At 42.4% G+C, this 56,671-nt stretch carries 60 protein-coding genes, 1 tRNA gene and 3 pseudogenes (1 of these 64 only partly in view); 45 read left to right on the top strand and 19 right to left on the bottom strand.

The window, feature by feature from the left end; genetic code table 11:
• Positions 1-740, top strand: partial view of a GH25 family lysozyme gene (locus AC6EJC_RS03820; protein ID WP_444952804.1) — the final stretch only. The gene continues 805 nt to the left of window position 1, outside the view; 740 of the gene's 1,545 nt are visible here — the last part of the coding sequence; its start codon lies off the left edge, out of view; it ends in the stop codon at positions 738-740.
• A gap of 71 nt (positions 741-811) precedes the next feature.
• On the opposite strand, the gene AC6EJC_RS03815 is transcribed toward AC6EJC_RS03820, so the two are convergent.
• Positions 812-1,078: a YuzF family protein gene (locus AC6EJC_RS03815; protein ID WP_444952803.1), complete on the bottom strand. Its 267-nt coding sequence runs from the start codon at positions 1,076-1,078 to the stop codon at positions 812-814.
• Positions 1,079-1,246: 168 nt separating this feature from the next.
• Between AC6EJC_RS03815 and AC6EJC_RS03810 the strand changes: the two genes are divergently transcribed.
• Positions 1,247-1,369: a hypothetical protein gene (locus AC6EJC_RS03810; RefSeq protein ID WP_444952802.1), complete on the top strand. Its 123-nt coding sequence runs from the start codon at positions 1,247-1,249 to the stop codon at positions 1,367-1,369.
• Between the two features lie 189 nt (positions 1,370-1,558).
• On the opposite strand, the gene AC6EJC_RS03805 is transcribed toward AC6EJC_RS03810, so the two are convergent.
• Positions 1,559-1,789, bottom strand: a complete 231-nt coding sequence (locus AC6EJC_RS03805; RefSeq protein ID WP_444952801.1) for an LSm family protein — start codon at positions 1,787-1,789, stop codon at positions 1,559-1,561.
• A 112-nt stretch (positions 1,790-1,901) separates the two neighbouring features.
• A complete protein-coding gene (locus tag AC6EJC_RS03800; protein WP_444952800.1) occupies positions 1,902-2,567 on the bottom strand; it encodes a cupin domain-containing protein in 666 nt (221 codons plus the stop codon).
• 460 nt (positions 2,568-3,027) lie between these two features.
• Here AC6EJC_RS03800 and AC6EJC_RS03795 point away from each other — a divergent pair, with 460 nt between their 5' ends.
• The 6 genes from AC6EJC_RS03795 to AC6EJC_RS03770 all read left to right on the top strand — a co-directional run bounded on the left by AC6EJC_RS03795 (position 3,028) and on the right by AC6EJC_RS03770 (position 7,636).
• Entirely contained in the window at positions 3,028-3,681 is a 654-nt protein-coding gene (locus AC6EJC_RS03795; RefSeq protein WP_444952799.1) for a cell wall hydrolase, read from the top strand.
• A 187-nt stretch (positions 3,682-3,868) separates the two neighbouring features.
• On the top strand, positions 3,869-4,219 hold the full coding sequence (locus tag AC6EJC_RS03790; RefSeq protein ID WP_444952798.1) for a hypothetical protein: 351 nt from the start codon (positions 3,869-3,871) through the stop codon (positions 4,217-4,219).
• 33 nt (positions 4,220-4,252) lie between these two features.
• Positions 4,253-5,239: a ketoacyl-ACP synthase III gene (locus tag AC6EJC_RS03785; protein WP_444952797.1), complete on the top strand. Its 987-nt coding sequence runs from the start codon at positions 4,253-4,255 to the stop codon at positions 5,237-5,239.
• Positions 5,240-5,445: 206 nt separating this feature from the next.
• On the top strand, positions 5,446-5,994 hold the full coding sequence (locus tag AC6EJC_RS03780; protein WP_444952882.1) for a GNAT family N-acetyltransferase: 549 nt from the start codon (positions 5,446-5,448) through the stop codon (positions 5,992-5,994).
• Positions 5,995-6,126: 132 nt separating this feature from the next.
• Positions 6,127-7,230 (top strand): glycerol dehydrogenase, encoded by a 1,104-nt coding sequence (locus AC6EJC_RS03775; protein WP_444952796.1) that lies wholly within the window; start codon positions 6,127-6,129, stop codon positions 7,228-7,230.
• Positions 7,231-7,420: 190 nt separating this feature from the next.
• Positions 7,421-7,636, top strand: a complete 216-nt coding sequence (locus AC6EJC_RS03770) for a hypothetical protein (RefSeq protein ID WP_322153707.1) — start codon at positions 7,421-7,423, stop codon at positions 7,634-7,636.
• A gap of 72 nt (positions 7,637-7,708) precedes the next feature.
• Here the strand turns inward: AC6EJC_RS03770 and AC6EJC_RS03765 are convergent, their stop codons facing one another.
• Both AC6EJC_RS03765 and AC6EJC_RS03760 read right to left on the bottom strand, forming a co-directional pair.
• Positions 7,709-8,740: a glycosyl hydrolase gene (locus tag AC6EJC_RS03765; RefSeq protein ID WP_444952795.1), complete on the bottom strand. Its 1,032-nt coding sequence runs from the start codon at positions 8,738-8,740 to the stop codon at positions 7,709-7,711.
• Between the two features lie 31 nt (positions 8,741-8,771).
• Positions 8,772-9,050 (bottom strand): hypothetical protein, encoded by a 279-nt coding sequence (locus tag AC6EJC_RS03760; RefSeq protein WP_444952794.1) that lies wholly within the window; start codon positions 9,048-9,050, stop codon positions 8,772-8,774.
• A gap of 354 nt (positions 9,051-9,404) precedes the next feature.
• Here AC6EJC_RS03760 and AC6EJC_RS03755 point away from each other — a divergent pair, with 354 nt between their 5' ends.
• The 3 genes from AC6EJC_RS03755 to AC6EJC_RS03745 all read left to right on the top strand — a co-directional run bounded on the left by AC6EJC_RS03755 (position 9,405) and on the right by AC6EJC_RS03745 (position 10,213).
• Positions 9,405-9,587, top strand: a complete 183-nt coding sequence (locus AC6EJC_RS03755) for a hypothetical protein (RefSeq protein ID WP_444952793.1) — start codon at positions 9,405-9,407, stop codon at positions 9,585-9,587.
• A gap of 51 nt (positions 9,588-9,638) precedes the next feature.
• Positions 9,639-9,965: a YnfA family protein gene (locus AC6EJC_RS03750; protein ID WP_444952881.1), complete on the top strand. Its 327-nt coding sequence runs from the start codon at positions 9,639-9,641 to the stop codon at positions 9,963-9,965.
• Positions 9,966-10,060: 95 nt separating this feature from the next.
• Positions 10,061-10,213: a hypothetical protein gene (locus tag AC6EJC_RS03745; protein ID WP_444952792.1), complete on the top strand. Its 153-nt coding sequence runs from the start codon at positions 10,061-10,063 to the stop codon at positions 10,211-10,213.
• 79 nt (positions 10,214-10,292) lie between these two features.
• Here the strand turns inward: AC6EJC_RS03745 and AC6EJC_RS03740 are convergent, their stop codons facing one another.
• Both AC6EJC_RS03740 and AC6EJC_RS03735 read right to left on the bottom strand, forming a co-directional pair.
• Positions 10,293-10,484 carry a hypothetical protein gene (locus AC6EJC_RS03740; protein ID WP_444952791.1) on the bottom strand — a complete coding sequence of 64 codons (192 nt, stop codon included), beginning with the start codon at positions 10,482-10,484 and terminating at the stop codon, positions 10,293-10,295.
• 127 nt (positions 10,485-10,611) lie between these two features.
• Positions 10,612-10,770, bottom strand: coding sequence for a hypothetical protein (locus AC6EJC_RS03735; protein WP_013311032.1), 159 nt, complete (start codon positions 10,768-10,770; stop codon positions 10,612-10,614).
• A gap of 237 nt (positions 10,771-11,007) precedes the next feature.
• On the opposite strand from AC6EJC_RS03735, the gene AC6EJC_RS03730 reads away from it, so the two are divergent.
• Positions 11,008-11,093 (top strand) — tRNA-Leu (locus AC6EJC_RS03730).
• 75 nt (positions 11,094-11,168) lie between these two features.
• Here the strand turns inward: AC6EJC_RS03730 and AC6EJC_RS03725 are convergent.
• Positions 11,169-12,050: a site-specific integrase gene (locus AC6EJC_RS03725; RefSeq protein WP_444952790.1), complete on the bottom strand. Its 882-nt coding sequence runs from the start codon at positions 12,048-12,050 to the stop codon at positions 11,169-11,171.
• Between the two features lie 1,152 nt (positions 12,051-13,202).
• On the opposite strand from AC6EJC_RS03725, the gene AC6EJC_RS03720 reads away from it, so the two are divergent.
• From AC6EJC_RS03720 to AC6EJC_RS03695, 6 genes are all read left to right on the top strand, one after another.
• Positions 13,203-13,871, top strand: coding sequence for an ArsR/SmtB family transcription factor (locus tag AC6EJC_RS03720; RefSeq protein ID WP_444952789.1), 669 nt, complete (start codon positions 13,203-13,205; stop codon positions 13,869-13,871).
• Between the two features lie 450 nt (positions 13,872-14,321).
• Entirely contained in the window at positions 14,322-15,629 is a 1,308-nt protein-coding gene (locus AC6EJC_RS03715) for an MFS transporter (RefSeq protein WP_444952788.1), read from the top strand.
• Positions 15,630-15,767: 138 nt separating this feature from the next.
• On the top strand, positions 15,768-16,025 hold the full coding sequence (locus tag AC6EJC_RS03710) for a YciI family protein (protein ID WP_444952787.1): 258 nt from the start codon (positions 15,768-15,770) through the stop codon (positions 16,023-16,025).
• Between the two features lie 187 nt (positions 16,026-16,212).
• On the top strand, positions 16,213-16,704 hold the full coding sequence (locus AC6EJC_RS03705) for an OsmC family protein (RefSeq protein ID WP_444952786.1): 492 nt from the start codon (positions 16,213-16,215) through the stop codon (positions 16,702-16,704).
• Between the two features lie 21 nt (positions 16,705-16,725).
• Positions 16,726-17,172: a thioredoxin domain-containing protein gene (locus tag AC6EJC_RS03700; RefSeq protein ID WP_444952785.1), complete on the top strand. Its 447-nt coding sequence runs from the start codon at positions 16,726-16,728 to the stop codon at positions 17,170-17,172.
• A 23-nt stretch (positions 17,173-17,195) separates the two neighbouring features.
• Positions 17,196-17,741, top strand: coding sequence for an NAD(P)H-dependent oxidoreductase (locus AC6EJC_RS03695; RefSeq protein ID WP_444952784.1), 546 nt, complete (start codon positions 17,196-17,198; stop codon positions 17,739-17,741).
• Positions 17,742-18,136: 395 nt separating this feature from the next.
• Here the strand turns inward: AC6EJC_RS03695 and AC6EJC_RS03690 are convergent.
• A pseudogene (locus tag AC6EJC_RS03690) lies at positions 18,137-18,442 on the bottom strand (tyrosine-type recombinase/integrase); the annotation flags it as partial.
• Positions 18,443-18,820: 378 nt separating this feature from the next.
• On the opposite strand from AC6EJC_RS03690, the gene AC6EJC_RS03685 reads away from it, so the two are divergent.
• The 7 genes from AC6EJC_RS03685 (at position 18,821) to AC6EJC_RS03655 (ending at position 24,694) form a co-directional block, all read left to right on the top strand.
• The gene (locus tag AC6EJC_RS03685; protein ID WP_444952783.1) at positions 18,821-20,236 is read left to right on the top strand and encodes a transcriptional regulator; all 1,416 of its coding nucleotides are present in this window, start codon (positions 18,821-18,823) and stop codon (positions 20,234-20,236) included.
• A gap of 186 nt (positions 20,237-20,422) precedes the next feature.
• Positions 20,423-20,656: a hypothetical protein gene (locus tag AC6EJC_RS03680; protein WP_444952782.1), complete on the top strand. Its 234-nt coding sequence runs from the start codon at positions 20,423-20,425 to the stop codon at positions 20,654-20,656.
• A 149-nt stretch (positions 20,657-20,805) separates the two neighbouring features.
• Positions 20,806-21,855, top strand: a complete 1,050-nt coding sequence (locus AC6EJC_RS03675; RefSeq protein WP_444952781.1) for a fibronectin type III domain-containing protein — start codon at positions 20,806-20,808, stop codon at positions 21,853-21,855.
• A gap of 268 nt (positions 21,856-22,123) precedes the next feature.
• On the top strand, positions 22,124-22,636 hold the full coding sequence (locus AC6EJC_RS03670; protein ID WP_444952780.1) for a hypothetical protein: 513 nt from the start codon (positions 22,124-22,126) through the stop codon (positions 22,634-22,636).
• 24 nt (positions 22,637-22,660) lie between these two features.
• A complete protein-coding gene (locus AC6EJC_RS03665; protein ID WP_444952779.1) occupies positions 22,661-23,068 on the top strand; it encodes a hypothetical protein in 408 nt (135 codons plus the stop codon).
• Between the two features lie 116 nt (positions 23,069-23,184).
• Positions 23,185-23,412 carry a hypothetical protein gene (locus tag AC6EJC_RS03660; protein ID WP_444952778.1) on the top strand — a complete coding sequence of 76 codons (228 nt, stop codon included), beginning with the start codon at positions 23,185-23,187 and terminating at the stop codon, positions 23,410-23,412.
• 148 nt (positions 23,413-23,560) lie between these two features.
• On the top strand, positions 23,561-24,694 hold the full coding sequence (locus AC6EJC_RS03655; RefSeq protein WP_444952777.1) for a fibronectin type III domain-containing protein: 1,134 nt from the start codon (positions 23,561-23,563) through the stop codon (positions 24,692-24,694).
• A 124-nt stretch (positions 24,695-24,818) separates the two neighbouring features.
• On the opposite strand, the gene AC6EJC_RS03650 is transcribed toward AC6EJC_RS03655, so the two are convergent.
• Positions 24,819-25,775: a copper amine oxidase N-terminal domain-containing protein gene (locus AC6EJC_RS03650; RefSeq protein ID WP_444952776.1), complete on the bottom strand. Its 957-nt coding sequence runs from the start codon at positions 25,773-25,775 to the stop codon at positions 24,819-24,821.
• Between the two features lie 155 nt (positions 25,776-25,930).
• Between AC6EJC_RS03650 and AC6EJC_RS03645 the strand changes: the two genes are divergently transcribed.
• The 6 genes and pseudogenes from AC6EJC_RS03645 to AC6EJC_RS03620 form a co-directional block, all read left to right on the top strand.
• Positions 25,931-26,266 carry a YolD-like family protein gene (locus AC6EJC_RS03645; protein WP_444952775.1) on the top strand — a complete coding sequence of 112 codons (336 nt, stop codon included), beginning with the start codon at positions 25,931-25,933 and terminating at the stop codon, positions 26,264-26,266.
• 167 nt (positions 26,267-26,433) lie between these two features.
• A complete protein-coding gene (locus AC6EJC_RS03640; protein ID WP_444952774.1) occupies positions 26,434-27,438 on the top strand; it encodes a thermonuclease family protein in 1,005 nt (334 codons plus the stop codon).
• A 91-nt stretch (positions 27,439-27,529) separates the two neighbouring features.
• The gene (locus AC6EJC_RS03635) at positions 27,530-27,790 is read left to right on the top strand and encodes a group-specific protein (RefSeq protein WP_444952880.1); all 261 of its coding nucleotides are present in this window, start codon (positions 27,530-27,532) and stop codon (positions 27,788-27,790) included.
• 454 nt (positions 27,791-28,244) lie between these two features.
• Complete coding sequence (locus AC6EJC_RS03630; RefSeq protein WP_444952773.1) at positions 28,245-28,541, top strand: transposase; 297 nt, start codon at positions 28,245-28,247, stop codon at positions 28,539-28,541.
• Between the two features lie 8 nt (positions 28,542-28,549).
• Positions 28,550-29,431 (top strand): IS3 family transposase, encoded by an 882-nt coding sequence (locus AC6EJC_RS03625; RefSeq protein WP_444952772.1) that lies wholly within the window; start codon positions 28,550-28,552, stop codon positions 29,429-29,431.
• A gap of 344 nt (positions 29,432-29,775) precedes the next feature.
• Positions 29,776-29,844: pseudogene (locus AC6EJC_RS03620) on the top strand (hypothetical protein); the annotation flags it as partial.
• Here AC6EJC_RS03620 and AC6EJC_RS03615 read toward each other — a convergent pair.
• Together AC6EJC_RS03615 and AC6EJC_RS03610 are read right to left on the bottom strand one after the other, a co-directional pair.
• Positions 29,825-29,938, bottom strand: coding sequence for a beta-ketoacyl synthase N-terminal-like domain-containing protein (locus AC6EJC_RS03615; RefSeq protein WP_444952771.1), 114 nt, complete (start codon positions 29,936-29,938; stop codon positions 29,825-29,827). The pseudogene AC6EJC_RS03620 and the gene AC6EJC_RS03615 overlap by 20 nt on opposite strands.
• A pseudogene (locus tag AC6EJC_RS03610) lies at positions 29,937-30,159 on the bottom strand (beta-ketoacyl synthase N-terminal-like domain-containing protein); the annotation flags it as partial. The gene AC6EJC_RS03615 and the pseudogene AC6EJC_RS03610, both read right to left, overlap by 2 nt.
• Positions 30,160-30,487: 328 nt before the next feature.
• Here AC6EJC_RS03610 and AC6EJC_RS03605 point away from each other — a divergent pair.
• Positions 30,488-32,548 (top strand): glycosyl hydrolase 115 family protein, encoded by a 2,061-nt coding sequence (locus AC6EJC_RS03605; protein ID WP_444952770.1) that lies wholly within the window; start codon positions 30,488-30,490, stop codon positions 32,546-32,548.
• Between the two features lie 168 nt (positions 32,549-32,716).
• Here the strand turns inward: AC6EJC_RS03605 and AC6EJC_RS03600 are convergent, their stop codons facing one another.
• Positions 32,717-33,922 (bottom strand): MFS transporter, encoded by a 1,206-nt coding sequence (locus AC6EJC_RS03600; protein WP_444952769.1) that lies wholly within the window; start codon positions 33,920-33,922, stop codon positions 32,717-32,719.
• A gap of 140 nt (positions 33,923-34,062) precedes the next feature.
• Here AC6EJC_RS03600 and AC6EJC_RS03595 point away from each other — a divergent pair, with 140 nt between their 5' ends.
• From AC6EJC_RS03595 to AC6EJC_RS03575, 5 genes are all read left to right on the top strand, one after another.
• Positions 34,063-34,953: a LysR family transcriptional regulator gene (locus AC6EJC_RS03595; protein ID WP_444952768.1), complete on the top strand. Its 891-nt coding sequence runs from the start codon at positions 34,063-34,065 to the stop codon at positions 34,951-34,953.
• Between the two features lie 89 nt (positions 34,954-35,042).
• Positions 35,043-35,705 (top strand): S-layer homology domain-containing protein, encoded by a 663-nt coding sequence (locus tag AC6EJC_RS03590; RefSeq protein ID WP_444952767.1) that lies wholly within the window; start codon positions 35,043-35,045, stop codon positions 35,703-35,705.
• Between the two features lie 262 nt (positions 35,706-35,967).
• Positions 35,968-36,636 carry a uracil-DNA glycosylase gene (locus AC6EJC_RS03585; RefSeq protein WP_444952766.1) on the top strand — a complete coding sequence of 223 codons (669 nt, stop codon included), beginning with the start codon at positions 35,968-35,970 and terminating at the stop codon, positions 36,634-36,636.
• Positions 36,637-36,652: 16 nt separating this feature from the next.
• Complete coding sequence (locus AC6EJC_RS03580) at positions 36,653-37,075, top strand: hypothetical protein (RefSeq protein WP_444952765.1); 423 nt, start codon at positions 36,653-36,655, stop codon at positions 37,073-37,075.
• Between the two features lie 119 nt (positions 37,076-37,194).
• Complete coding sequence (locus AC6EJC_RS03575) at positions 37,195-39,072, top strand: tenascin (RefSeq protein ID WP_444952764.1); 1,878 nt, start codon at positions 37,195-37,197, stop codon at positions 39,070-39,072.
• 70 nt (positions 39,073-39,142) lie between these two features.
• On the opposite strand, the gene AC6EJC_RS03570 is transcribed toward AC6EJC_RS03575, so the two are convergent.
• Together AC6EJC_RS03570 and AC6EJC_RS03565 are read right to left on the bottom strand one after the other, a co-directional pair.
• A complete protein-coding gene (locus AC6EJC_RS03570; protein ID WP_444952763.1) occupies positions 39,143-39,445 on the bottom strand; it encodes a hypothetical protein in 303 nt (100 codons plus the stop codon).
• Positions 39,446-39,829: 384 nt separating this feature from the next.
• Positions 39,830-40,024 (bottom strand): hypothetical protein, encoded by a 195-nt coding sequence (locus AC6EJC_RS03565; protein ID WP_444952762.1) that lies wholly within the window; start codon positions 40,022-40,024, stop codon positions 39,830-39,832.
• Positions 40,025-40,165: 141 nt separating this feature from the next.
• Between AC6EJC_RS03565 and AC6EJC_RS03560 the strand changes: the two genes are divergently transcribed.
• A complete protein-coding gene (locus AC6EJC_RS03560) occupies positions 40,166-40,603 on the top strand; it encodes a NucA/NucB deoxyribonuclease domain-containing protein (protein ID WP_444952761.1) in 438 nt (145 codons plus the stop codon).
• A gap of 5 nt (positions 40,604-40,608) precedes the next feature.
• Here the strand turns inward: AC6EJC_RS03560 and AC6EJC_RS03555 are convergent, their stop codons facing one another.
• The gene (locus AC6EJC_RS03555; protein WP_444952760.1) at positions 40,609-40,761 is read right to left on the bottom strand and encodes a hypothetical protein; all 153 of its coding nucleotides are present in this window, start codon (positions 40,759-40,761) and stop codon (positions 40,609-40,611) included.
• A gap of 114 nt (positions 40,762-40,875) precedes the next feature.
• Between AC6EJC_RS03555 and AC6EJC_RS03550 the strand changes: the two genes are divergently transcribed.
• The 7 genes from AC6EJC_RS03550 (at position 40,876) to AC6EJC_RS03520 (ending at position 51,418) form a co-directional block, all read left to right on the top strand.
• Positions 40,876-42,699: a sensor histidine kinase gene (locus tag AC6EJC_RS03550; RefSeq protein ID WP_444952759.1), complete on the top strand. Its 1,824-nt coding sequence runs from the start codon at positions 40,876-40,878 to the stop codon at positions 42,697-42,699.
• On the top strand, positions 42,674-44,299 hold the full coding sequence (locus AC6EJC_RS03545; protein WP_444952758.1) for a response regulator transcription factor: 1,626 nt from the start codon (positions 42,674-42,676) through the stop codon (positions 44,297-44,299). The genes AC6EJC_RS03550 and AC6EJC_RS03545 overlap by 26 nt, the downstream gene beginning before the upstream one ends.
• A 120-nt stretch (positions 44,300-44,419) precedes the next feature.
• Positions 44,420-46,102, top strand: coding sequence for a type 2 periplasmic-binding domain-containing protein (locus AC6EJC_RS03540; protein WP_444952757.1), 1,683 nt, complete (start codon positions 44,420-44,422; stop codon positions 46,100-46,102).
• A gap of 249 nt (positions 46,103-46,351) precedes the next feature.
• A complete protein-coding gene (locus AC6EJC_RS03535; RefSeq protein WP_029517681.1) occupies positions 46,352-47,242 on the top strand; it encodes an ABC transporter permease in 891 nt (296 codons plus the stop codon).
• A gap of 27 nt (positions 47,243-47,269) precedes the next feature.
• Entirely contained in the window at positions 47,270-48,148 is an 879-nt protein-coding gene (locus tag AC6EJC_RS03530) for a carbohydrate ABC transporter permease (protein ID WP_069010559.1), read from the top strand.
• A gap of 28 nt (positions 48,149-48,176) precedes the next feature.
• On the top strand, positions 48,177-50,264 hold the full coding sequence (locus tag AC6EJC_RS03525; protein ID WP_444952756.1) for a beta-galactosidase: 2,088 nt from the start codon (positions 48,177-48,179) through the stop codon (positions 50,262-50,264).
• 101 nt (positions 50,265-50,365) lie between these two features.
• Entirely contained in the window at positions 50,366-51,418 is a 1,053-nt protein-coding gene (locus tag AC6EJC_RS03520) for a glycoside hydrolase family 53 protein (protein WP_444952755.1), read from the top strand.
• A gap of 96 nt (positions 51,419-51,514) precedes the next feature.
• Here AC6EJC_RS03520 and AC6EJC_RS03515 read toward each other — a convergent pair whose 3' ends face one another.
• The 3 genes from AC6EJC_RS03515 to AC6EJC_RS03505 all read right to left on the bottom strand — a co-directional run bounded on the left by AC6EJC_RS03515 (position 51,515) and on the right by AC6EJC_RS03505 (position 56,471).
• Positions 51,515-53,278: a methyl-accepting chemotaxis protein gene (locus tag AC6EJC_RS03515; RefSeq protein WP_444952754.1), complete on the bottom strand. Its 1,764-nt coding sequence runs from the start codon at positions 53,276-53,278 to the stop codon at positions 51,515-51,517.
• 414 nt (positions 53,279-53,692) lie between these two features.
• A complete protein-coding gene (locus AC6EJC_RS03510; RefSeq protein ID WP_444952753.1) occupies positions 53,693-54,652 on the bottom strand; it encodes an AEC family transporter in 960 nt (319 codons plus the stop codon).
• Positions 54,653-54,752: 100 nt separating this feature from the next.
• On the bottom strand, positions 54,753-56,471 hold the full coding sequence (locus AC6EJC_RS03505) for an NAD-dependent malic enzyme (protein ID WP_444952752.1): 1,719 nt from the start codon (positions 56,469-56,471) through the stop codon (positions 54,753-54,755).
• Between the last annotated feature and the right edge of the window lie 200 nt (positions 56,472-56,671).

Raw genomic sequence — 56,671 nt, 5'->3', positions numbered from 1 at the left:
TCAATGAAGATGATGGTAAGGTTGTTATAGCGTTGGATCAGGAATCGGAGGAGTCAGCATCTACCGAGACTGTTATATCTACCATATCTGTTGAACCTGACATTTCTTCCAACGGACACGCGCAAGGGATTGACGTCTCCCACCATAATGGCAATATTGATTGGCAGCAAGTGGCGGCGGCAGGCAAGACATTTGCTTTTATTAAAGCTACAGAGGGCACAAAATATCAAGATAATCAATTTTTAGTAAATGTTCAGGGGGCCAGAGATGCTAATATCTTGGTTGGCGCTTACCACTTTTTAAACGCAACTACCGCGGATGGGGCTCGTCAGGAAGCTGCTAATTTTGCCAGAGCTATAGATTCAGCAGGAGGCAGGCTGGATCTGCCCCCTGTGATGGATTATGAAAATAACCCCAAAGGTCTTACTCCTGCACAAATTAGTGAAGTGGCTCATGCATTTTTGGATGAAATGGAGAAGCTTACCGGGCGTCAGCCGATCGTATACACGGGAAATGTCTTTGCTTCCAAGTTTGATCCTACATTTTCTATGTATAAACTGTGGGTAGCCCGATACAGCACTACGCAAAAGCCAACCGCAGTTCCAGCTTGGAATAATTGGTGGGCTTGGCAGTACAGTAGCACAGGCAGTGTTCCGGGTATTCGTGGCCAAGTCGATTTGGATGAATACAACGGAACAATAGATGAACTCCGTGCTTCACTGGCAGGAGAGCTTGATTAGCAGGATCATGTCATGATCAATCCTCGCGAATCCGGAACAGGATCTGCGAGGATTTTTAATGTCTGATTTGTTTAGTTGGGCATGATCCATACGATTTCGCAGATTCGGACAAAGAATTTTTTCCCGTATACATCTAAAATGACATGGTCGGGCTTACAATCCACTACGCATCCATCAATTCTGCCACGTGTTGTCTCAAGTACAACGTACTTGCCGATCACCGATTTTAATGTTTCTACGACGTACGGATCTACAGGGTGCACCACGACATGGTGAGAGGTAGGATGGTGAGGAAAAGGTTGATTGGTGCTGTAATTGAACGCTTGATTTGAATTCAATTGCTTCACTCCTTCAAGATTAGTTGTGATATCTTATGCTCCTGCCCAGGAAGGGTGTAGCTAATTCCTATTAAAGAAAATATTTATAACATTACCGGAAAGCCCGGTCCATAGGAAAACTCAATACATAAGCTATGTTGTACCTTGAATTGAAGGAGGAAATGATCCATGAGTGAATGTGAAAGAGGTGGCGGTTCAGTAGGGGGCTACCCAGGAGTTTGGACATCGACAGGAGCCATCCTGGTACTGTTCATTTTGCTCGTTATCATTACTAAGTCTTTATGGGTCTAAGTTAAATTGAGTTACTTAACCCCTCATCGGTATATAACCGATGGGGGGTTAAGTATTTTAGAGGATGGATCGTAGGATAAAACACCCCAAATAACAGCGTACAAGCCCTACACAAACTGTGCCGGGCTGGGCAGCTGTCATATGAGGTGCATTGGTATCTATAGACAGGAACGGACAATGGATCAGGGATTAAATTAAAGCAATCGCCAGCAGGGTGAACAGGCTCAAAGTTAAGATTTCATTACCATACCCGTAGTAAGGATAAAAGGCAGACGTTTGTACACGTCCGTTTCGTTCAGTTTTTAAGTACACATTATTACGATCCACATCCATAATGGTTCCTTCGTACTGTTTTCCGTCAATGGTGAGAATACGCACTTTTTTATTCATGCAGTTCAAACAGTTGTAATAAGCGTCCATTCCATCACCCCCTCTTATACATTGGCATTTTATGAGAGGGACGGTCTTATGGTAACGGCGAACATACAGAGAAGAGGTATTCCCTCGATCTTAAGGACTGAATAGGGTTAGCCTATTCTTGATAGGGATTAAAGGAGAAGCCAGGATATCCATTGGTATAGGCGTAGCCTCTTTGGGGGGCGACCTGATGGTGTGCTGAAGTATCGGCAAGCCTTACATGTATCCCAGGTTTTCGGGGGGGCTGCTGCTTGCAGTCATTGGGAGGACCGATGATGACAGACTTTTTAATAGGGGAGAGCGCTTCCTGAAGCTTATTCTCATCCAGGCAGTAAGTATGAGCCAGAATGTTAGTTGGCGTTAGCCGCAAAACGTCGGAGCCCAGAATGAATTCAGGGATCGGAGTATTAAAAATCGTTAACAAATGAGTGTTGTCCATCGTGGCGACCAGATAATGCCACCATCCCTGAGGAACGCTAGCCACTTGGCCAGGTGTGATCGGAAAATGTCGTAACTCGCGGGTGAAGGGGTTAATCAGTGACACGGTTACTGCTCCAGAGATGCAGTATACCAGTTCTGTGGCATTTTGGTGATAGTGAGGCTCCACAACATTAGCAGTGCTGAGGCGAATATCCAGTAGCGATACATTTGCCAATGTATTCAGCTGCTGGATCGACAGCTCGTTGATCGAGTTTTGAGCATCCTTCTGAAACAAAACATTGTCGCTTAAATCATAGGTGAATTGTACAGTAGGAGAGGTGTAATCCATATATGAATTCACGCGTCGTTTCCTGCCTTTCTGTTATTCGAAATTTGATGATTGTACGCTACTCTATGCATTCGCCTATGTATGTGTGCACGGAAATCTGATTTGAAAATAAGTAGATGTCAGGTTCAGGTCCCAGGTAAGTTGAAACGAAAAATAGCGAAAAAAGTCACGTATTCAAGTGTAGTCAAAACATGATCCATTGCTTCTAATATACGTCAGCCCTTTAGGGATGGCGTTTATTAGCTTGGGTATTCTTAGGACCAGAGCCGGATGATACGTAAATGCGGCTTGTGGTATACTGCAACGGACGTGTGAAAAGCATCATTTGTCCGATTCCGTATGTAGCCACGCATCATTTCCGCAGCTAGGCATTAGTTATTGCACAAGAAACATCATCGGATAAACGTCCCTGAGTTGTACAGGCCGGAATGGTTGCACCGGACAGAACATGAAAGAGGAGGTTGTCTGGAATATGAAAAAATTATCTATTTTAATCCTGTCCTGCGCATGTATGTTGGGTACTGTATTGTCAGTCGCACCAGGACAAGCACAAGCACAATCGTCAGCTTTGAAGAAAGGGGTTCAAAGCGAACGGGTGCTGGAGCTCCAACAGCAGCTTCATTCGCTTGGTTATTTCAAAGCTGGTTTTACTGGGTACTATGGCTCTCTGACCAGCAAAGCGGTTGCTCGTTTTCAACGGGATAACGGTCTGACACCTGATGGAGTAGCCGGAGCCGCTACACAAGCCAGGCTGGATTCCTTCGGTGAGGTGCGTGTAACCGCGCTGGATCAACTGGCCCGGATCATTTATTCCGAGGCGCGCGGAGAATCGTTTGAAGGACAAGTGGCTGTCGGCGCTGTCGTATTAAACCGTGTGCAGTCCGGCGAGTTTCCAAGCTCGATCCCGGACGTTATTTTGCAGCCTGGCCAGTTCACTGCTGTACAGGATGGTCAATACCGCCTGAAACCAAACAAGACTGCGTACCGTGCAGCCAGACAGGCACTTAATGGTGCTGATCCGACCAATGGGTCCTTGTTTTATTACAACCCAGCCATTGCCACAGCCAAATGGAGTAAAAATCGTCCGGCTGTCATCTCGCTCGGTCGCCATACGTTTACGAATTAATTTCACATGAGAATACACAAATTGCCAGCCGTCAGTTGCTTCTTCTAGGAGCAGTGACGGTTTTTTTGTGTATTCACAAATTTGTAATATTTTAGTGGTGATTTATATAGTTTAATATTAAAAATTCTACCTATTATTCCGATACTCTTAATAGACAAAAAAATGAAATCAAAGGAGTCTTTCTAAAATGAGTCAACATCCTTACACCATCGAAGTAGATCAAGCCATTAAAACGGTACATATGGCGGTGAATGGAGTTTTTAGCCAGGAGGAGTATGATAGCTTTGTAAAAGATTATGCAGCCAAAACTTCATCCATTCAGGCGTCCAGCTATACACTCAAGGTAGACTGTACCCAGATGGCACTTTTGGGTCCGGGGGAAGTAGAGAAACTGAAGGGCTCTTTTGTACGTTATAAAGAAACTGGCTTTGCCAAAGTAATTTTTGGCATCAGCCTTCAACAAACGATTATTAAAATGCAGCTCGGTCGCGTAGCACGTGAAGCAGGATTAAACAACGTAGATATTGTTGTACAATAATGCTCTGACGTATGTGTAAGGGGGAAACTGCTGATGAGCCATATCAAAATAAAAGCACTGGGTGTGTATCATCCGTCCCATTCGTTGGATAACGAATATTATGTTCGCCATTTTGACGAGCGGGGTAAAGATATTCGACGCTTCATGGAGCATATGGGCAGAAAAACGCGTTACATCATTGATGACCCGAACGAAAACGGTCTAACAATGGGAATTGCAGCTGCACAAAAAGCGCTGGAACAAGCCAGTATGACAGGCCGTGATGTGGATATGATCGTGTTTTCCACTCAAGTTCCAGAGTCGCTGTTTCCGATGAATGCATTGTTTGTTCATCAGGCGATTGGGGCCAGACATGATGTGGCCGTGATGGATTCCAACGCGAATTGTGCAGGGATGACGGTGGCTGTCGATCAAGCCAGTCGGTCGATGTTGTCTAATCCCGATGTGCGGACTGCGCTTATTATCGGTTCGGATTATAATTCACTCATTTCCGGTCCCGAGGATGAGATTACTTATGCGAACTATGGAGATGCTGCATGTGCGGCTATTTTGGAGCGTACAGAAGAGGATACCGGATTTATAGATTCCATGTATTTTACGGACCCAGTCAATATAGATAAAATTTTGTACCCGGCTCAGGGGTTAGCGGCGACACTACAAAGGAATGCCCCCGGAAAATATATTCAGTGGCTTCCGTTCGATGCCAATATGGCCCTGCCCCCAACATTTGATCTGCTTGAACGCATTTTAAAGAAGAATGGGCTGGCGCCTCAGGATGTACGGGCTTATTGTCTGTCTCAGTTCTCATTGGCAAATGTGTTGAAGATTCAGGATCACTTGGAGCTGGAGGACGCCCAAATGATTTATGTGGGTGATCGTTATGGTTACACAGGTACCAGTAGCCCGTTCATTGCTTTATATGAAGGTATCGAATCTGGTCGTATCCGGCGTGGTGATTATGTGCTGTTCTGGACGATTGGAGCTGGATATCAACTGGTTGCTATGCTGTTTAAATATTAGGAATACGAAGACCTTGCAGCCGCAAGGTCTTTTTGTGTATCACACAAAGATAATTGTAATTATTATTATTTGATTGTGTTATGTTTGATTGTTTTGTAAAATTTAAACATTGAATTCATAGGGAGAGCTTATATTGCGGACATCTGATAGCATGACAGTTATGATGAAAAAAATGGCACACAATTCATAATAGGAGCTGAAGGGTCATTAAGATCGAAAATTTATTTTACGGGGAACGAATAAAACTTGCCGCAGTTAGGGAAGAAGATGCCGAAGTGATGTTCAAATGGGGTGAGGATGCGAAGTATCTGCGAAATGTAGATACGGATTTGGCGCTCCCTTATACGTTGAAACAGATGGAGTCAGAAGGATCTCCTAGCTCTAACGAGGTCTATTTTCGATTAAGAACATTGGCAGATGATGTCTTGATCGGATTTGTTGCTATTCACGGGATTGAGTGGAATAATCGAAGCGGGCAGCTGGCAATTGGTATAGGTAATACGGACTACCGTGGCAAGGGCTTTGGGGCAGAAGCTGTACGTCTCATTCTTCGTTATGCGTTTTATGAGTTAAATTTAAATCGGGTCGGTTTGGATGTAATTGAGTACAATACACAAGCGATCCGTACCTATGAGAAGGCAGGTTTCCAGCTTGAGGGCAGAGTTCGTTCCGCTGTTCTTCGTGATGGCAATAGTTATGATCGTATCATGATGGGCATCCTGTATTCTGAGTGGAGCTCGACTGTTCAAGTATAATAGATACACAATTTGTTCATAAAATATTCCATAATAAGCCTTTTAATAAAGTGAAAAGAGGTTTATAGTTAAAGGGTCACATGCCCAAATAGTGTTAATTTGGGTATGAGTCAAAGCTGAGGAGGAATTTACATGACAAACGTTGTAAGGTCCGTCACTTCACCCAAGAAATTTATTTCTGGACAAAATCTGCTCTCATCGTTAAATGACTACATTAAGGATTATGGCGATAAAGCCTTTGTTATTTGTGATGAGTTCATACTTGAAAGGGCCCAAAAGGAGGCAGGTGCTTCGATTGAAGCAGCTGGTAACCAGGTGGTCTTCGAGAAATTCCAATATGAATGTACAAAAGAAGAAATTGAGCGTAACCGTGAATTGGTGCATAAGCATGGCTCAAACATCATTATAGGGATTGGCGGCGGTAAAACGCTGGATACCGCCAAGGCAACCGCTTATTATGAAAAGCTGCCTGTCGTTATTTTCCCAACGATTGCTTCTACGGATGCCCCTTGTACCGCGCTTGCGGTCATTTATAAGAAGGATGGCTCCTTTGATGAATATCTGTTCCTGCCTACGAATCCAGACGTTGTACTGGCGGATACAGGCATTCTGGCAGCAGCACCTGCGCGTTTCTTTGCAGCCGGAATCGGTGATGCACTGGCAACTTATTTTGAAGCCCGTGCTTGCTATCAGTCCAACGGGGACAACCTGGTTCTGAATAAGCCTTCCACCACAGGACTGGGACTTGCTCGTCTTTGTTATGATACGTTGCTGGAAAATGCTGTGAAGGCCAAACGTGCCGTGGATCGTAAAGTATATACTCGTGCGGTGGAGGATACGATTGAAGCGACCATTTATCTGAGCGGTGTCGGTGCAGAATCAGGTGGATTGGCAGCGGCACATGCCATTCATAATGGCATGACGGCTGTTCCTTCGCTTCATAAAGCACAGCATGGTGAGAAAGTTACATTCGGCTTGTTAACTCAGCTGGTGCTGGAAAATGCACCGAAAGAGGAACTGGAAACCGTGATTAAACTGGTTAAGGATGTAGGTCTTCCATTGACGCTTCGTGACTTGGGTGTAGAGGAATTTGTTGAGGCTGAATGGCGCCAGGTGGCTGAAGCTGCTTGTGCATCGAATGATACGATGGTCAACATGCCGTTCCCGGTTAGTCCTGCTGACGTGTACAATGCAATCATTGCAGCGAATGCGATAGCAGAATCCTATCAAGAATAGTTTCTTCCTAAATCACGAAAATGGGTTTACAAAAACGGGTCTGTCACATCACTGGCAGGCCCGTTTCGTTTATGTGCACAATCATGTGAAATGAAAGAAGGGTACCAGGGACTTATATCCTATCTTGTTCTAACCGATATTATACATGTAACAGGGAAATTAGGTTAGTTACACAGCAGGAGGAGATTTGATGTTGGTACATGGTAAAACACGTAGGGGCAACTTGTACATCCATATGTCAAGCGGTTTTCACAAAATTGGGGATTATCGGGAAGAATATTCCGTAGCACCGGGTGATCGGCTGATGTCTAGACTGACTAAGCGGATCTATACCATCGTATCCGTACATCTTGGTGAAGAGGCGTATGCCGATATTGATCTGGAAGAAGTAATTAGAAATAGTTAAGGGCTTGATTGGGTTTTATTATAAAAAGCTTCAACCTCACTCATAGAGCGAAGTCGAAGCTTTTTTGTTCTTTCAGCGGAAGGACTCATGGAGAAGTTCTCGTGTGATAATATTGTTTTGATTCATAAAATATCTGATCGCTGTCTGAGAATTGGTTGCAGACAGTTCCTTTCCCCATGTCATGGCATAGGCCCAGGCGGGCTGATTTTGCAACACCTTTGCACTCGGTAAAATATTGCTTTCCCCAATTCCGATAGGCTTACCCTGTGCAAGCTTTAGCAATTCGGTGTAATAGGAGGATTTGTAATCATTGTTGTAGATATCGGCTGCGAGAATATCGACTCGATGAATACCTGGAAAGGTTCGATTATAGGGAGTACTATATGCGTTCGGAGCATTGGGACTCCATACCCACAACAGGTTATCGAGATGATGGACACGTGCGAACCGATCATACATCAGATCCCACAGTTTGGCGTAATTTTGCTTGTTCCCCCACCAAAACCAGCTGCCGTTCATTTCATGATAGGGTCTCCATAAAACAGGCACATCCGCGTCTCGTAAGGTCTTAAGGGACAGAGCCACCTCGTCCAGATCGTCGATCAGTTGTTTATATTGCGGGGTACCCGGCGTGATGTAACGATTGAACTCAGCTTGAGTAATTTTGGCTTGCACGTTCTTCCACGTTTTGGATGTGCCCGGTAGCGCTTGATGAAAGGTGATAGCTACGATCCCGCCGTCCTCACTCCATCGAATAGCGCTGTCCACAACACGCTGCCGCTGTTCTCGTAAGGCAGTACTGGATTGATTGGCCAATCCCCCAAACTCATAGCCGTGAAGCCCTGCGTATTGTCCACTGATTTGTTGTAGCTTGTTATTTTGTTCATCCGGTGCCTCTAAGTAATCATGCTGCCCGGAGATTAGCATACCATCCGGTACATTGGAAAGGTAGGTAAGTAATTGCCTGGCTTTGGCAGAGGCCTGAACATTAACCGGCGGGGCGGCATCGGCAATAATGAACGATTGCTGAGAGCCGCTGAAGAGTAAAACAAGCATTAGCAGTAGCACCCTCTGTAACCAAAAGCGTGTTGAGTGAGATTTCATGGCGCTCCTCCTTTGATGCATGGTAATGGGATTAGTATTTTTCTTTTTGTTTTCTAAGCTGTATACAGGCGCTAATAATAATCACTAGCAGACTAATCATGGCCCACCCATTGAGTTCCTCTGAGTATATCCAGCTGTTCCATACAAGGAAGCCTAAAATTAAAACGAGCAAACCCATTGTAAGATACATTTTGGTTTGTGCTGGACGTTTGGTGCGTTTCGAAACCAAATGTATGATGCCCAGAACGATAGCTGCCTGAAATAAAAATATGCCCATGATCATTAAACTAGCTATAAAGATTGGGGACATCGGTATCCTCCTCCTGGATTTACAAACAGAATATGCAGGTTGTAACCGGGATGTGGATTCTTGGATGTTAATTTTATTACAAGGTGAGTAAGCAGTTGTGCTCTGGTTACGCTCTTGAACAAGTTGAATAAATTATACCATAACTACCGTCCTGCAATGAAAGGCGTCTAAATACCCACTCTACCTTAATTCGACATCATACTTTATATTCAGTGAAATATCGACACCCGGATGTACACTTCATAAATATGAAGGTGCATTCGGAAATATGCGGTAAGTATAAGCACACAAGCAACACGAAATTGACGGAAAAGTTTGGTATTATTAAAGTGGATTGAAAAGAAGGCCGTTCACATGAATGAAGAAAATAGACCATTCTCTAGGCCAGCAGATGCTGAAGGAGCCAAATCGAACTTTGATGTCAATCAGCGAAAGCTTCACTCCGAGGGAGATCCTAGCTTATGGCGTCAGGTCAGCAATCTGCTTATTCTGGTTGGCGTGATTGCATTGATTATCATTTTAGGTCGAGTGCTCTAATGAGATATCCAAAAAAATCGAAAAGATTCAAAGAATTAGGGATGTGAAATGGTGTTAAAGGCAGCTTTACTTTTTATTTTGGCTGGCATTGCTGAAATTGGAGGAGGATATTTGATCTGGCAGTGGCTACGTGAAGGGAAGACATGGTATGTCGGACTTTGCGGTGGAGTGATTTTGGCTGTGTATGGAATCATTGCTACCTTTCAGGTTTTCTCCTCTTTTGGGCGTGTATATGCAGCATACGGAGGTGTCTTTATTGTTCTTTCCATTGCATGGGGCTGGTGGATTGATAAAAAGACACCCGACTTGTACGATTTCGTTGGTGGATTGATTTGTTTGATCGGTATAGCTGTAATCCTGTTTCCGCGATCAGGATGATAGGACGAAAAACCCTATTTTATTTTCAAAAACACGACTATAGGTCTACAAAAATAAGCTTCATATTCCGAAATAGAACTTAAGGAGGGGGTTCTATGAACTGGAATCAAATGAAGCTTAGATTGAAATTTGGTAATGCTGTGCCAAAGAGTGAAGGTAATTTCTCTTTTGGTATCATGTGTGGACTCTTGATCAGCATTGTGTTGTGGATCTCGATTATTGGCTGGATTATGCTTCTTTTCAAGTGATTTTACGAAATCACTATACATATTAAAAGTAAATAAATTAAAGGCTGGTTCAGTAAGCCTGTGTCCTATTACTCATGCTTTATTTTGTAAAATCGTTACGCAGCTTGTCGATTCCACGACCTACGGCTTCGTCGATCATGTCGGTAGCAGCAGGTGTATCGGCATCGGTGTCAGGAATGCGATCGAATCCGGGCTCGCGCTCGCCTAGGGATTGTTTATGTTCGATTTGATCGTCAGTACGATTCTTTTCTTCGGAGTTATTTTTTCTCATAGCACATCACAGCTCCTTTTTAGGTGTATTTAGATTCTACATTTTACATAAACGCTTATGCTCCAGACTAAACGTTGATAAAAATAAAACCGGGAAGGATTAAATCCCGCCCGGCACTTCCCAAACACTAGCGATGCTCAATCAGATCAATCGCTCCCAGAACAACATGAGCCAGTCCGAAACCGAGAATGCCTGTAGCTGCAAGTTTGTACTTACTGCTCAGCAACACAGCGCCTGAAGCCGATACTACCGTTCCTAGAACAGCTGGAATCATACCTTCACGCATTCGTAACACCCCTTCTGGTAGTTTGGAAAGACGTTTATTAGTGTAATTCAAATGACCTGAAGTTATTCAAAAAGAGAATTTTATTATTTTTTCAAAAAAACACTTTACAATTCGATAAAATTGTCGTATTATATGTTGGTGCCCAATTGAACGACATTTACATAACGAGAACAATAAGCAATGTTTCTCTGATACTTGTAAGACAAGTAAGTGTAAAAATAACGTTCTTAAATACATGCCGGGGTGGCGGAATTGGCAGACGCACAGGACTTAAAATCCTGCGGTAGGTGACTACCGTACCGGTTCGATCCCGGTCCTCGGCATAATGGGTTAATCTGAAATCCCTTGATATATAAGGGGTTTCTTTTTTTTATAGGGTTTGAATTACAATACCTGATTTACTTAGATCGATTGCTTTTTTCACCTTTGGGGACGAATTGGGGACGAACTTTAGGATCGAAGACGTCAAGGTGTGCTGTCGTTTTACGACTGAGCTTCTTGGTGACGTGAGCATAGGTATCTGAAGTCACCTGAGATGTTGAATGTCGCAATCGATGTTGAATCTCCTTGATAGATGCTCCCTGGCCAAGCAAATACGTTGCATTTGTATGGCGGAGACCATGAAGTGATACATTACGGAAGCCGTGCCGCTCACACCAGTTTTTCCACTGCTGGGACGGCGTTGTATGGTAATAGGGTTTTCCTGTACCTGAGTGAAAAACAAAGTTGCGATCCCCGCCTTGCCATGTCCCATTTGCCTTTGCCTCAAACCTTAGTTTACGCATACCTTTAACATGGACGGCCAGTTCCTCTATATACCATTGTGGCATATCTACATAATCGTTAGATGCTTCATTCTTGGTATCTGTAATGTCCGCCTGGCCATTTTTGGTGCTTGAAATGCTCTCGTCAATCCTCAATCTGTTGTTTTCAAAGTCGCAATCGTCTTCGTCTAAAGCAATTAACTCACCGCGTCGGAATCCTCCCATTATCGCCCCCAAGAAAAAAAGTCTCCATTTAGAGTCTGTATAAAGTAATTTATCAATTACCTCGACTGCCTCATCTTCTTCAAAGTAATTTTTGCGGTCTTTGCGGGCCTTTTTATCCTCTTTGCTAATTTGTGGACGTTTAACACCTTCCAGGGGATTTTTGGTCAGTACACGCCATTCTACAGCTCGTTGGAATATGCTATTTGTTACATCGTAAGCATACTGGATTGTACGCGATGCAAGAGTAGACTTTGTCCCTTTTTTATCAACACGGGCGCCGGGCTTTCTCATAAAAACACATGCTGTCCTTTTTCACCTTAAAATAATCAATCATTAACAGATAATTTTGTATTTACTTAGCCATTATTCCAGATTTTACTGAGTTTTCAGGAATATTAACTGTCTCATTTAGATTGTATAATCAGTCTCAATTGATGTTATAACCCACAACAACCGTTGGTAAATGAAGTAGGGGTTGCTGTATGCAGAAATACCTTGTAAAAACGCTCAGCAAACAGCAAAATGAAAAAAACACATAGGAAAACTCATAGGATTTATTCTTCTGCTCTTTTTAGAATTAAAATATAAGCGGCAGCATCGGAATCAGTTGCAGTTGCTTTTTTATTCAAAAATTTAATTAAGCAAAGTATCTACTTTCTGAAATTCAGCTATATGTTTTTGATACCGTTCTCATTAAGGAAAGACGATATTGATGCAGCACTCATTTAATGAAGAGCCGATTCCTGTTGGATGGATCGGCTCTTTTTGTTATGTTCTTACATTTCCTGAAACCAACATAAAGGGATGATTAACCAATTATAGAATAGAAATTAAAACCCTCAGGATGTCGTAACTTTAATAATCAATTAAACAAATGAACTTTCCCTGTAAATTGACTCAATTAATTGAAGATAGTAAAGATTAGTTACATTTATATGGTTTCGAAAATCGAATCATTGTAACTAATAAGTGAGAAGCTACAGATTGTTAAAGGAATTGGATGGTTTGCCGTGTGACATATGTATGAGATAGGAGCAGTATTTCACATATTTAAGTCGTTTAAGATGAAACAAGGAAGTCGTGCTAAGTACAAGAACTTAGTTCCTTTGCTGAAGTCCATCTGATATTCATCTAAAAGTGTTAAAAGATAGTTTTTTCCGCCTATAGCAACTAACTTGTTTAATCCTCGTAGTGCAAAAATGCCTTACACGCACCTTCTATGGCAAACGATTGGCTTTGCAGGCCCCAATCCAACACTCAGTTCAATAAGATGGGAATTAGTATCGGGATAATTAAAGTCATGTGTCCATGGTATTAAAAAATTAAATATTATTGATATTTAGATATTTAAAATATTTTGGGTATACACCCTTGACGTAATCAAGAATCAAATATTATAATTTGATTAATCAATTGAATAATTAGTTGTAGGAGGTGAAGTTTATGGTTCAAGGGTTACCCGTTCGATCTTTCAAAGATGACTTGTATCGTCAGTTCTCTAAAATTGGAAAATGCTTGTCCAGTGATAAACGTTTGGAACTCATGCATTTGCTATCTCAAGGGCCGAAGTCTGTGGAAAAGATGGCCGAGGCTACCGGAATGAGCGTGGCTAATGTATCGCGTCATCTTCAAATTTTGCATAATGCTAATCTGGTGAGATTCAAGAAGAAGGGAACCTATGTCATCTATACCTTAGCAAGTCCTGAGGTTAAGGGGTTTTTAAATTCTTTATGGCGAATCAGTGAAATGCAACTGGCGGATGTTACCCGAATTAAAAACGATCTCATGTGTCAATTCGGGGATTTAGATACGCTTTCTATAGGCGAAGTGAAGAGAAAAATGGAGGATGGTAGCATTATTCTGTTGGATGTACGTCCATCTGAAGAATTCGAGGCAGGTCATATCCCAGGAGCTATGTCCGTGCCGATGGAGGACTTGCATCGTTACTTGCAAACTCACTCTAAAGAGATTCAAATTGCGGCTTATTGCAGAGGGCCATATTGTGTTTTTGCCGCTGAGGCGGTGAAGTTGATGCAAAAAGAGGGTTTTACAGCTTTCCATATGGAGGAAGGAGTATATGAATGGCAGGAGTATCATGCACAGATTCATTAAACTCCGATTTATTGATCTCATCAACAGAATGAGTCATGGACTTGCATCAGTCGAGCTCGGGTGTAACAAACCGCATTACTCAATATGAATTTCCATTATTTTTGGGTCTGGGACAGTTGTTTACCTGGTATTTGAGTGATCGTTGTGCCGCAAACAATTCATCGTATGGGATACGTTATTGTAAAGCGTTGAGTCGATGCTTTTTCCAAAAACGAGTGTGATTGCAGACTTTCTAGGTTATAATCGGGCGATAGGGGATTTGTTTTAATGTGTCATTCCCCGGTATTTTGGTGGTTGTACAGGTATAGGAGATGTAAGTTTCTGTAATCTTTAAGACAATTTCAATCAAATTAGAATGATAAAGCTTGAATGCTATACAGACGTATGGCTTTTTAATTGCCTCAAAAATAATTATTCAATTGATTGGTTTAATACGAGGGAGAATAGGATATGTCTGAAAGCACAGTAGCCAACGAAAAAGCAAAGATCTCAGATTCACTAAAGGAATATGTGGAATCACCCGAGAAGCAGCGTCAATTGCATAAAAGAACCATGATGATCGTCATCCTTTCTCAGATTTTCGGAGGAGCTGGATTAGCTGCAGGTGTGACGGTGGGGTCGTTGCTAGCACAAGATATGCTGGGAACAGACAGCTTCGCCGGGGTGCCCGCTGCGCTAACTACATTAGGCTCAGCTGGTGCTGCCCTATTGGTCGGACGTCTTTCTCAGAACTTTGGTCGTCGCGCAGGATTAGCAACGGGATTTCTAGGAGGGGGAATTGGTGCAATCGGAGTTGTATTGGCTGCCATGTTGGACAATTTGCCACTCCTATTTATTTCATTGTTAATCTATGGTGCTGGTACAGCAACGAACTTACAAGTTCGTTATGCTGGTACGGACTTAGCTCTTCCTACAGAGCGTGCCAAAGCGATTAGTGTCGCCATGGTCTTCACGACATTTGGTGCAGTTGCTGGACCGAATCTCGTGAACATCACGGGACGAGTAGCCACCTCCATTGGGGCTCCTGCCTTATCGGGTCCATTTATGCTGGCAGCCATGGCGTTTATATTGGCCGGGTTGGTACTTCTCATATTTTTACGGCCAGATCCATTCATCGTTTCAAAGGCTATTGCTGAAGCTCAGCGCGTAAAAGAAATCCAGAATGGTGCGGATGCAACACGTGCTCTAAAAGCAAGCGTCAATAAATCAGGCATCTTCGTTGGAGCTACGGTGATGGTATTAACTCAAATTGTGATGATTGCCATTATGACGATGACACCGGTTCATATGAAACATCACGGACATGGCCTAGGAGATGTTGGTATCGTCATTGGTATCCATATTGCAGCTATGTTTCTACCTTCCCTGATTACCGGTGCTCTCGTCGATAAATATGGGCATACACTAATGTCCTATGCTTCAGGTGTAACTTTGCTATTAGCAGGCTTGGTGTCCGCGCTTGCACCCGGGGATTCGATGGGACTTCTCATTCTAGGACTTGTACTCCTTGGGCTAGGGTGGAACTTTGGATTGATCAGCGGAACTGCAGCGATTGTTGATGCGACACCACTGCAAACACGAGCGAAAACACAGGGAAGCGTGGATGTCTTAATCGCACTAGCTGGTGCTTCTGGGGGAGCGTTGTCGGGTATGGTTATGGCCCAAACCAGTTATACAGTACTTTCTTTTATCGGAGGATTCCTTTCCTTGCTTCTTATTCCAGTTGTCGTTTGGTCCCGAAAGAATCAGAAAGCGTGATGCAATAGAATGAAATTTCAATCTAACACACTGCGCTACTAACGCAGAATTTCAAATTCAAAAGATTCATGATGTTATGAATATAAAATCTTCATAGACTTGATAAATCTATTTTTCATTAAATTAAGGAGTGGTAAAATGGCACATTACGCAGCAATCTTGCACATAGTCGACACGAAAAAAAGAACAGAGTTACATTCTAAGCACGTGGAATTTTTGAACAGTATGCAAGAACAGGGGAAAATTTATGCTAAGGGACCTTTTGTTGATGGGACTGGCGGTCTAGTCATTTACGTTGCAGATTCATTGGAAGAGGCACAGGCGATGGTTGAAAAAGACCCGTATGTGTCGGAAAAAGCGCTTAGCGTGGAACTTCATGAGTGGCAGATTAAATGAACGTACCTACGCTACTTCCAGAACCAATAAAATTGGTCAAAATCTTCAGTTGAATAGCCTTTGCAGAAGTATGTAATTTATGTCTTTTTCATGAGGTAATGTACACGGGTTGCATTTAAGTCTTGAAGTGTATCGTATGAGCGAATAGCGTTGAGTTTGTAAAATCATTAACAAGGAGTGTATTACAATGGCTGACGTAAAAATTGAAATAAATAATGTATGGTTTCAGAACACTAAAGGTCACGGAAAAATGAAGGCGGATTATCTTAAAACAAACATTGCAATACCTGAAGCTTTGGGGGGGAGCGGTGAAGGAGCGCATCCTAAAGAATTATTAGTATCTTCAGCTACAACTTGTTATATCATGACCCTTGTCTACTTGCTTGAAATGAAACAAGTACCTGTTACCGGATTGATGATGAATACGGAAGCAGTCATTTCCAAAAAGGAAGGAATGATAATCGTTCATCTTCCTCAGTTAATTTTGTCTACAGCTTCCACAAATGAACAGGTTCAATCTGCACGTGAAGTCATTATGTCTGCGGAACAGGCATGTGAAGTCGGGGTTTTATTAAGAAAAGCAGGTGTTCAAATTGAAGTTGAAGGCAAGGTGTCTATAGAAACCGAGGAGGACTTTGTTAGCCAATATGTCGATGAGAATGGATTGGACTGGAATTAAGAAGGTTTCGTAGATGAGGAAATGATTGAGAAAGAATTGATGGAGTTAATTTCACTGGAGATGGTGAATGAATTCGTTGAAAACCATGAATTGAGTTTCTTGTACGTATCCCGAACAGATTGTAGCATAAGTCACGCTGTGCTGCCTAAGTTAAGAGAATTGTTGGATCACTACCCATTGATCAGGCTAGGCCACATTAATGCCGCCAACCAGGTAGAACACATAGCGGAAAAATACACGACGACAATAGCCCAATCCCTTCGTACAACGATTCGGACGACCCAGCCAAAACTAGTATGGATGAAAGCGCGAGACCGACACATGGCGTCCAGCATAACTATATTCATGACGGATATGTTCTTCAACGAAAGTCCGTTTGAAACCATACGTACGATGGCTGTCTTGCCTGTAGAAGGTAGTGTAAATGCCTATGAGGAATCTGCCGGAGGCACTACAACGAATTACTAAATAGAAATAAGGAGAGATTCTGAATGAAAACACTCGTACTCGTATTCCACCCCAACCTTTCTGATTCCCGTCTAAATCGCCGCTGGGCGGACGAGATGGACAAGCAAACAGGTGTTACTGTACACCGTGTATACGAAGCTTATCCCAACGAGGAGATCGACGTTAAAGCCGAGCAAGAGCTATTAGAGCAGCACGACCGTATTGTTATGCAATTTCCTTTTTATTGGTACAGCACACCCTCTCTTCTGAAGAAATGGGAAGATACCGTTCTTACCTATGGTTGGGCTTATGGAAGCACGGGCAACAAACTGCACGGCAAGGAACTAATGCTTGCAATTAGCATAGGTGGTGCAGAAGTTTCCTATACACCTGACGGTGCAAACACTTATACCCTTCCAGAGTTGCTGCGGCCTTTCCAGGCAACAAGCAATATGATCGGGGCCCGCTATTTGGCACCTTACGCAGTCTATGGAGTCATGCAGCTATCCGACGAACAAGTAGAGCAAACTGCAAAAGCGTATCCGGCTTATGCACTCAATCCTCAAGCTGCTTTGAATATCGTACATTAACCAAGTGCCTATTGTAGAGGATATACACAACTCGTATTTTATCTTAAGGAGCCATTCCTGTTATTAATTAAATTGAGGTTTGAATGAAAAAAGTGCCAACTGTATACTGGGAAACGTTCCGACCAAAGAACAATTCCAGCACAGGAGGCACTCTATCATGAAGTATAAGTAATCGAAGAAAAAGAATCAACAGATTACGGGAAGGATTGTTGTTCTCCAATACCCGCACCTGTCCAGTGACACAAAGTTTATCCTCTTTTCTTACAAGTTCTCAGCCGGAACTAGGTCGATATAGAGAAAATTTGCGTTATTATCTCTTGCAAGGGGCAAACTTTGTGTCATTCTCCCCGCAAGGGATAAACTTTGTGACACAAAGTTTTGATTTGAGTTATACATCACGTATCCATATTGTTAACTGCTTTCCTCATTTCTTCATCAGTTAAATGTGTATAGATCATTGTTGTTTGTACTGAGGAATGTCCTAATTGGTTTTTCAATCTGGGCACATCATTGTTCTCTAAGTGATAACGCGTTGCAAATGAATGTCTCAGAGAATGCACGGTTAAAGCTGGTTTTCCAAAAGCTGAAGCATACTTTTCAATCAGTTTTTCAATGGATCTCTGCGTTAAGCGTCGGCTTTTTCCCTTGCGACCAACAGCAGCTGCAATAAACAAAAAGCTTTCGTTTCTTTCTTTGGAATAAGAAGGTTTATATAAAAGATAATTCAACTTTTATCGTTAAGGTTGCTTATATGCTATACATCAAATTTAAGCTCAATTCAAAGATAAATTACAAGGAAATACGAAAATGACTATTCAATCAGGTAACTTTGTACTGGATGAGTTGTATTCTGAATTTTTAAAAAAAATATACATTAAGATGATACTTTTAAACATGAAATCATCTTAACTATCGCAAAAGGTATCTCGATATCAAATATGATAAGTATATGATTTTGTTCCAAAAGATGGTACAATCAAGAGCGATAAAAAAATGTATTTTACTACTTGTTTCATAATTACATAATATATTTAACTACGCATCATATAGTGAGTTCACGCTGAAAGGGTGGTTTATCCATGGAAATTACACCCACGATAAGAGCAGAATTAGAACAATATCTAAAACAAGAAGGCTTAAGCTTATCGCAATTTGGACAAATTACAGGGATGAATAGGGGAATAATAAGTAGTATAGTGTCGGGAAATAAGTCTATGTCTGTTAACCAGCTTGACCGAATTACTGAGGCTATGGGTTTGCCGGAAGGGTATTTTTACGATCTGTTTATAGAAAACTACATCATCGACACGCCCCCGAATATGAGACGAATCGAGCCATTTTTGTATCGTTGTGCGGAGTTGGACAAGTTGGATGCGATCCGTCGAGTGGTGGGAACCATCATGGACAATCTACTCTATTCGCCTAAACTATTTGAGATTGCGGAAAACCTATTTGCACAGGGACGACATGCTGCGGCACTGCTACTCTATGAGAACGTAGCAGAAGTGGAAAAATACCAACATTCAGAGCGTTTGGCAGTCTGTCAGTATCGTATATTCACGATTCAGATTGGAGAGGATCAGAACCGAAATTTCCACGCAGCCGCGATACTTGAAGCCTTTGTTGAGCGCTTGGATGAAACAGACCAACTTGACGCATTGAAGGACTTAGCTAACGTGTACAGATCATTGCGTAAATGGGAAAAGGTCGATGAAACAGCTAGAAAAATGAGAGAAAAAGCGGAAATCCAATATGCGATGAAACATCAACAGAAGAAACGAGAGTGTGACGAGTCTAAAAAGAAGCTGAGTCGTCCCATGTTTGTGTACATCACCTATGCCGATTTACTATGTGCAAGTGTCTGTGAAGCCCAAGGCGATTATCAACAAGCTCTAGAATATACATATGCCTATGCTGATTTAGATTGGGTCTTGGAGACGGACCAGGATGCTTTGTATTGGATAAACCTTTATAAGGATTGGGCGCAATGTAATACTTACATGTATAAACTCTTGTCTGGAGATACATGTGTGCTTCTGGATTATGTCGAATACATTGCTGCATCAAAAGTCGATAAAGAGATGGTTACTAAGCTATTGAACGTAATGATTGCGGCTAACCGATATCAAATAGATGTGGATCACGTACTTAAACGGTTTGAAACGATTATTGACTCTTTTGTGCAACAGGGAAACCCATCTACTGATATGTATACTAGACAAGTTATACCGGAACAGTTCGCACGATTTGGATACGAGTTAGCTTATTACTATTTGTATAGAGGTTCATACGGTGTTGGCTTTAAACATTTGATGTATGCAATGGTAAAGTCACATATAATAAATAATGAAACTTATTTTATAAACTGCATGGGGCTTTTCGTGAAGTTTAGAACACATGCAGTTTCTGAGTTCAAGGAAAAGTTTCTAAATCTTATTGAAAAGGTGTGGTTAGACAATGTTGAGAAAAATGGTTCTTCTGATCGTCGCAGCTAGCTTTCTGTTTATCGTGAATGGGCCTAATCGTGCTTATGACCAGCACCCTAGTATTCAGCTTCACGATACCGTTGGAGGTTCTTAAGCTTAAATAAAAAATCCCCGCTAACCTTAACTGGTCGGCGGGGATTTTTTATTGTAGGAATTACGACACCATTCACCGAATGAATTATCGAGGTGATCAGCATGAACCATACATATAAAGTGTTAGGGTCGGATATAGAGCTGTTTGCAGCAGCATTAAGCCAGGTAAGAGTATATGTGGTACAGCCGTTGGGTAAAGATTTGATAGATATTGTGGATTACGGTGGAGTAGTGCAGAAGATCACACCGGAGTCGGTTAAGATTAACGGAAGCTATTTCATGAGGAATCAGTTTGAATTTAGAGTAGATGTCAAGAAGGGCTCGACTGGTATTTGACCAGTATGAGCCCTTTTTTTCATACCCATTAAAAAATAAATATGCAAATATTTAGATTATATTTATAGATCAGCAAGTTTATGTTTAGACATGTTTTGAGGAATATATTACCTTAGTATCTGTTTATTAGATTACTAGGAGGAATATTTGTGAAAATCGGTTTTACTAAGAAATTTGGTATTTTGTTTGGAGTTCTTTTTTTTGTAATGTTCACGTTTTTAAACTCAAGTTCCTATGCTGCTACAGTAGGGCAGAAGCTTTCTGAACCAGAGGCAGAATGGGAACGTTATGATGATGGGGATAAGAATATTAAGTACCTCGGATCGTGGGCAAATGATTATTTCTCGGAGGAATACAACAGCACTTCAAAATATACGAGCCAATCGGGAGCGCAGATTAAGTTCTCATTCTATGGAACAAAACTGAGACTGATTGGTACAAGATCTCCAGATAGACCAAATAATGTACAGATTACAATAGATGATAATATTAATGAAGTTTTTTCTCAAAATGGACCACTTTTAAGACAAAATCTATCATTTGAAAAAACAGGACTACCAGAAGGAAGGCATAATGTAACAATTACTGTTCCACAGATTTCCGCGGGTTACTATGACTTGGATGCAGTTGATATTGATAAAAATGGAAAATTATTAGATGTTAATACTGCCACTAATCTTAAAGTAACAGCTGGAGACAGTCAGGTTACTTTAAAATGGGATCGAATTGAAAATGCAGAAAGCTATACGATCAAATACGGAACAGAATCCGGCAAATACACTGAAACAGTAACAGCTACAAAAGACGTATATGGAAACTTCGTCATTCCTGGCCTGACGAATGGAACAAAATATTATTTTGTTGTTAGTGCTAAGGTGAATGGCGTTGATTCTGAATACTCCAATGAAGCTTCAGCAACTCCACTAGGAGGAGGCAGTCAACCTGATCCAGAGCCAACTACTGGAGATCGTGCAATATTGGTGGTCACTATGACAACTGGCTTAGAAAAAGAATTTGACCTAAGCATGAAAGAGGTCAATGACTTTATCTCCTGGTACGAAGGCAAACAGGCTGGTTCTGGATCAGCATCCTATGCCATTAATAAGCATGACAATAATAAAGGGCCGTTCAGCAGCCGTAAGGACTACATGCTGTTTGATCGTATTTTGACGTTTGAAGTAAGTGAATACTCTAAATAAATAAAAATCCCCGCTAACCTTAACTGGTCGGCGGGGATTCTCGACATCAATCAACACTATATTTACATTTAATAGTTCAAAAGACCATATTTATGGAGGAGGAATAGCTTGAAATTTATTTATGCTATTGATTAAATACTTCGAATTTTAAGCAATTCATCATGGGACTTCCTTACTATTTATTACAATTTACTATTTTCCCGTTACTTCGACATTCATTTTTATATATTATTTTGTTGTAAATACAAAATATTGGAGGAATGTACAAGTGAAATGGAAATTAGCTAAAAAAACTATCTTGAGCTCAATGGCAACTGCTTTATTATTCTCTGTTATAACTCCTTTCGCGGCATTTGCAGAAACATCTTCAGTAACTGCTACATACGGAACAACACCAACAATCGATGCTAATACTGTAACTCCGCCTGCTCCTACTGTACAGCCTGATGGGGAAGTTAGTACCCAAGGTGTGAAAGTTAAGGCTGTAGAAACTGCTATTAAAGCATTAAGATATGTTATCGATAACCCTGTGTCGCGGTGGACTCTGGAAAAATTCTTTGATACAGAGACAGTGGCAGCTGTTATTAAATATAACAATAGGGTTTTTGGTGTTCTTGAAAGCTACTTAGGAGCAGTAGAATTGACTACTGCTGAAATAGCCGCAGGCGCAAGGTCTGCGATCGTGCAGGAATTGAGAGGAGTCGTTAGTAAAGGAATCGCAGAAGGAGTAGGGATGGTTGTTGAGTGGTTGATTTATTATGGTAGCAAAGTAATACTTTAATGATCTGAAAACGAGAGGTGCATCATGGAAAACCCGGATATAACTCAGCTTGAGAAGCGTATGAACATTTTGCTTGAATGGAAATCTGTATTGTTGCGTTTAGCAGAAGATGAATTGTCACCATATGATAAGTGGTGTGCAGAAAAAGAACTTAGTAGCGAAGATCAACATTTTATAACGAATCTTTGCATGTTATTTAACATGCGTTTGCATCCTGATCAAAGTAACCCCGATGTTCAAAAAATCACTAAAAACTTTGAAGAGCATTTCAAAGTTAATGATTTTGAGTTGAGTTACGAAGTGTTTGAAAAATTTATAAAAGATTATCAACTTAGAGAGAATCCAATTCATGAGTGGGATGCTCGAGAAGTGCTTGAAAAGCTGGCCGAGAGCAATAGGAGTGTTGAATTGAAGGAAAAGCTACTTGGTTAGCTATAGATTCTAAACGGAATAGGTAAAAAGGTCCCGCCAATCATTAGGTTAGCGGGACCTTCTTCGTTGCAGGAATTACCACAGAATCCACCGAATAGCTATTTGAGGTGATCAGCATGAACTATACATATAAAGTGTTAAAGTCCGATATAGAGCTGTTTGCAGCTGCATTAATCCAGGTAAGAGTATATGGGGTCCAGTTGTTGGGAGATGATTTAATAGATATTGTGGACTACGGTGGAGTAGTGGAGAAGATTACACCGGAGTCGATTAAAATTAACGGATCTTATTTCTTGCGTAAGCAGTTTGAATTTAGAGTAGATGTGAAAGGCTCAACCGGGTAACTGGTATGAGTCTTACTAATACCCAATAAAAAATAAATATGCAAAAATATAGATTATATTTATAGATCAGCAAGTTTATGTTTAGACAATATGAGAGTGTTAATCTATCTTTATGGATATAGAAGATATTCATAGGGGGCTAATAATCATGTCAAAGAAATTTATGACTACTGTTTTAACTTTTTTTCTAATTAGTATCATCTTACTACCTTCTGTAACACATGCAGCTGCACTAAATAAAACAGTAAAAGGGATGCTTGGATTCTCACCTCCAGAAGGAACTACTGCAAAAGCTAGCAGTATTTATAGCAACTTTGTAGCGGGGAATTCAATAGATGGAGACATCGGAACGTATTGGAATGCCAGTACATTCAAAGGGAATATTGAATTAATTTTTCCTAGCCCAATCGAAATAAATTTCGTTCATATTACTACTGCTGCTACGCCACCGAGAGAGATTTCATACACCATTTATGGATTAGAAGGTGGAAAGTGGGTACCAATAAGTGAGCAAATAACTCATTCTTTAACTGCTACATATACAACGTCACAGCCTGATAAGGTGAAGCTTGGAACCTATGATGGTATAAAAATTGATGCTAACGGAGGTTCGTCATGGTTAGCATTTAACGAGATAACTATTGGCATGGTGGAAGCAATTGATCTTAAGGGTCAGCCACAGAACTCGTCTGCTAAATTAAGTTGGAATACAATCAAGGATGCTACTAATTATAAAATTAATTACGGTACACAACCTAATAAATATACAGATTCAATTTCTGTAGAAAAAGACGCGGCTGGTAACTATGTGGTTCCTAATTTGATAAATGAAACAACTTATTATTTTCAAGTAGTAGCTATTTTCAATGGTGTTGAGACATCGATTTCCAATGAAGCTGTAGTTACACCAACGGGGCTTTCAACGACTGATCCGACAACACCAGGAAATCCATCTCCAGAAGAACCGACTAATCCAAGCAAGCCTGGTACAACAAATCCTAATGAACCATCGACTGGCGAGCCTACGGATCCTCAATCTCCATCAGGCAACCGTGCAATTTTGGTGGTCACCATGACAACCGGCTTGGAAAAAGAGTTTGACCTGAGCATGAAAGAAGTTAATGACTTCATTGCTTGGTATGAGGGTAAACAGGCTGGTTCTGGATCAGCATCCTATGCAATCAATAAACATGACAATAATAAAGGACCATTCAGCAGCCGTAAGGATTACATGCTGTATGATCGTATTTTGACGTTTGAAGTAAGTGAATACTCTAAATAAATAAAAAGCTCTGCTGACCTTAATGGGGCGGCAGAGCTTTTTGTCTAGTCAGTTCTATAGATCTTCGAAGTATTTGATAAAATCAATTACACTGGCGTGCTGATTCTCAGAAAAAAGTCTAATATTATCTTTGAGACACCAAAATATCCAATTGAGGATATTCAGAATGCATACTTTTGTACAATCGGATATAATAAGAATTTCGACCGACATTGTAGTAATCGGTTAAAGAGAGATTACCTAAAGACAGGTCTTCCGCCCATTTACTCTGATCTCTTCCTCGTGGTCGCTCCGTTTGAACTGGTGCACCGTATACCAATTGCATTTTAGAACTAATTTTAAAGAATCGATCTATATAGTTTTGCATGTTACTAAATTTTTCAGGAAATAAAATCTGGCCGTCATACAGTTTAGTGTTGTTCTTATCTTTCCCAGTTAGGATATAAGTGTAAACTGCTTTGTACCCGTTGTATTCACCTCTGTAGTCCAAATAAGTATAGTACATATTACTCGCGCCGTAATCATCTAATTCAGTGACAGCATTGATGAGAGGCAGTGTCTCAGACCTTTTAATTTGCTGAACTGTCATACCCCATATAGCATTTCTAAAATCTTTCCCTTGCAACTCTGTTGGAATATTTTGGTTTTTACTCGGTGTAACTCCAATCCAGGCGTACTGTTCTGTAGAGTTACTGCCAAACGGTTTCCCGAGTGCTTGCGAAATTGCACGCAGAGGAAGGTAAGTTACTCCATTGTATGATTTAGAGCTAATAGGCATACGAATTTCTTTTCCGTTGATATAAATATTTTTAGCACCAATCACAAAGGTAATCGAATTATTCGAATTTGTTATTTTTACACGATCAGGAATATCGGGATCTACAGCAGCTGTATAGCCTAATTTTTTTAACAACGGGACAACTGGAACCATAAGGGTGTTACTTTCAATGCGAGGGGCAGATTGAAGTGTCACAATTTTTCCATCCAAAAAAATACGATAATTCGACGGATTCGCATGAATTGTTGGAATCGTTCCAAAATAGACAACAAAAATTAACAATAAGGTAAGAAGGCGCTTCATAATAATCTCCTCTTTTAATATTTCAGGACTTTGCAAAATCCTCATTTTACAAGTAGTCTATCAGACCTAGGAATATTTTTCTAGTATGAAAATCTCTTGTGTAGAACGTATGTTCGGAATGTAATTTCTACATAACACATCAGGAGGCTACTTACATGGGAAAGAAACTTGAGGGCAATGGATTATGGGAAAGCAGTCGGATAATCGTCCCTGAACATAAGGAAGCATATCTAAAGCTCATGAAAGATCGCCAACGGCGTGGTAAGCCTGAACTTGATGATCAAGAAGTGCAGCTAATTGAGCAGGCACTTATAGTCTCTTACAACACACGTCAGCCTGTATCGATAGTGGTTTTTAGCCCGTTCGATGACGAAGAACTCACAGGTGTAATCACGTCTATAAATACTGCTCGCAGGGAAGTAAAACTGTTTCGTGGCGAGGATGATTTTAGTTGGATTAAGTTAGAGGATATTATTTCAGCAAGTATCTAGCAGATAATCTAGGGGCATAAGAAGATTCGTGCGATTTCTGTCATAAAAGTATATATATTGGAAAATATTCATGGTATATTTATCCTAGAACTAAATACCTAGGGGGATATCATGAGAGTAATGGAAAGGGAAAGGTTATAGGAATTATCTTAGCAGTAATTGTAGTTGTGGCGATTATTAAATATTTAGGATTGCTTATTATCGCAGGAGGACTTGGATACTGGGGTTATAAAAAATATCAGAGTGCTAGGAGAGAAAATCAGAAAAGTAAACTAGCAATAGTATTATTTTCACTTGCTGGCCTATTTTTATTAGTATTCATCGGGAATCTGTCAAATAACAAGCAGGAATTATCAAGTGAAGCACCGTCAATTTCGACTAAAGTAGAACAGACACCTAAAGCACCTACTATAGTTAAAGCTGAACAAACAAATGTTATTTCTACCTCAACTACGAATGACGAATCAGCTTCTGAAAAACCAAAACGTATTCCTATAACCTTATTAGCGGGAACAGATGGAGACACGTTTAAAGCATCAGTTCAGGGGAAAGAGGAAAAGATTCGACTACTTTTAGTAGATACACCTGAAAGTGTAAAACAGGGTACACCGGTTCAACCGTTTGCAAAAGAAGCATCTGCTTTTACGCTGAAGCTATTAAAACAAGGTAATCTTTCCCTAGAGCTTGATGTTTCTGAACGAGATAAGTATGGTCGTTTACTTGGATATATATGGGTTGGAGATAAGATGCTGAATGAAATGTTAATCGAAAAAGGGTATGCTCGTGTGGCCTACATAGACACGCCAAACGTTAAATATGTCGATCAATTCAAAAAGATCCAAACCACCGCTCAAAAAAATGGAACAGGCATCTGGAGTATTGAAAACTATGCGCAAGAAGAAGGATTCAATCAGAAGGTAGCTCAAAAGACAACTACAAAGACTGAATCTAAAAGTAATGATTCAGGTGTGAAAGAATCTAAGCCTAAAGTAGTTACTCCTAAAAAGGAAGTCGTTCAAACTTATTCTGAACCAAGAGAATCATCAAGTAGTGTATACTATAAAAACTGCTCTGCGGTTCGTGCTGCTGGCGCCGATCCAATCTATGAAGGAGAACCAGGTTACAGTAGAAAGTTGGATCGTGATGGTGATGGAGTGGCGTGTGAAAGATAATTTTTGTTAAAACGATTCCTCGGTATATATCCGAGGATTTTTTATGCGTTCATTAATTAGTTTAGCACTCTACAAAAAAGGGATGAGGATTTTGATTGAGATTAGTGTAGATGAAAAGGAAGCGAAAAAGCTAATATTGAAGAAAATTTCGGAGTTGGTGGAAGCAGTAGATGCTGAATATGTATTTTGGGATACAAAAGAATTAAAGAAGAGAACGTGTATGAGTTGGAATGCAATTCTTGATACCTTTTTTCATGATCCGAGATTTATCAAGCGAAAAATAGGGAGGAAATGGTATTTTCCAGCTCGCGAAACGAGAGCCTTCTTAGAACAATGGATTTTAGAGCAATAAACATATCGGATGTTGATTTTGCATTTAGTAGAAGGCAAAAAGAGCAGTAAGGAATTAATCCTCCTGCTCTTTTTATTGGGGACGAATTGGGGACAGACTGTAGTATTTTGTGTAGAATACAGTCCAAATGAGAACATATACGAACATATAAAAGCCTTGAGAATACTGGATTTTGGAACTGTATGCCAGTACAGTATATTAAAAACTCATGTCTTAAAATCCTGCGGTAGGTGACTACCGTACCGGTTCGATCCCGGTCCTCGGCATTCTTGATTTACCATGGACACATCATCATTAATTGAACAAAAATAATGAAAGGTCTTGGTACCTGCGGAGTATTCCGTTTTAGGTACACAGAACCAACGAAACGCCTCACCTTTAATGATATGATCCCCTCATAGTAGACAGAAAAGAGCAAGCCGTCTAATCTGTCTATTATGGAGGGGATTTTTTTATGGGAGAAATAAGAAAAACTTACGATGTGATCTTCAAGAAAAAGACAGTGGATCTGTACCTCAAAAAGGGCATCGGATATGAAAACGTGGCACGAGAAATGGAGATTGACGCTTCTCTGGTTCGCCGATGGGTGAGACACTTCAAAGCCGAGGGAATGAAAGGTCTAGAGGAAAAACGTGGCAAAGCAAAAGGGCCTGGCATCGGCAGACCTCGAACACGACCTGAAGATCCGGAGGTTAAGCTGAAACGCCTTGATGCAGAAAATGAAATGCTAAAAAAGCTCTTGCAGATGTGAAAGGAGGAATGGACGCTGTACCCAAGAGTAAAAGGTTTGCGGTGATCCAAGAATTGCTTAGTAAGGGACATAGCATTGTCCTACTATGTGAACTGGCCCGAGTGTCTAAAAGTGATTTTTATAAGTGGATAAAACGGAAGATGTTCGTTTCACCCAAACAGCGGGAAGATGAAGCCGTGAAGCTAAAAATCATGGCATGTTACGAGAAGTTGAAGGGAATATACGGTTACCGCAGAATAAAGGTTTGGTTGAATCGAATCTACGGCATACATATGAATCATAAGCGTGTACGGAGACTTATGGGTGAACTGGGAATCAAGGCGATCATTCGTAGGAAGAGACCTTACTACGGCAAGAAAGAAGCCTACGTCATTTCTGGCAATCATCTGAACCGGGAATTTAAGGCTGACCAACCGAATAAAAAGTGGGTAACGGACATCACTTACCTCATGTTCAATGGACAGAGGCTCTATCTTTCCGCGATTCAGGATCTTTTTAACAACGAAATTGTTGCCTACCAGATCAGCCGCAGAAACGATTTGAGCCTGGTGTTGGATACAGTGAAAAAAGCAAGAAAGCGACAGGATGCGCAAGGTGTTCTACTGCATAGCGACCAAGGATTTCAATATACCTCTCGCCAATATACCAACCTGCTCAAGCGATACGGAATACAGGCCAGCATGTCCCGAAAAGGGAACTGCTGGGACAATGCATGTATAGAGAACTTTTTCAGTCATTTTAAAACCGAGTGTTTCTATCTCCACTCCTTCCATTCAGCTCAACAGGTGGAGCATGCTGTTCAAAAGTATATTCATTTCTACAACCATGAACGCTTTCAAGAGAAACTAAACAACCTGACTCCTTATGAATACAGGACTCAGGCTGCTTAAATATTCTTTTTGATAGCTGTCTACTTGACAGGGGGCACTTCATAACCGGGGAAGCGTTTTTGTTTTGGCAAAATTACGAAGTATAAAGCCAAGCGCAGGCAACATATTTGGATCATGACTTGATCGGCTGGGTAAAGGAAACATACCGCAGCAGTTATGCGTAAATTTATTTGAGTTTGCTCAAAACTATACAGGTCTGACTTATCATATGGAACAGTTAAGAGTCCATTTTATGAATTTCATTAACTATGTATATTTTGTGATTGATAAGAAAACAAGAGACATTGCTATTGTTGACCCATCGTGGGATTTATTGAAAATAGAGTCTTATCTTCAACAATTGAATGGTGATCTCAAAGCAATATTTATTAACCCACTCCCATTTTGATCACATTAATTTGGTAAATGCACTTCTAGAAAAATATAACCCGCATCCTCTATGGTTTCATAAACGCATTCCAGGAATAAGCGCTCCTGTGGGTCTATCGTTTCCGCTTCTCTTGGCATGAAGGTATAAGTTGACTCCCCCTGCGACGGCCATCTCGCATTCTCCGTTATAGATATGCTCACAGGCCTCATGGATTGCAGTGCCCGTTTAAATTGAAACCCGTTCCGGTAATTCCTGCAAAGACGCCGATCCGGCCATTATATTGTGCTGCAAGTTGGTCTCTACTATATCCTGCATCCTCGAAAGCCTTCCAGCATTCTTCCAGGAAAGCGTATGCCTGGACCGGTATAAGTGCCAGCAATGCCAACAGCAATAAAGCGGCAAACCGTTTTTTCAATTTATATCAAGTCTCCTTTTTGCTGCACTAGAATCTTTCAGAGCAGTCTGTTTTTTGAAACATTTTTAGTGTAGCAGTCAAGTCTTTCTTTTTCGCTCCCGTTACTTACTTTTTTCTTTCTCGAATTAAGCTTCAACTCTCAAGTGGTTTACCGAAAAAAAGATATTTTTATGTTTGAATAGCTTTTATAGACTATCTAAGTATGTTACCAACCTATAAAATAAAGAAAAGAAGAATCCTCATAGTTGAAAAAATAGGAGATGACAATAAAATGAAAGCCTGTGAACCTCTGACTATTTCATCTGAAAGCGGATACAATCTTCAAACTGATGGAAGTGTGCCAATTGCCCACGCCTGGAACATGATTACGCGAGATCATAAGCAAGTATTTGGTAGAGATCTATTGCAAACAGAAGAAGAGTCCTCGATAATTATCCGTTATGCGCAGGAAGGAGATAGCTGTCCGCATTGGCCAGAGGGCTATTGTCTACGTTTTGTTACTGGTAGCGAGGGAACGGTGCTTCATATTATCGGCCGTGATGAATTAGGAATCATTTATGGACTGCTTCATTACAGCCGCTTCGCTCTGGGCGTAGACCCGTTCTGGTTCTGGGCGGAGGTCCTCCCGCCTAAGCGGGATACAATAGTTTTGCCGAGTCAGGATTATGACAGTATACCGTCCAAGGTCCGATATCGGGGATGGTTTGTCAATGATGAGGTATGCCTGATTGGCTGGAAGGATGATTATCCACCGACGGAGCAGGTATGGCAGCCCGTTTTTGAAGCGTTACTGCGCTGTGGTGGCAACATGGTGATCCCGGGAACAGATTTACCACGTACGGGTATCCATCATAAGCTTGCAGCAGAAATGGGGTTATGGATTACACATCATCATGCTGAGCCGTTGGGTGCGGAGATGTTTTTGCGCGCTTTTCCGGGTAAACAGGCTAGCTACAAAGAGCATCCCGAGTTGTTTGAACAGCTATGGCAGGAAGCGATTGAACGGCAGAAGGGAGAGAAAATTGTATGGGTACTGTCCTTTCGTGGGCAGGGTGACAAGCCTTTCTGGGAAGATGATCCTTCCTTTAATACGCCGGACAAACGCGGACAATTAATATCGTACGTGGTTCGCAAGCAGTACAATATGATCTGTGAATTTGTGGAGCAACCAGTGTGCTGTATGGCGATGTATGGTGAGATAGCCGAGCTATACAAGCAGGGGCATATTGAAGTGCCCGAAGGGGTGATCAAAATATGGGCGGACAATGGTTACGGTAAAATGGTATCCCGGCGCCATGGGAATCTCAACTATCGTGTACCGGCATTGCCCGAGGCGGAGGATGGGGGCCAGAATGGAGTATATTATCATGTGACCTTCCACGACTTGCAGGCGTCGAACCATCTTACCCAATTTCCCTCCTCAGCTGGATTGATTGTAGACGAATTAACAGCAGCGTTTACTACAGGAGCAGACGAGTATCTGCTGGTCAATTCAGGTAATATTTTGCCACATTTATATACGCTGGATTTGGTAGCGAATTTATGGACGAATGGTGACGTGGATGCCGAAGAGCAACTTACTGATTTTATCGAGCGGTTATACAGCTGTTACCATCAAGAGATTTCCGGATTATACCGGGATTTCTCCAGTTGTACTATCGCTTATGGTCCACATAAGGATGATCGGGCTGGCGAGGAATTCTATCACCATCCGGCTCGGCAAATTATGGGCTATTGGCTACAAGGCAAAGAAGGCAGTGATGAACGGCTGTACTGGGCTACTGGAGAAAGGAGTTTTCCTGAACAGGTAATCTGGTTCAAGGAAAAAGCTGAGTCGGCTATCTCAGATTGGGGCGATTTGCGGGAGCGGTGTCTACGAATCATGAAGCAATTGCCCAAAGATGAAAGTCGCAGACTTCATAATCAGCTGCTTGTGCAGATTGAACTGCATCTGAGCGGTTCACGTGGATTGGCTAGCTTATGTATCTCTTATGGGCTGTTTCTTGAGAGAGATTATCCGCGAGCATTTATACAAGCTTCTCATGCAGTTTGGAGCTACCGGATGGGTAAAGAAGCGCTTTCGCTCGCAGGGACTGGAAGATGGGAGCATTTCTACCGGGCGGATTGGTTGACCAATCTGGATAATACTATTTCTCATGCGGACACAGTGCGGAGATTTCTTCGCATTCAGGGAGACAGTCCGGATATGTTCCTGTGGTACAAACAATATTTAATGCCAGAAACAGAAAAACATATCTACCTGGAGAATACGCATCGTAAGCCCCTTCCCGATGATGAATTGGCATGCTGTCTGGAGAAGGTATTATATTAAAGAATCTTAGAGCTTGTATGACTTTTGATAAAAGAACCTTCCAATCCATGAAGTTAGATGGACAGGAAGGTTCTTTATGACCTGATCTACATATTCGTTGAGCTTCTTGCCAAATGTGGATTTGATTCTCAGCCATTTAAACGACGATGTTTTTATAGGGCAATAGGTCTACCCACGTCTCTTGGGGGAGAACCCATGATTCTTAGCACCCCACGAAACAATGAAGGCAAGTAGCATAAGAATCAGCAACGTCCACGGGAAAGAGCTGATTCCAAGTGTCTCCAGAAGAATCCCGCCAATCAAACCGCCTCCACCAATAGCCAAATTCCAAGCGGTTACAAGCATAGACTGAGCCACATCTGCGCTCTCACCTGCCGCTTCCGCCAATGCGGTCTGTAGTAAGGTAGCGGCTCCGCCAAAGGTCAGTCCCCACAAGGCAACACTTAAATAGACGACAGCAGGTTGGTGACTTCCGATTCCCAGCGCCAAAGAAGCGATAGCAAAGCCGAAGGTACTCACGAGTACCAGTAGACGCAGCCAGCGGTCAATGAATACACCGATCAACCCGATTCCGGCAACCGAAGTTATTCCAAAAATAAGCAGCACCACATCCGTTTGGGAGGCCAGTCCAGCTTGATTTAGATAGGGAGCGATATAGGTGTAAAGAATATTATGCGCCAGCACCCAAATTAAAACGACAGTTAGAATGGGACGTACACCGGTAATTGTGAAAACCTTACTCAACGGGAGTCGCTGGTGGGTGGCCTGCCCGGGAAAATCGGGAAGTTTCCATAGTACCCATACGACTAAGACTACCGCCAGAAAGGACATGGTACCAAATACCATTCTCCAGCCCACAAACGAACTGAGGAAAGTTCCTAATGGAACGCCAAGGGCAAGTGCCAGTGGGGTACCTGACATAGCGACGGCCATGGCGCGTCCTTTTAACGCATCCGGCACCATTCGGCGAGCATAGCCAGCAAGCATTCCCCATAATACACCAGCAGATACGCCTGCAAGAAAACGGGCACCCAGCGTCAGAAAATAGTAGGAAGACACCGCCGTAATGGTGTTAAATATAAGAAAACCAACGATGCAGAGCAATAATAAAGGACGTCTTCGCCAGCCCCTTGTTGCAGCAGTCAAAGGGATGGCAGCGACGAGTGAGCCGAGAGCATACAAAGTGACTAACTGGCCAGCCAAAGCTTCCGAAATTCCGAGTCCCTTGCTGATTTGTGGCAACAAGCCAGCGGGCAGAGTTTCAGTGAGGATACCAATAAATCCGGTCATGGCAAGCGCCAGCAACCCACCCCATGGAAGTGTATCAGATGATACTCTGGTAGATTGATTGGTAAAATTCTGAGTTGAATGCATATTCTAATCCCCTTCTAATGATAAGTTCACAAACATGGCTATTCAGGAGCTGGAGTTGTTTTTAATCATAAGGTATGTTTTTATATAACTGAAATACTTATATTTCATAGAAGGAATAACCAGATGGTTATAATAGGTGGATGTCTGTGAATATGCATCATCTCGAAGTGTTTATGAAGGTCGCGGAGAAAATGAATATGACGGAGGCTGCCAAAGCGCTGTTTATTTCCCAGCCTGCTGTTAGTAAGGCTTTGATACAATTTGAGAACACCTTGCAGGTAAAACTGTTTATTCGCGACAAGCAGAATGGACTTTTACTGACCGATGTGGGGAAGGAAATGCTGATCCTAGCCAGACAAATGAAAGAGATTGAACATAAAATGGTTCAGCTTGCGTGTCAGGAGAACAAGCTTCTGCGCGGTAAGGTGAAGATAGGCTCTTTTCCGGCTGCCTCTACGAACTTGCTTCCAGCAGCGATCTGTTCCTTCCGCTCCCAATATCCGCAAGTCACTATTGAACTGATGGAAGGAAACTCCAATCAAATTAAACAGTGGGTGGAGGATCGAACCGTCGAAATTGGAATCGTAGCTTCCCCTTTTGAACATTATGACGTTCACATTCTGGAGCATGATTCCATGGTTGCCATCATACCGGAGAATCATCCTTTGAAAGCTGAACGCGAGGTTTCTCTGGAACAGCACAAGGATGAACTTATCTTCTGTAAAGGAGGGCATGAATCTGCTGTACTGAATACCTTACATGAACAGCATATCCCCTTTCAGGAGAGTCTCACAGTTCAAACGGCTGAAACATTAGTCCACATGGTTCAAAAAAACTTGGGGGTTGGCATTATATCCCGGTTTACACTTTCGTCCGTGTCTCATTCACTCATGACCAAAGAAATTAACCCCAGGATTACAAGAGAAATCGGAATTATATCGCATTCTTTTGATGAAGTGACTCCAGCAGCGCTTGAGTTTGTGAAAGTATTGAGTTCATTGAATAATCAAAGGGGTAGAGGGACCGAGTGAATTTGGCCTGCAACCTTTCCAGCTTGTACTCCGTCAAAGAAGTTGTTAATGGCCAAGCGGCCTAATTCAACTACAAGGTGGAACTTAACATGAGTATGAGAAAAAGTGCATTCGCAGCCATTACAACCGTAGCCATTTTGTCCTTCTCCGTTGGAAGTCAACTGTCTGCGGCAGACAGTCAATTCAAGGATTTGAACAACGTAAGCGGCAAAGAAAAAATCATATCCCTTAAAGATCAGGGTCTACTCAAAGGTGTCTCTGACACGCAGTTTCTTCCGTCATCTAAAGTGACCGCTGCCCAAGGCATTCAGTTGATCTCCGGCGGACTCCAGCTCAGTTTGGCCGCGATTGATTTTAATAAAGCGCCACAGGCCAGTGGACTGTTCCCCCATGTTAGGGATACCGCATGGTACGCTGAAGCTTTTATCAAAGCGCATTATAATGGCGTAGACATTCCAAAAGATATCGATCCTGCCAAAGCGCTGACCAGGGAAGAGTTCACCCACATGCTGATTCAGGGCATGGAAAAAGTAGGCGTTCTTCCCATGATTAAAATTGCACCTGCGAATATTGCTGATGACAGCGAACTGGAGCCGTCTTACCAAGGTAGCATTCAACGCTCGCTAGTGTACAAGGTCAATGTCTTGGATGCGAATGAAAAGTTTCATCCAAAAAGCGAGATTACACGTGCTGAAGCTGCTGTTATGTTATATAATGCATTGGAATACTTGAATGCTCATACAAATTCGTAACAAATACAGCAATAAATGGCTTTTCTTCTGAGGGGATTTAAGCTTTCAGTTACTTGACATCATTATCGTTAATGTTATAATAAGGAAATCGAATTTAGACCCTGCGGTAGCTGATTACCGTAAGGATATTTTCCTGGTCCTTCGGCATATAACACAGGTAACGAATAAATAAGCTGGCTCCGGATGAGGGGTTCAGCTTATTTTTTTTGAATAAAAAAGTTTACAGTTTTCGCAGATCTACATATCGAGAGGAGACAGGGTTATGTTTGGGAATGACTGGGATGATGTACTACGAGAAGAGGTCGAAAAGCCTTACTTTAATGAATTAAGGTATACGTTAGCCCGGGAGTACAAGTTACATAAGGTATATCCCCCGAAAGAAGACTTATTTTCCGCACTCAAACTAACGCCATATCATCTGACCAAAGCGGTTATATTGGGACAGGATCCATATCATGGAGAGGGACAAGCTCACGGTTTGAGCTTTTCCGTTAGACCCGGTGTGCGAACGCCGCCGTCTCTACTAAATATATACAAAGAGCTGCGCGATGATATCGGCACTCCCATTCCGAATCAGGGCTACCTCGTTCCTTGGGCTGAGCAAGGTGTGCTGCTGTTGAACAATGTGTTGACCGTGCGTGAAGGACAACCGCAATCTCATCAGGGAATAGGTTGGGAACGTTTCACGGATGCTGTCATTGAAGCGATTAATGAGCGTGACCAGCCAGCAGTGTTTATTTTGTGGGGGAGCCATGCTCAGAAAAAAGCAAGCTTCGTGAATACCAGCAAGCATTTGGTGCTAAAATCCGTCCATCCGAGTCCACTGGCGGCTCACAGAGGCTTTTTTGGCAGCAAACCTTTTTCGCGTACCAATGCATTTTTGCTGGAGCATGGAATGGAACCGATTCGGTGGGAGATTCCTAACCGCTAGCACTGGAGGTGAGGACATGCGTCAATGGAAGGGACGTCAGGTCATTTTATATCACGGCAACAACGGTCATACCCAGAAGGTGCGCGGCACGCTCGAAAAATGGGATGATACACGAAAGTGCGTTATTTTAGGCCCGAAAATGCTGGCTATTCCTTTTGAAAGTATTACGTATATTACCATGCTTCCTCCGGGGCGTGAGCGTAGAAGCCGCCATCCAGCGAAGCTGAACTCCACTGGTTATGTAATGAACGTTCCGTTACAGTTTGATAATGCCATTCATTTTCAGTCGGCGGTGACGATTTGGAGAGATGATCAGCTGATTGCTTACAATGTAAAGTTGGTTAGTCACACGGCACACGATGTGGTCCTTGAAGATGGACAAACCTTGTCTAAGGAAGAGCATTTGTTCGTGGTGAGGTCGCTGCGCGGAGAACTTTAACTGTTATATTCCACCTTTTTTTGATGAAGGGTTCAATTAAGTGCGTTGTTTACCGATAAAAGGTAAGGGGCTGTTAATAATACCCTATTTATAAAGATGAAACCAAGGGAGAGAAACGAATGAAGAGTATGAGCAAACGGAGTACCTTCTTACTTGCTTTGCTGATGTTTGTATTTGCAGCATGGCCAGCAGGTTTGATCCGGGCTGAGGAGAGCACGTCTTACACGGTGGAGTGGGACAGTCAAAATGCGACTTCAGTAAATCTGGGCGGAAACCCTGCTCAATTGAAAGTGTGGATGGTGACAGAAAAGGGCAAAACGGATGTAACCCAAAAAGCTGAATGGATCTCCGGGGATTCAAGTATCTTAAAGGTAGAACAGGGACTCATTACCCCAGTATCGAAAGGGCAGGTCAAAGTTACCGCCACACATGAAAACCGGACGGTAGTGACGACAATTACAGTAAAATCGCCTTACAGCAAGCTGCAAATAAATACGTCTGGTCCTTTGAATCTGACCATTGGTGGAGAATCGAAGCAACTGACTGCTCAAGGTGTGCTTACCGGAGGCGGTACGGAAAATGTGTCCGGTGTGGAATGGACATCTTCGAATGCGACCGTTGCTACCGTAGAAGGTGGACTTGTACGTCCTCTTGCCAAAGGCGTGACTTACATTAAAGCCGACAAGGATGGACTTAAAGCACAAACGATCGTGTATGTGCGTTCTTCTTCCCAGGCATTGACACTGAGCGAGACTGGGCCCAAATCGGTCTATCTGGGAAGCTCCCCATTTCAGGTCAATGCAACCGATGTGAGCCTGACAGGTAGCAAAACCGATGTAACCAACACGGCAGAATGGACTTCGTCCAATCCGCTGGTTGCCACAGTGGAGCAGGGTAAAATCACTCCGATGGATGCAGGAAATTCGACGATTACAGCGTCCTATCACGGTTTGAGCAAGACGCTGAAGATCAATGTGCTGCCAACTGTTGAAAAGCTGGTATCGAGCAAAGCCAGTCTGGCTCTCGAAACAGGAAGCAAAACTTCTCTTCCGACGATATCTGCTTATTTGGTCAATGGGGCTAAAAAAGCAGTTCAATCCGATGTGAAATGGAGCTTAAGCAGTGAAAGTGCAGTCAAAATAGCAAACGGTAAGCTGGTTGCAGTGAACCCAGGCAGTGCAACATTGACGGCTACAGTTGGTGCAATCAAGCTGGACATTCCAGTGTCCGTGCAATATAAAGTGCTCAAGCTGACGGCTTCTGAGAAAAAGTACGTATTGGTCGCAGGCCAAGAAGCGAGTATTCCGACAGTAAAAGCTCACATGGCTGGTGGCGGAATCCTTGATGTTACCAATCAGGTAAGCTGGGTAGCTACAACAGCCGCAGTTACAGTAGGAAATGGTAAAGTAAAAGCGGTAAGTGGTGGTAACTCAGGAATCAAGGCTATGTATATGAATAAATACGTGAAAGTGCCTGTCATTGTGGAAGGAGCCATTTCTACATTGACACCAAGCTTTTCGAGTGCTGATATGAATTTGAAAGGAAGTAAGTCCATCAAAGTCATCGGCATATATACGGATGGTAAAAAAGCTACTCTAAGCAGCAAAGTGAAATGGACAACATCGAATGCTTCCGTAGCGATTGTAAAAGGCTCTTCCATTAAAGCTATTGGAATTGGAACAGCAACTATTACGGGCACGTATCAGGATAAGTCGTTTAACGTTGAGATCAAAGTCACACCTAAGCTGCTCAAACTGGTATTGAGCAATAAAAACCTGAAGCTGCCTAAAGGCTCATCTCAAGTGCTTAGTGTGAATGCAGTTTATGATTCAGGCGCAACTACCAATGTGACAAGCTCAGCGGTATGGACATCTTCCAAACCGTCGATCGTACAGGTTACAGGCGGTCAGGTGAAGGCGCTTGATACCGGAAGTTCCAGTATCAAAGTGGTCTATGGTGGTAAGACTGTAGCGACATCTGCCAGAGTGTTAAAATAGCCTACCTATATTGCTACATTTGGCTTATACAAAATAACCCCCGGTCCAAAGACCGGGGGTTATTTTCAGCTTATTCTACGCCGTCCTGATAATGATTTTTCCAATGCTTATCGCCTTTGTGTGCGAAGTCTTCAACTGTCTTTTCCAGAGTAGCTACCAGCTGGGCTTTAATCTCAGAAATCGTGTCGCGGAACAGTCTTTCTTCCGTGCCATTGATTTTTTCACCATATAAAGCTTGAGCGGCTACAAATTGACGATGTTGTTCCACAAAACTGTCAATCGAATGCAATGCATGCTCCACGTATTGTGAAATGCTATGATGCTCGTTAGGCAGTTGCAATTTTAATTCCTGAACTCTGTTTAATAATGCCATGATGATCACCTCGTGCGTTTTATTATGTCAATAATTATACATTATTTTCGGAAAATTTTCATTAAATTTTGATTAAAATGTGACTTTTATTATGTCATGATTGCATTTTCACTGGTGATCAGGCATAATTTTCAGAATTGTTGCACTTTTGCTTTACGTCGTGATTTTAAATTTTAAAATATATGATACAAAGACGATGTAGAGCAAGCTGCGACAGCTGTCTTTCTGACATGTTATAATGGGGAAAAGCCCAGTCGGAAAGGTTGTCAGTATGGTATGAAGCTTTTTAAAGGTTTATTTTGGGGAATTCTGATCAGTCTTCTCCTGTGGTGCGCCTTGTTTGGGCTTGTCCGCTGGATGTCTCATTGAGTCGTTCCCTGTTTCTTATACAATAACTCTTGCGACTGTATCCACGTCATTAACGGAAATCGTATATACGTGTTCGTCATCGTAGAGCTTGAATTCCTGAGTTTCTTCGTCGGATAGGAGCTTAGGCCAGCCAATTACGGTACTTCCATTCTGTAACCGGATTACAACGGCTTGCATTTGGCTCACGGCCAGTTTGATCTCATCGTTCATTTGTTCAACCTCCTCTCTATACTATTTGTCGTCGGATATTCAACCTTTTTTTATAGTCAGTAAGGGGTTACAAAAAATAAAATCTGGGGATTACCTTTGTTGAAGGTCATCTACTGGAATAGCTTGAAGGGAAGAGGAAAATTGAAGAAAAAGTTGCTAAGTTTTATAACCTTAGTGCTGCTAGCTGCGGGCGCGTACTGGTTTGAAGGAGGCAATCTTCTTACAAAAATGACAGGAGAGAACCCGCCTTCATCAGCTCAGGTTACGCTGCAATTCCCGTCAGGTCGTTATCCTGAAACGGCTCAGCATATTAAGGAAGCCATTCGGGCGGGAAAATCACCGGTATGCACAATTGACCGTGAAGGAGCCGAGCAAAATCGCAAGCATTCCCTTGCAGGCGTTCCCACTCGTAAAGGGTACGATCGTGACGAATGGCCGATGGCTATGTGCTCAGAAGGTGGCAAAGGTGCAAATGTCAAATACATAGCTCCTAAGGATAATCGTGGGGCAGGATCATGGGTCAGTCATCAATTGGATGAGTATGAGGATGGGACTCGTGTTAAATTTGTTGTGAAATAGTGTCGTTACTTTTTATTACTATGGCTCGCTTCCTTTTTGGCTTTAATCAACGCCAGAAAATCAAAAAAATCACCTAGTGTATTGAAGCCGGCACCTAAAATGGCCAGGTCTTCAGCGGATAGTTGATCTAACCATTCCATTTGCTTAGCGTCAAACATATTATCACCGCCAACCATTGATAATGTATAGTATGTAATGACGGCAACGAAGGTCAGGGCTCTGGCATACCATTTAAGTATGCCTGTTTTTTGTGCAGAGGGTGTGTAGAACTCATGTTTAAATTTAATTTTTATACTAAAATCGTCTCCATCGTTATCGTATTGCTTATACCTATGCTAATCCTGTATGTCTATTCAAATCAGACAACTACAGGCGTGTTACGGGATGAGCTGAATCAATCTAATTATAACCAGTTGACTTTTTTTCAAAATCAGGTGAATACGAATATTGAAATGATTTCCTCCTGGCCGCATCTGCTGATTCATGATCCTGACGTAGCCAGTTTTCAAGCGATTTTTTTAAAGGACAAGACTCTCAATCTGGATGGAATTAACCTTGTCAAACGGATCCAAACCAAGCTCGGGCTTCAGGAAAGCTCTTCCAATTGGAGAACCGGGCTGAATATTTATTCACCTTCGCTTGGACGTGTTGTATCAGAGAATGGAGCCAGTTTTTATGATCAGGAAGAATTAAATCAATCGATTAAAAACGGCTGGCAGGTATCTAAAAAAAGAATGTACGGTGGGAAGGAACAATTTATATTTTCATTGTATACATTATCCCCGTTTTCTTCACTTGGTAATCCAGAAACCGCTAACACGATTATTAAGGTTGAATTTGACAGCAGCAATATTCAGGACATGCTTGACCGCTTCAAAGGCGATGGACGAAAGGAACCCTTTTATTATAAAAAAGGCGTAGGAGTGATTTATAATCGTACTGCAAATGAAGAGCTGTCAGGCAAGCTGATTACGAAACTGGAAAAATTGGGATTGCATGAAGTTGATAATCTGACCGTGAAAATTGGAGATGAGAGTTACCTTGTTCACGCCGTTCTTTCGCAAACGACTGGCTGGTATTTGATAGACTACATGCCTTTGTCCGATATGATGTCTCCGATTTACTCATCCAATCGACTATTTTATATTACTGTTGTTGGCTCGCTACTAGTAGGCTTCATTGCTGCTTATCTACTTCATTCACAGGTACAAGTGCCGATTCTCCAGCTTGTGCGGGCATTTCGGAGATTAAAGGATGGAGACTATGCTGTTCGATTAAGCCCTAGGGGCAGTCACGAGTTTGCTTTCCTGTCCCGTCAATTCAATCTGATGGTCGAACAGATTCAGGAGCTGTTTGAGAAGGTTTACGTTGAGAAGCTGCATGTGAAGGAAGCGCGTCTAAAGCAGCTCCAGTCACAAATTAATCCACATTTTTTTTATAATTGTTTTTCCTTTATTACGAGTATGGCAAAGTTGCGTAATCATGAAGCGGTCGTGGCCATGGCTCATAATTTGTCCAAATATTATCGATATACGACAAGACAGGAGAGGGATTTGGTTCCTTTATCGGATGAAGTCGAGTTTGTGCAATATTATTTAAAAATTCAGCAGATGCGTATGCCACGGTTAACGTTTTCAATTGTTATTTCTTCACAGGCTAACAGTTTGCTGGTTCCACCGCTTGTGTTGCAACCACTGGTGGAAAATGCGGTGCTGCACGGGATAGAACCTCAAGTGGAGGATGGTATAATCCGTATTATGACTGAGCGTGTCGGCTCAAATATGTGCCTGATTGTGGATGATAACGGACTCGGTTTGAGTGAGGAGGCTATAACATCCCTGACATTAGCACTTGACAAGCCTGTAGAAGAGGAAAGCGGCTACGGCTTATGGAATGTGCATCAACGCATGCGATTACATTTTGGGGAAGATGCAGGACTGGAATTCTCTTTGTCTCCATTGGGAGGATTGCGTGCAGTTTTAAAATGGTCGCTCTCAACAGAAGGAGAGCATGCGAATGGTTTAATTGAGCCTTCGCCAAATTCGAATATAGTTAAAACGGAGGGACCAGATGGTTCAGATATTACTAGTAGATGATGAGAGTTATGTAACAGAAAGTCTGGCAGCTACCATTCCGTGGGAGACGCTAGGCATCGAGAGGGTTCATCAAGCAGCTTCTGCATTAGCAGCCGTGGATGTACTGGAAGCGTACGATATTGATATTCTGGTTACGGATATTCGTATGCCCGGCATGACGGGACTGGAGTTGATTGTTGAGGTAAACGAGCGATGGCCGCATATCCGATGTTTGTTACTAACAGGCTATGCCGATTTTGAATATGCTAAAAAGGCGATCCAGCTTAAGGCGTTTGATTATATTTTAAAGCCGGTAGATGATGAAGAGTTTATGAAATGTGTGTCAGCTGCCATGGATTCGCTAAAGGAAGAATGGGAAGAATTTGACAAGGTCCATCAATTACAATATAGTCGCAGGAACGATTTTGCTGTGCTGCGGACCCACTTGATGCATGATTTGGTACTAGGACGTAATTTGTCTATACAAAAAATAGAGGACAAAATGTCCCAGTACGAAATCAAGCTATGCACGGGACATCCTGCCAGTATGCTGCTTATTCAGCTAGGCAAGCATTTTTCTGATATGGATTATCATTCAGTATCCTTAATTGAGTATGCGATTGGAAATATTGCTGAAGAAGTGTTCGCACCCGATTTTCATGTTTGGCATTGCAAAGCGCCGCATGACTGCCTAATTGTATTAATAGAAGGAAATCGGGATTTGACTCCTGAAAGGAGTATGGATGAGCAGAATAGTTTTTTGCGTGCGACGATTGAAACCTTTCGAAAAAATGTGAGCAATTACTTGAAAGGGGAAATTTACGTTGCATTAACCGGATGGTTTAAGTTTCCAGAGAAGCTACCTAAGCTATATCAGACAGCGATTAGATCCTTATACTGGAACCATCAGGAGGAGACGGATACACTGCTATTCATAGAAGAACAGACAGAACAGCCACACAGCTCAGTTAAGTCACTGGAGGGGCTTTATATGCACCCTACGCTTACTCATCTGCTAGAGTCCAGACAATGGGAAGAGGCCGAAGCGAAAGTGAGCCGTGTATTTGGAAAAATGGAAGAGGTGGGATATACACGCGAGCATTTATATGAGCTGTTTATTTCGGTGACGAGCGCCTTTATGTATACAGCGCACAAACAAGGACGTTTCATTACACAGATGGATCAAGTAGGCTTCGATCCGGTACATGCGCAGAAAATGGTTCATTCGTTCCCCCATCTCAAAGAGTGGATATTTTCCATGATGAACAAACTTAAATCTGAATGGTCCGCAAGCGAGCAAAGCGCTAAAAGCTATGTGGTCAAGCAGGTTCAGGAGCTCATCTCCCAGGATAAAGGTCAGGAGCTGTCTGTTAAGACGATTGCTGATCAGGTCTATCTTCATCCAGTCTATCTGTCTAAAATTTATAAAGCTGAAACCGGAGAAGGTCTGGGTGACTATATTATCCGAATGAGAATGGAGCGGGCTCTTTATTTGCTCAAATATTCCAACAAAAAAATATACGAAATTACGACGGAACTGGGCTATCAGAATCCCCAATATTTCAGCAAGATGTTCAAAAAACATTACGGGATGACTCCGCATGAATTTCGGGACCAGTAAAAATGAGATTAGTAAAGATCAGTTGGGAAAGGTGCAGAAATATTTATTTTGTGACATAGGCGGCGTAGAAAAGCCCTCTTATAATAAAAGAATAGAAAATGATTTTTGAGGGGGAACAATATGCGAGTTCATTCGAAAAAAAAGCTATTGTCGTTGCTCGCCGCAACTATGGCATTAGGAGTTGGCCTTGTGGGTTGCTCAGGTACAGGGAATGATGGAAATGCGAGTAGCACAGCTAAAACTGAAAACGTATACAAAGAAAAATACAATCCGGAAGTTACAATATCCACGGTATGGGGTGTTGATCCCGCTTTAAAATTTAAAAATGGAGAATCTATAGAAGATAACGTTGCCACGAAATGGGCTAAAGAGAAATTCGGTATTAGCATCAAATCACTTTGGTCCGTCACGGATACGAATGGTGCATTTGCTACGAAGCTGCGTTTGGCTATGTCCTCCGGTCAGGAGATGCCGGACGTCGTTGTACTGGGGACGGAGAATGAGCAACTGGCACAGGATATGATCGATTCCGGTATGTTTGCAGAGGTCGGTCCGTTGTTTGACAAGTACGCTTCCGATTCCTGGAAGCAGGCGATGAATCAGGATCCGAACGTATGGAATCAGTATAGCCGGGATGGCAAAAAAATGGGTATTCCTGTACTCGATTTCGCCTATAACCACGATTATGTATTGTGGGTACGACAAGATTGGCTGGACAAGCTGGGCATGAAGGCTCCTCAGACGATGGATGAAATGGAAAAAGTGATGGATGCCTTTAAAAATAAAAATCCAGACGGACTGGCTCCGGACAAAGTTATTCCGCTCAGCATCGGTTTCAAAACATCCATGAACACTTGGATGGGTGACCCGTCCTGGATTTTCGGGGCGTATGGCACACTACCCCAGCAGTGGAACAAAGGCACGAACGGCAGTTTGGAATATGGCTCCGTGCAGCCTGGCATGAAGCCAGGTTTGCAAAAGCTGAGTGAGTGGCTCAAAAAGGGATACATTCCTCAGGAAGCAGCTTTGTGGGATGAGAATAAAACAGCAGAACCTACAGTAGCAGGAACAGCAGGTATGATTCCTGGACCATATTGGATGAGCGGCTGGCCGCTCCAGGATACAGTCAAAAATGCACCGGGAGCCGTGTGGAAGCCGATCAAGATTCCAGCGGGACCTGACAACAAAGCCATGCGACACGGAACGCAATACACCAATGGTGTCGTACTAATCAACAAACAAATGCAGCATCCTGAAGCACTTTTCACCTATCAAAATTATTTGTTTGACCATTATGCAAATGCCAAACCGGACAGTGATTTGTCGAATGGACTGTTTAAGGGTTACGATTATGATTTGGATGCTAACGGAAAGCTGTTGTCTATCGATAAAATACCAGGCGGTTATGTAAATTCTATTCGTTATTTGCTGGTTCGTGATGGTGCGCGCATACCTGATGCCCAAATGAAGGCTTTGTTAAGTTTGGCTAACGGTGGAGAACCGAAGACCCGTCTGGAGAAAGATGTAATGGTGAATTACGGGAAAGATACTCCTGCGGCTGCCAAGGTACTCATGGAACAGAAGGATATCTCTATGAAAGATCAGTTTACAGGACCTACTACCCCAACCATGAAGGCCAAAAAGGATTATCTGGATAAGATTGAAAGCCAGACCTTCAATGAAATCATTTATGGCAAACAGCCGATCTCTGCTTTTGATACCTTTGTGCAGACGTGGAAAACTGCTGGAGGCGAACAAATTACAAATGAAGTAAATGAATGGTATAAAAGCGTCGAAAAGTAAAAACCATTGATGTTGTGAAACAGATTAGGCAGGCTGTCCCAAGGTGGACAGCCTTTTTAATACAGCTTCGTCAGAATTAAATGGAAATGAATGCGATATTACGATGTGTGTGAAAAAAGGTTTTATTCGCGTTAGCCAGCATAAAAAATGATTGCTTTTGTGCCATGTATATTGGTTTTTTGAACTGTTGGGACAGCGAAAACGCTTTTATAATTGAAGTATACCATGAGAGTTACAGGAGGAACTGCAATGAGAAGTCTGCAACGTACGTGGCCATTTCATATCATGTTGCTGCCAGCCATCATTTTCTTAATTGTATTCAGCTACATTCCGATGGGCGGCATCGTCATGGCCTTTCAAAATTACAAGCCTTGGCTAGGCATAACTGGTTCCGAGTGGGTTGGACTGGATAATTTCCGCTTTTTGTTTCAACGGGAGGACAGTCTTCAAGTCGTCTGGAATACGCTAATTATTGCTGTGTTAAAGATGTTTTTCAATCTGGTGGTTCCGTTTGTTTTTGCTATACTGCTGAATGAAATTCGCAAGGTCGGACTTCAGCGATCCATTCAGACACTGGTTTATCTGCCACACTTTCTGTCGTGGGTAATCTTGGGCGGAATTCTGATTGACCTGTTGGCTACAGATGGATTTATGAACCGAATTCTCGGAAGTTTCGGGATCCAGCCTATCTTTTTTCTGGGAGATAATAACTGGTTTCGTTTTACTGTCATTGTATCGGATATATGGAAGGAGTTCGGCTACAACACCATCGTATTTCTCGCTGCACTGGCGGGTATTAATCCTTCGTTGTATGAGGCTTCTGAAATGGATGGAGCGAGCCGCTGGAGACAGACGCTACACATTACTGTACCTTCATTGATTCCGATGGTGGTCGTTGTTGGAACGCTTGCACTTGGAAATGTCCTGAATGCTGGTTTTGACCAGATTTTCAACCTTTATAATCCGCTGGTATACCAAAAAGGCGATATTATTGACACCTTCGTCTACAGGACAGCATTAATAAATGGGGAAATGGGCTTTGCCACCGCCATCGGGTTGTTCAAATCCGTTATCAGTATGATTCTCATTCTGATATCTTATCGACTTGCTTATAAATGGGCAGGTTACCGCATCTTTTGATTCCACGAGGCTGAAAGAGGGAGAATCATGTATCATAAAACAACGCCATACCGCATCTTCAATGTGTTTAATATTTGTTTGCTTGTGATTTTGTCCATCATGTGTATCGTTCCGCTGATTCATGTGTTGGCGGTATCATTTAGTGCTAAATCAGCAGCAGATGCCAATCTGGTTGGACTGTGGCCGGTGCAGTTTTCATTAGAAGCCTATAAGAAGACAATGAATAACCCGATTTTTCTGCACTCCATTTGGATTTCTGTCTGTCGGACTGTATTAGGAACCGGCTTGACGCTGCTTATTACCTTTTTAGCTGCTTATCCACTTTCAAAGGAAACATCTGTGTTCCGTAGTCGAAACGTTTATTCATGGCTGTTCGTATTCAGTATGATTTTTAACGGTGGTCTGGTTCCATTCTATATGGTTATTCAAAAGATCCATCTAATGGACAGCTTCTGGGTACTTGTTTTGCCAGGAGCGGTCAATACATTTCTTGTCATCCTTATGTTGAACTTTTTTAGAGGAATACCCAAGGAGATGGAAGAGGCGGCATTGATCGACGGAGCAGGACATTTTCGCACATTGTTTAGTATTTTTTTACCCATATCGATGCCATCTATTGCGACGATTGCGCTGTTTAGTATGGTATTTCATTGGAACTCGTGGTTTGACGGTCTGCTCTATTTGAGCAATGCAAAGGATTATCCACTGGCGACATTCCTGCAAACCGTAATTATTCAGAAGGACATGAGTTCTATGAGCATGAGTCCCAAAGAGATGGAATTACTTTCTCAAACGACGGTTAATGCAGCGCAAATTTTCATTGGTGCAGCGCCTATTCTCATTGTATATCCATTTTTACAAAAGTATTTTGTTAAAGGTATGACGCTAGGTTCCGTCAAAGAGTAATAGAATTAATAGAAGGAGATGATTTATAGTGACGAATCAAAATATAACCAAGTACCCTCCCATTAGTGAGCGAGTTCCACGTATGTTGCATGGAGCGGACTATAACCCGGAGCAATGGCAGCATTATCCTGAGGTGTTAGCGGAGGATATCCGCCTAATGAAACGAGCCAAATGTAACGTGATGTCTGTCGGCATTTTCTCATGGGTTTCATTGGAGCCTGAGGAAGGTGTATTTACTTTCGAGTGGCTGGACCGTATTCTGGATTCGTTTGCTGAGAACGGAATTTATGCGTTTTTGGCTACTCCTAGTGGAGCAAGACCAGCCTGGATGTCGCAAAAATATCCCGAGGTGCTGCGTGTGGAGGCTAACCGTGTCCGTAACTTGCACGGGTTTCGCCATAACCACTGTTCTACGTCGCCTGTCTACCGGGAAAAAGTACGTATCATGAATACGAAGCTGGCCGAGCGTTATGCTAACCATCCTGCTGTTATTGGCTGGCATATTTCCAATGAATTTGGTGGAGATTGCCACTGTGATTATTGTCAGGAGGCGTTTCGCGCTTGGGTGCAGGATAAATACGGCACGCTGGACAAGCTTAATCACGCATGGTGGACGACTTTTTGGAGCCATACGATTACGGATTGGAGCCAAATCGAGTCCCCGGCACCTCACGGTGAAACGCAGGTCCATGCCATGAATTTGGACTGGAGACGGTTTGTGACCGATCAGACTGCAGATTTTATCAAACATGAGATTGTGCCGCTCAAGGCTGCAAATCCGGCAATTCCGGTCACAACTAATTTAATGGAGTTTTTTGAAGGATTGAATTACTGGAAGTTTGCTGATCTGCTCGATGTTATATCCTGGGACAGCTATCCAACGTGGCATGACCGTGGGGGAGATGATAGCCGTCAGGCTGCGAGAGTGGCTATGATGCACGATATTATCCGCTCAATCAAGGGGGGCAAGCCTTGGATGCTCATGGAAAGCACGCCAAGTTTGACGAACTGGCAAGAGGTTAGCAAGCTGAAGCGGCCGGGAATGCATCTGCTATCGTCTTTACAGGCTGTGGCACACGGGTCAGACACCGTTCAATATTTTCAGTGGCGGAAAAGCCGCGGTTCGAGTGAAAAGCTGCATGGTGCGGTCGTCGATCATGTCGGACATGAGCACACTCGAGTATTCGGGGATGTGACAGATGTCGGTAATGCGCTGGAAAAACTGGAGGAGGTTGTCGGTACATCTGTACCCGCGGAGGCCGCAGTCATTTTTGACTGGGAGAACCGTTGGGGAGTCAATGATTCACAGGGACCGCGGAATAAAGGTGTGAAATACGAGGAGACAGCTGAAGCGCATTATTTGGCACTTTGGGAGCAGGGGGTGCCCGTAGATGTCATTCATATGGATGCAGATTTCTCCAAATATAAACTTGTGGTGGCTCCGATGTTGTATATGGTCCGCAGCGGTGTGGGCGAGCGTATACAGAAGTTTGTTGAAAGTGGTGGGATTTTCGTAGCAACCTATTGGTCTGGTATCGTGGATGAACATGATTTGTGCTTCCTTGGAGGCTTTCCGGGGCCGCTTCGTAAGACGCTGGGGATCTGGTCGGAAGAAATTGACGGACTGCATGATCACGACCGTAATCACATTATGCCAGTTGAAGGCAATGAGCTGGATCTACAAGGGGAGTATGAAGCTGTAGAATTGTGTGATCTCATTCATACGGAGGGTGCAGAGGTACTGGCAGTGTACGGTTCAGACTTTTATGCAGGACGACCGGCTTTGACGGTGAACCGCTTGGGACAAGGAAAGGCTTATTACATCGCTTCACGCAACACCGCACCATTCCACAGCCATTTTTACAAAAGCCTGATTGATGGCGCAGGTATTAGTAAAGCGCTCGATGTGCAGTTGCCGCCTGGAGTGAATACGGCGATTCGTACCGATGGGGTTCATGATTATATTTTTATACTAAATTTCACGCATGAGCCGCAAGAGATTACACTGGATGGACGAACTTATGCGGATATGCTCGAAGATCATGTGATGGAAGACAACAAGGTTCAATTGGATGCCTATACTGTTAAGGTTCTAAAGACAGAGCGGAATAAATAGAAAATGGTATAAAGTGTGATCGTTGTCGTTTTCCCGAGTGAGGGAACTGGTAGATTTGTCAGAGGCAATGAGGAGTATACAATTCGGATGGGGGATGACTTATGAAAACAAGTAACCGAACTATGGTATTTGCGATGTTGATCTTGTTATCCAGCTTTTTGTATCCATTTGGCTCTGCAGGATCAGGTGCGGCCTCGGCCGCTCCTGCTTTTGCCAAAGGAGCAGATATAAGCTGGGTAGCAGGAATGGAAGCGCAAGGTATGACCTGGAAGGATAAAAAGGGTGTTCGTCGGGATGTACTGCAAATTTTGCGGGACGATTATCAGATCAACTCGGTGCGCATCCGGGTGTGGGTAAACCCTGACATGAAGGATTATGCAAGCGGATACATGAATGCCGAAAAGGCAGCAGAACTGGCGCAGCGAGCTAAAAAATTGGGCATGAGCGTTATGCTGACCCTGCATTATAGTGATTCCTGGGCAGATCCCGGGCAGCAGAATAAACCTTATGCGTGGCGTAATTTCACATTTACGCAACTTATGGATGCAGTCTGGTCCCATACGGTTTATGTTATGAACACGATGAAAAGCAAGGGGGTAACACCGGACTGGGTGCAGATCGGCAATGAGACGAATAATGGAATGCTCTGGGAAGACGGCAAAGCCTCAGTGAACATGAAAAATTACGCCTGGCTCGTCAATACAGGGAATAATGCTGTAAAATCGGTAAGCAGCAGTACTAAAACGATAGTCCATCTGGCCAACGGGGATAATGGCTCCACCTTAGACTGGAATATTGGTGGCTTGATTGACAATGGAGCTCAGTTTGACCTCATCGGGCTGTCTCTGTATCCGTCTCCTTCCGACTGGCAGGGAAAGGTGAACCAGACGATTACCAATGCCAATAATCTTATTGCAAAATACGGCAAAGGTATTGTCATCAGTGAAATCGGAATGGAATATAATGAACCTGCAGCCTCCAAGGCATTTATTGCCGACATCAAAACGAAGGTTCGTAGTATCGCCGGCGGCAAAGGCTTGGGAGTATTTTATTGGGAACCGGCTGCAACCCCAGGTTATAATCAGGGTTATAACAAAGGTGCTTGGCAGGCTGACGGTAAGCCAACCTCAGCTTTGGAAGGCTTTATAAACTAAGAAGTACGTAAGGGCATATCAAAGAACCTCTAATGCGCATTCTATGCAGACTAGAGGTTCTTTGTTGTTATCTATGATTATTTGGAGGTTATAATGTTAGGCTTCCCGGTTCACCTTGAAGAACGAAATGAGCTCTTCCAGCTCCCCAGACATCAATGTAAGCTTGTCAGAAGCTTTGACGATAGAAGCCATAGACTCAGCCTGTTCTCCAATGGTGTGCTCAATTTGTTTGCTGCTGTCCACTGTTTTGCTAACTGTGGAAGACAGCTCGTCAGAGGTAGCTGACATTTCCTGCGTGCTGGCCGAGATCTGCTCAGTTGCGCTGGACACCTCCTGGATTTGTGACGATACTTTATTAGCCGCATTTAAAATTTCAGAGAACATTTCGCCTGTCTGCTTCGTAACTTCTAGCCCGATGTGAACTTCTTTTGTACCAAGACTCATGCCTTTTACAGTTTGCTCAATTTCCTTTTGGATTTCTTCAATAAGCTCTGCAATTTGTTTGGCGGACTCTTGAGATTGCTCAGCCAAATTACGCACTTCTCCCGCTACTACTGCAAACCCCTTGCCTTCTTCACCGACTCTGGCAGCTTCAATAGAAGCGTTCAGTGCAAGCAGATTTGTTTGGCTGGAAATGCCTGTAATGATGCTTACGATATTACTGATTTCGTTAGAACGGTTCTGTAGCGCATTAACAGAATCAACTGTACTTTCTATTGTAGTGGAGATAGAATCCATTTGAGTGGATAGCTTTTGGGCTACCTGATTGCCTTCAACTGAGCGTTTTTCCATGGAATAAGCTTGATCGGCTACGGAGGAGGAGCTTTCGGCAATGGTTTGGATAACCGTAGACATTTCATTCATAGCTCTGGAGCTTTCAAGTGCTGCGTGATCCTGAGCTTCAAGTCCCTGGGTTATTTCCTGAATATTGCTGTTAATGACGTTCGTATTTGCACTGTTTTTCTCGCTAATACTTAGCAATTCCTGAGCTGATCCTGTAACTTCTTGCGTCGTATCCTGTACTTTCACCATTGTATCGTTAAGGCGTTTGATCATGGAATTAAATTTTTGATTAATAATGCCAAGGTCGTCTAGACCTGTCTTGATTTTTACATTCAGATTCCCCTCGCTGACTTCTTCAATGCCTTTCATCAGGCTACGAATCGGGGAGAGGGTACGTTTTACTAGTAAATATTGGATCGTTAAGAAGATAGCAAGGAACAGAATGAGCAATGAAACACCATATACAAGCAACTTATGAAGTCCGGTAGGTACAGAGTTTGCGTCAACGTCAAAGAAAATGGCACTTGTGATTTTACCGCTTTCATCTGTAATGGGATAGACGATGGTCGTCCATGTGCCAAAATCGTCTGTGTAAAAGCTGCTCAATGCTGATTCATTGGCTTGAAGCATTTTATTTACGGCTTGTACATTTTCGTCAGGAAGAGTGTACATATCCCCTATATTCATTTTCGAGTCTTGGAAGGCTTGGACTAAATTTGTGGGAACGCCAATAATGGAGGTTTGATTTCCTTCTGTTAGTTCTGTGCCGAATATGTAAGCTTGGGCAACATTAGGATAAAATGTGTGAATAGAATCTAGGAATTTGCGTAAATCTTGTTGAACAGAGCCGTTATAATCTTTTTCACTCAATGCTTGTTGCACTTTCGTTTTATCAACATCTTCTGCCCATTTTTTAGTCAATACCTTAACTTGGTCTTGTAGCTGCGTGGTGAGAATGTTCTTTTGAAGTATATAGCTAGATGTGATGAGAATAGCACCTATTAATACGATGTTAATAAAAGAGATTAATAGATTTTTACCAAAAAAGGACATAGTGCTCCACTTCAAGTTTTTCACGAGTTTCTTCTCCTTTGAATTGAAATTTAGTTTAATATACGACCTATCCCTTATATATTTCGACAATTTGCTTTCTAAATGTTAGGTATTTATTAAAAGGGAGAATAGGAGGTTACATATTGATGAAATATATTGACAAAAAAACAGATATTTTTGCTTGATCTAAGTGGGGAAAATGGGAGATGAAGGGATAATAGGGGGTTATTTAAAAAAAGGCGGCCCACTAGTGAATGAAGCTATGGGACCGCCCGCTTGTCGGCAAAACTTTATTTTATGTTGTTTTTCCAACTCAAATCTTACTAAATTACTTTATTGTTTGAACAATATTTAAAAAATAAAATATAAGAGAGCAAACGCCTATGCATTACTTCTATAAATACCCGAATTGCATTGAGGATTCTTAGATTCTGTCCCTTATATAAAAAGTGAAATGAGCAAGGGGAGTGAAATGAGCGATAAGACTGAGCTAATAACAAATGCAGATGCAGCTTCCGTTTCCAGTGTTTCATAACGGGTAGCAATCATAGCGGCCACGGCCGAGCCGGGAAAAGCGACAAGCAATACTGCTTTGGTTACATCTTCATGGGACAGTCCTATCAGAACAGCAATACCGAGCATAACAATAGGCATTACGATGGCTTTCAGCACAGCGATGCTCAGTGCTTTTGGACTGAAAGTAATCTTTTTGATACCAATCGTTACCCCGATGGCAAATAGGGCTGCACCAGCAGTAATATTGCCGATTTGATCGAACATGGATTGCAAAAGTTTCGGAGCGTGGAATCCGCATAGAGTCAATACGACACCAATCAAGGGTACGCAAGCAAGCGGCTCGCTGAGTCCATGAAGGACTGATTTCATAGTAACTTTAAATAAGTTGCCTTTAGTGTCGTCGGATTCTGTTGTTTTGCGCTGGCCGACCGTTCCCAAAATACTAGCAAGCGGATCAAGAATCGCATTAACGACGATCCCAGTAATCGCAATCGGGATGGCGACTGCCGCGCTTCCGAACAAGCTCCCCAGAACCGGAATTCCCATGAATGCAAAAGAGGGCTGTGTTGAATTCAATGCGAACATAGAGGATTCAGTTAGGCCTTTTTTGGCGATTAAGCGATAAACGATGAGCAATACAATATAAAAGCCGATCACACCAAGTAGCAAAGCCACAAGAAAGGGCCACTTTTGAATCAACGTTTCTCTTGGTGTCGTCGTAATACCAATAAACAAGTGTGCAGGTAGAGCAAACTTGGTCACTAGTGTATTTAATCCTTTAGAAGAAGCAGGGTTAAAAGCCTTAAACAATCCTGCAAAATAACCAATTAAAATGACAAAGAAAATAGGAATTAAGATAATAAAGATATGACCTGTAGCCATAATGTCGCCTCCAATGAAGATGTCCGCCAAAAATGGCGGACATCAGTTAAATATCACTTTGCTTGTATGCAAGTACAAATTTGATGTTGTTCGCTATTTTTTAAACCAGGACCGCTTCCTGACCATACTGTTTGATGGGTTTATATTTGCAGTCCCACATCGCATCCCGAACCGCTTGTGCGATATCATCCGGCTGATGACGTGCTACTCCATCCTGAACTGCTGCCTTGGCCACGGCCACGGCTACAGCTTGAGATACTTCTCGTAGTTCGCTGATTTTTGGCAGCAGTGAAGCACCAGGCTGTGACAAATCAACCATTTGAGCTACTGCATGGGCAGCAGCTGCAAACATGCTATCTGTTATAATTTTGGATTTTACCACGATTGCGCCAAGACCAAGACCCGGGAACACGAAAGCATTGTTGGATTGCCCAATTTCAAACTTAATATTGTTATAGATTACCGGCTCAAAAGGACTTCCTGTTGCAATGAGCGCTTTTCCTTCGGTCCAATGGATTAAGTCTTGCGGAGTTGCTTCGGCCAGTGGAGTCGGATTGGACATAGGCATAATAATAGGACGTTCTGTATGCTTGGCCATCTCTTTAACAATTTCCTCACTAAATGCCCCAGTAACACCGGAAGTTCCGATCATAATCGTCGGTTTCACACGGCGAATGACTTCAAGCAGAGGGATTTTGCCATCTTCAGCATGTTCCCAGTCACGGCATTCTGCAGCATCACGTACATAAGGGACCTGGAATGGAAAAAGTCCTTCCGTTTCATTGGTAAGCAGGCCACGGTAATCATAAGCCCAGAAGTTACGTCTTGCTTCGGCTTCTGACAGTCCTTCCAGCATCATGGCTGCACTAATTTGGTCTGCATTGCCGATCCCGGCAGCTCCTGGACCAAAGACTAAAATCCGATGCTTGCTCAGTGGGATTCCGGACAATTGAACACCGGACATCACACCTGCAAGCGTAACCGCTCCAGTACCTTGAATATCATCATTAAAAGTCAAAATACTATTTCCGTATTTATTGATAATGTTCCGAGCATTGACATTACCCAGATCTTCCCAGTGTAGCAGCGCATTCGGGAAAAAAGAAAGTGCAGCTTGAACATAAGTGTCAATAAATTGATCATATTGTTCTCCACGTACACGTTTATGACGATTTCCCATGTATAAAGGATCTTCCAACAGCTTTTCGTTGTTTGTACCAGCATCAAGCACAACTGCCAGCACCCGGCTAGGATCGATACCAGCAGCGGCTGTATACACAGCAAGCTTACCGATAGAGATATTAATACCTCCGACTCCCCAGTCCCCGATTCCCAAAATACTTTCGGAATCTGTGGCTACGATCAGGTCGATATCATCAGGACCTAGGTTCAAATTCTTAAAAGCTTCTTCAATGCCCGCAAGATTATCAATAGATAAATACATACCGCCGGGCTTGTGATATTCATGACTGTACTCCTGTATAGCCTGACCGACTGTGGGTGTATAAACAATCGGAAGCATTTCGCTCAGGTGCTCAGAGAGCAAACGATAATAAAGGACCGTGTTCCGATTAAAAAGATCATTTAACGCAATATTTTTACGCAAATTATCCGGTTGGCTCTGAAATTGCTCGTAAACCCGTTGAACCTGCTCCTCAATAGTTAATATCGTAGGAGGAAGGAGACCGTCAAGTCCAAGCTGCTGCCGTTCTTCCAGAGTAAAAGCCACTCCTTTATTTAGCAGTGGGTTGGCAAGTAGATCCTTTCCGGTTAATTTGGTTTCGATAGATCCGTCTTCCGTAAAATGAAAAGCACGCATTTTCAATTCCTTCTTTCTAAAAAATTACATTTAGTTAATCCTTGAACAATTCGTGAACAAGTATACGCCTTATTTTAAACCAAGTGAACAAGTATGTTGTGTGAAAAATGGTTATATAAGTGTTTACATAAGAAAAATTATGAAAATGAAAGCGTTTTTCAATCTTTTTCAAATGAAAATTTCATTTAATTTTCATGATA

The organism is Paenibacillus sp. TY11 (genome assembly GCF_059772165.1).
This window is presented reverse-complemented; position numbering and strand designations above follow the sequence as displayed.

What these genes read in the sequence shown, in the direction of transcription:
- AC6EJC_RS03810 (WP_444952802.1), top strand. Translation starts at nt 1,247, where the DNA reads ATGAGTGAATGTGAAAGAGGTGGCGGTTCAGTAGGGGGCTACCCAGGA.
- AC6EJC_RS03805 (WP_444952801.1), bottom strand. Translation starts at nt 1,789, where the DNA reads ATGGACGCTTATTACAACTGTTTGAACTGCATGAATAAAAAAGTGCGT.
- AC6EJC_RS03795 (WP_444952799.1), top strand. Translation starts at nt 3,028, where the DNA reads ATGAAAAAATTATCTATTTTAATCCTGTCCTGCGCATGTATGTTGGGT.
- AC6EJC_RS03790 (WP_444952798.1), top strand. Translation starts at nt 3,869, where the DNA reads ATGAGTCAACATCCTTACACCATCGAAGTAGATCAAGCCATTAAAACG.
- AC6EJC_RS03785 (WP_444952797.1), top strand. Translation starts at nt 4,253, where the DNA reads ATGAGCCATATCAAAATAAAAGCACTGGGTGTGTATCATCCGTCCCAT.
- AC6EJC_RS03775 (WP_444952796.1), top strand. Translation starts at nt 6,127, where the DNA reads ATGACAAACGTTGTAAGGTCCGTCACTTCACCCAAGAAATTTATTTCT.
- AC6EJC_RS03770 (WP_322153707.1), top strand. Translation starts at nt 7,421, where the DNA reads ATGTTGGTACATGGTAAAACACGTAGGGGCAACTTGTACATCCATATG.
- AC6EJC_RS03765 (WP_444952795.1), bottom strand. Translation starts at nt 8,740, where the DNA reads ATGAAATCTCACTCAACACGCTTTTGGTTACAGAGGGTGCTACTGCTA.
- AC6EJC_RS03760 (WP_444952794.1), bottom strand. Translation starts at nt 9,050, where the DNA reads ATGTCCCCAATCTTTATAGCTAGTTTAATGATCATGGGCATATTTTTA.
- AC6EJC_RS03755 (WP_444952793.1), top strand. Translation starts at nt 9,405, where the DNA reads ATGAATGAAGAAAATAGACCATTCTCTAGGCCAGCAGATGCTGAAGGA.
- AC6EJC_RS03745 (WP_444952792.1), top strand. Translation starts at nt 10,061, where the DNA reads ATGAACTGGAATCAAATGAAGCTTAGATTGAAATTTGGTAATGCTGTG.
- AC6EJC_RS03740 (WP_444952791.1), bottom strand. Translation starts at nt 10,484, where the DNA reads ATGAGAAAAAATAACTCCGAAGAAAAGAATCGTACTGACGATCAAATC.
- AC6EJC_RS03735 (WP_013311032.1), bottom strand. Translation starts at nt 10,770, where the DNA reads ATGCGTGAAGGTATGATTCCAGCTGTTCTAGGAACGGTAGTATCGGCT.
- AC6EJC_RS03725 (WP_444952790.1), bottom strand. Translation starts at nt 12,050, where the DNA reads ATGAGAAAGCCCGGCGCCCGTGTTGATAAAAAAGGGACAAAGTCTACT.
- AC6EJC_RS03720 (WP_444952789.1), top strand. Translation starts at nt 13,203, where the DNA reads ATGGTTCAAGGGTTACCCGTTCGATCTTTCAAAGATGACTTGTATCGT.
- AC6EJC_RS03715 (WP_444952788.1), top strand. Translation starts at nt 14,322, where the DNA reads ATGTCTGAAAGCACAGTAGCCAACGAAAAAGCAAAGATCTCAGATTCA.
- AC6EJC_RS03710 (WP_444952787.1), top strand. Translation starts at nt 15,768, where the DNA reads ATGGCACATTACGCAGCAATCTTGCACATAGTCGACACGAAAAAAAGA.
- AC6EJC_RS03705 (WP_444952786.1), top strand. Translation starts at nt 16,213, where the DNA reads ATGGCTGACGTAAAAATTGAAATAAATAATGTATGGTTTCAGAACACT.
- AC6EJC_RS03700 (WP_444952785.1), top strand. Translation starts at nt 16,726, where the DNA reads ATGATTGAGAAAGAATTGATGGAGTTAATTTCACTGGAGATGGTGAAT.
- AC6EJC_RS03695 (WP_444952784.1), top strand. Translation starts at nt 17,196, where the DNA reads ATGAAAACACTCGTACTCGTATTCCACCCCAACCTTTCTGATTCCCGT.
- AC6EJC_RS03685 (WP_444952783.1), top strand. Translation starts at nt 18,821, where the DNA reads ATGGAAATTACACCCACGATAAGAGCAGAATTAGAACAATATCTAAAA.
- AC6EJC_RS03680 (WP_444952782.1), top strand. Translation starts at nt 20,423, where the DNA reads ATGAACCATACATATAAAGTGTTAGGGTCGGATATAGAGCTGTTTGCA.
- AC6EJC_RS03665 (WP_444952779.1), top strand. Translation starts at nt 22,661, where the DNA reads ATGGAAAACCCGGATATAACTCAGCTTGAGAAGCGTATGAACATTTTG.
- AC6EJC_RS03660 (WP_444952778.1), top strand. Translation starts at nt 23,185, where the DNA reads ATGAACTATACATATAAAGTGTTAAAGTCCGATATAGAGCTGTTTGCA.
- AC6EJC_RS03655 (WP_444952777.1), top strand. Translation starts at nt 23,561, where the DNA reads ATGTCAAAGAAATTTATGACTACTGTTTTAACTTTTTTTCTAATTAGT.
- AC6EJC_RS03650 (WP_444952776.1), bottom strand. Translation starts at nt 25,775, where the DNA reads ATGAAGCGCCTTCTTACCTTATTGTTAATTTTTGTTGTCTATTTTGGA.
- AC6EJC_RS03645 (WP_444952775.1), top strand. Translation starts at nt 25,931, where the DNA reads ATGGGAAAGAAACTTGAGGGCAATGGATTATGGGAAAGCAGTCGGATA.
- AC6EJC_RS03630 (WP_444952773.1), top strand. Translation starts at nt 28,245, where the DNA reads ATGGGAGAAATAAGAAAAACTTACGATGTGATCTTCAAGAAAAAGACA.
- AC6EJC_RS03625 (WP_444952772.1), top strand. Translation starts at nt 28,550, where the DNA reads ATGGACGCTGTACCCAAGAGTAAAAGGTTTGCGGTGATCCAAGAATTG.
- AC6EJC_RS03615 (WP_444952771.1), bottom strand. Translation starts at nt 29,938, where the DNA reads ATGCCAAGAGAAGCGGAAACGATAGACCCACAGGAGCGCTTATTCCTG.
- AC6EJC_RS03605 (WP_444952770.1), top strand. Translation starts at nt 30,488, where the DNA reads ATGAAAGCCTGTGAACCTCTGACTATTTCATCTGAAAGCGGATACAAT.
- AC6EJC_RS03600 (WP_444952769.1), bottom strand. Translation starts at nt 33,922, where the DNA reads ATGCATTCAACTCAGAATTTTACCAATCAATCTACCAGAGTATCATCT.
- AC6EJC_RS03595 (WP_444952768.1), top strand. Translation starts at nt 34,063, where the DNA reads ATGTCTGTGAATATGCATCATCTCGAAGTGTTTATGAAGGTCGCGGAG.
- AC6EJC_RS03590 (WP_444952767.1), top strand. Translation starts at nt 35,043, where the DNA reads ATGAGTATGAGAAAAAGTGCATTCGCAGCCATTACAACCGTAGCCATT.
- AC6EJC_RS03585 (WP_444952766.1), top strand. Translation starts at nt 35,968, where the DNA reads ATGTTTGGGAATGACTGGGATGATGTACTACGAGAAGAGGTCGAAAAG.
- AC6EJC_RS03580 (WP_444952765.1), top strand. Translation starts at nt 36,653, where the DNA reads ATGCGTCAATGGAAGGGACGTCAGGTCATTTTATATCACGGCAACAAC.
- AC6EJC_RS03575 (WP_444952764.1), top strand. Translation starts at nt 37,195, where the DNA reads ATGAAGAGTATGAGCAAACGGAGTACCTTCTTACTTGCTTTGCTGATG.
- AC6EJC_RS03570 (WP_444952763.1), bottom strand. Translation starts at nt 39,445, where the DNA reads ATGGCATTATTAAACAGAGTTCAGGAATTAAAATTGCAACTGCCTAAC.
- AC6EJC_RS03565 (WP_444952762.1), bottom strand. Translation starts at nt 40,024, where the DNA reads ATGAACGATGAGATCAAACTGGCCGTGAGCCAAATGCAAGCCGTTGTA.
- AC6EJC_RS03555 (WP_444952760.1), bottom strand. Translation starts at nt 40,761, where the DNA reads ATGTTTGACGCTAAGCAAATGGAATGGTTAGATCAACTATCCGCTGAA.
- AC6EJC_RS03550 (WP_444952759.1), top strand. Translation starts at nt 40,876, where the DNA reads ATGTTTAAATTTAATTTTTATACTAAAATCGTCTCCATCGTTATCGTA.
- AC6EJC_RS03545 (WP_444952758.1), top strand. Translation starts at nt 42,674, where the DNA reads ATGGTTCAGATATTACTAGTAGATGATGAGAGTTATGTAACAGAAAGT.
- AC6EJC_RS03540 (WP_444952757.1), top strand. Translation starts at nt 44,420, where the DNA reads ATGCGAGTTCATTCGAAAAAAAAGCTATTGTCGTTGCTCGCCGCAACT.
- AC6EJC_RS03535 (WP_029517681.1), top strand. Translation starts at nt 46,352, where the DNA reads ATGAGAAGTCTGCAACGTACGTGGCCATTTCATATCATGTTGCTGCCA.
- AC6EJC_RS03530 (WP_069010559.1), top strand. Translation starts at nt 47,270, where the DNA reads ATGTATCATAAAACAACGCCATACCGCATCTTCAATGTGTTTAATATT.
- AC6EJC_RS03520 (WP_444952755.1), top strand. Translation starts at nt 50,366, where the DNA reads ATGAAAACAAGTAACCGAACTATGGTATTTGCGATGTTGATCTTGTTA.
- AC6EJC_RS03510 (WP_444952753.1), bottom strand. Translation starts at nt 54,652, where the DNA reads ATGGCTACAGGTCATATCTTTATTATCTTAATTCCTATTTTCTTTGTC.
- AC6EJC_RS03505 (WP_444952752.1), bottom strand. Translation starts at nt 56,471, where the DNA reads ATGCGTGCTTTTCATTTTACGGAAGACGGATCTATCGAAACCAAATTA.